Annotated in this window: 46 protein-coding genes and 2 pseudogenes (1 of these 48 running past the window's edge); 17 read left to right on the top strand and 31 right to left on the bottom strand. The window is 61.4% G+C overall.

The window, feature by feature from the left end; translation table 11 throughout:
• Nucleotides 1–1,013: 1,013 nt before the first annotated feature.
• From R4P57_RS13020 to R4P57_RS13065, 10 genes are all read right to left on the bottom strand, one after another.
• Nucleotides 1,014–2,243 carry an MFS transporter gene (locus tag R4P57_RS13020; protein WP_317803258.1) on the bottom strand — a complete coding sequence of 410 codons (1,230 nt, stop codon included), beginning with the start codon at nt 2,241–2,243 and terminating at the stop codon, nt 1,014–1,016.
• Complete coding sequence (locus R4P57_RS13025) at nt 2,201–3,427, bottom strand: hypothetical protein (protein WP_317803259.1); 1,227 nt, start codon at nt 3,425–3,427, stop codon at nt 2,201–2,203. Before R4P57_RS13025 ends, R4P57_RS13020 begins: the two co-directional genes overlap by 43 nt.
• A complete protein-coding gene (locus R4P57_RS13030) occupies nt 3,424–4,509 on the bottom strand; it encodes a mandelate racemase/muconate lactonizing enzyme family protein (protein WP_317803260.1) in 1,086 nt (361 codons plus the stop codon). Before R4P57_RS13030 ends, R4P57_RS13025 begins: the two co-directional genes overlap by 4 nt.
• Nucleotides 4,509–5,591 carry an acetyl-CoA carboxylase biotin carboxylase subunit family protein gene (locus R4P57_RS13035; protein ID WP_317803640.1) on the bottom strand — a complete coding sequence of 361 codons (1,083 nt, stop codon included), beginning with the start codon at nt 5,589–5,591 and terminating at the stop codon, nt 4,509–4,511. Before R4P57_RS13035 ends, R4P57_RS13030 begins: the two co-directional genes overlap by 1 nt.
• Before the next feature lie 165 nt (nt 5,592–5,756).
• Nucleotides 5,757–7,058 (bottom strand): methylaspartate mutase, encoded by a 1,302-nt coding sequence (locus R4P57_RS13040; protein WP_317803261.1) that lies wholly within the window; start codon nt 7,056–7,058, stop codon nt 5,757–5,759.
• Nucleotides 7,055–7,543, bottom strand: a complete 489-nt coding sequence (locus tag R4P57_RS13045; protein WP_317803262.1) for a cobalamin B12-binding domain-containing protein — start codon at nt 7,541–7,543, stop codon at nt 7,055–7,057. The genes R4P57_RS13040 and R4P57_RS13045 overlap by 4 nt, the downstream gene beginning before the upstream one ends.
• Nucleotides 7,540–8,496: a diiron oxygenase gene (locus R4P57_RS13050; RefSeq protein WP_317803263.1), complete on the bottom strand. Its 957-nt coding sequence runs from the start codon at nt 8,494–8,496 to the stop codon at nt 7,540–7,542. Before R4P57_RS13050 ends, R4P57_RS13045 begins: the two co-directional genes overlap by 4 nt.
• Nucleotides 8,489–9,739 carry a diaminobutyrate--2-oxoglutarate transaminase gene (locus R4P57_RS13055; protein WP_317803264.1) on the bottom strand — a complete coding sequence of 417 codons (1,251 nt, stop codon included), beginning with the start codon at nt 9,737–9,739 and terminating at the stop codon, nt 8,489–8,491. The genes R4P57_RS13050 and R4P57_RS13055 overlap by 8 nt, the downstream gene beginning before the upstream one ends.
• Nucleotides 9,736–10,551, bottom strand: a complete 816-nt coding sequence (locus R4P57_RS13060; protein ID WP_317803265.1) for a TauD/TfdA family dioxygenase — start codon at nt 10,549–10,551, stop codon at nt 9,736–9,738. Before R4P57_RS13060 ends, R4P57_RS13055 begins: the two co-directional genes overlap by 4 nt.
• Nucleotides 10,552–10,749: 198 nt before the next feature.
• Complete coding sequence (locus tag R4P57_RS13065; RefSeq protein ID WP_317803266.1) at nt 10,750–11,913, bottom strand: pyridoxal phosphate-dependent aminotransferase; 1,164 nt, start codon at nt 11,911–11,913, stop codon at nt 10,750–10,752.
• Nucleotides 11,914–12,535: 622 nt separating this feature from the next.
• On the opposite strand from R4P57_RS13065, the gene R4P57_RS13070 reads away from it, so the two are divergent.
• From R4P57_RS13070 to R4P57_RS13090, 5 genes and pseudogenes are all read left to right on the top strand, one after another.
• Entirely contained in the window at nt 12,536–13,765 is a 1,230-nt protein-coding gene (locus R4P57_RS13070; protein ID WP_317803267.1) for an MFS transporter, read from the top strand.
• A gap of 133 nt (nt 13,766–13,898) precedes the next feature.
• Nucleotides 13,899–17,654 (top strand): hypothetical protein, encoded by a 3,756-nt coding sequence (locus R4P57_RS13075; protein WP_317803268.1) that lies wholly within the window; start codon nt 13,899–13,901, stop codon nt 17,652–17,654.
• An 11-nt stretch (nt 17,655–17,665) separates the two neighbouring features.
• Complete coding sequence (locus R4P57_RS13080; protein WP_317803269.1) at nt 17,666–19,141, top strand: hypothetical protein; 1,476 nt, start codon at nt 17,666–17,668, stop codon at nt 19,139–19,141.
• A 120-nt stretch (nt 19,142–19,261) separates the two neighbouring features.
• Nucleotides 19,262–19,579, top strand: coding sequence for a metalloregulator ArsR/SmtB family transcription factor (locus R4P57_RS13085; RefSeq protein ID WP_317803270.1), 318 nt, complete (start codon nt 19,262–19,264; stop codon nt 19,577–19,579).
• A gap of 174 nt (nt 19,580–19,753) precedes the next feature.
• Nucleotides 19,754–21,117, top strand: a pseudogene (locus R4P57_RS13090) (IS1380 family transposase).
• A 971-nt stretch (nt 21,118–22,088) separates the two neighbouring features.
• On the opposite strand, the gene R4P57_RS13095 reads toward R4P57_RS13090, so the two are convergent.
• The 9 genes from R4P57_RS13095 to R4P57_RS13135 form a co-directional block, all read right to left on the bottom strand.
• Nucleotides 22,089–23,324: a cytochrome P450 gene (locus R4P57_RS13095; RefSeq protein ID WP_317803271.1), complete on the bottom strand. Its 1,236-nt coding sequence runs from the start codon at nt 23,322–23,324 to the stop codon at nt 22,089–22,091.
• Nucleotides 23,325–23,351: 27 nt separating this feature from the next.
• On the bottom strand, nt 23,352–23,972 hold the full coding sequence (locus R4P57_RS13100; RefSeq protein ID WP_317803272.1) for a hypothetical protein: 621 nt from the start codon (nt 23,970–23,972) through the stop codon (nt 23,352–23,354).
• A complete protein-coding gene (locus R4P57_RS13105) occupies nt 23,969–25,600 on the bottom strand; it encodes an acyl-CoA dehydrogenase family protein (RefSeq protein ID WP_317803273.1) in 1,632 nt (543 codons plus the stop codon). Before R4P57_RS13105 ends, R4P57_RS13100 begins: the two co-directional genes overlap by 4 nt.
• Nucleotides 25,597–26,619: a methyltransferase gene (locus R4P57_RS13110; protein WP_317803274.1), complete on the bottom strand. Its 1,023-nt coding sequence runs from the start codon at nt 26,617–26,619 to the stop codon at nt 25,597–25,599. Before R4P57_RS13110 ends, R4P57_RS13105 begins: the two co-directional genes overlap by 4 nt.
• On the bottom strand, nt 26,616–27,380 hold the full coding sequence (locus tag R4P57_RS13115; protein ID WP_317803275.1) for a Long-chain-fatty-acid--CoA ligase: 765 nt from the start codon (nt 27,378–27,380) through the stop codon (nt 26,616–26,618). The genes R4P57_RS13110 and R4P57_RS13115 overlap by 4 nt, the downstream gene beginning before the upstream one ends.
• On the bottom strand, nt 27,377–28,153 hold the full coding sequence (locus R4P57_RS13120) for a hypothetical protein (RefSeq protein ID WP_317803276.1): 777 nt from the start codon (nt 28,151–28,153) through the stop codon (nt 27,377–27,379). Before R4P57_RS13120 ends, R4P57_RS13115 begins: the two co-directional genes overlap by 4 nt.
• A complete protein-coding gene (locus R4P57_RS13125; RefSeq protein ID WP_317803277.1) occupies nt 28,144–31,152 on the bottom strand; it encodes a non-ribosomal peptide synthetase in 3,009 nt (1,002 codons plus the stop codon). The genes R4P57_RS13120 and R4P57_RS13125 overlap by 10 nt, the downstream gene beginning before the upstream one ends.
• Nucleotides 31,149–31,757: a TetR/AcrR family transcriptional regulator gene (locus R4P57_RS13130; RefSeq protein ID WP_317803278.1), complete on the bottom strand. Its 609-nt coding sequence runs from the start codon at nt 31,755–31,757 to the stop codon at nt 31,149–31,151. Before R4P57_RS13130 ends, R4P57_RS13125 begins: the two co-directional genes overlap by 4 nt.
• Nucleotides 31,758–31,967: 210 nt before the next feature.
• On the bottom strand, nt 31,968–32,606 hold the full coding sequence (locus R4P57_RS13135; protein ID WP_317803279.1) for a TetR/AcrR family transcriptional regulator: 639 nt from the start codon (nt 32,604–32,606) through the stop codon (nt 31,968–31,970).
• A gap of 72 nt (nt 32,607–32,678) precedes the next feature.
• Here R4P57_RS13135 and R4P57_RS13140 point away from each other — a divergent pair, with 72 nt between their 5' ends.
• Nucleotides 32,679–34,070 carry an MFS transporter gene (locus R4P57_RS13140; protein ID WP_317803280.1) on the top strand — a complete coding sequence of 464 codons (1,392 nt, stop codon included), beginning with the start codon at nt 32,679–32,681 and terminating at the stop codon, nt 34,068–34,070.
• A gap of 746 nt (nt 34,071–34,816) precedes the next feature.
• On the opposite strand, the pseudogene R4P57_RS13145 reads toward R4P57_RS13140, so the two are convergent.
• From R4P57_RS13145 to R4P57_RS13185, 9 genes and pseudogenes are all read right to left on the bottom strand, one after another.
• Nucleotides 34,817–35,188, bottom strand: a pseudogene (locus R4P57_RS13145) (heavy metal translocating P-type ATPase); the annotation flags it as partial.
• A gap of 174 nt (nt 35,189–35,362) precedes the next feature.
• Entirely contained in the window at nt 35,363–36,271 is a 909-nt protein-coding gene (locus tag R4P57_RS13150) for a DMT family transporter (protein ID WP_317803281.1), read from the bottom strand.
• On the bottom strand, nt 36,268–38,205 hold the full coding sequence (locus R4P57_RS13155) for an anthranilate synthase family protein (protein WP_317803282.1): 1,938 nt from the start codon (nt 38,203–38,205) through the stop codon (nt 36,268–36,270). Before R4P57_RS13155 ends, R4P57_RS13150 begins: the two co-directional genes overlap by 4 nt.
• Nucleotides 38,195–38,869: an isochorismatase family protein gene (locus R4P57_RS13160; RefSeq protein ID WP_317803283.1), complete on the bottom strand. Its 675-nt coding sequence runs from the start codon at nt 38,867–38,869 to the stop codon at nt 38,195–38,197. The genes R4P57_RS13155 and R4P57_RS13160 overlap by 11 nt, the downstream gene beginning before the upstream one ends.
• On the bottom strand, nt 38,862–39,866 hold the full coding sequence (locus tag R4P57_RS13165; RefSeq protein WP_317803284.1) for a hypothetical protein: 1,005 nt from the start codon (nt 39,864–39,866) through the stop codon (nt 38,862–38,864). Before R4P57_RS13165 ends, R4P57_RS13160 begins: the two co-directional genes overlap by 8 nt.
• 1,094 nt (nt 39,867–40,960) lie before the next feature.
• Nucleotides 40,961–41,308, bottom strand: a complete 348-nt coding sequence (locus R4P57_RS13170) for a metal-sensitive transcriptional regulator (protein WP_317803641.1) — start codon at nt 41,306–41,308, stop codon at nt 40,961–40,963.
• 292 nt (nt 41,309–41,600) lie between these two features.
• The gene (locus R4P57_RS13175) at nt 41,601–43,871 is read right to left on the bottom strand and encodes a heavy metal translocating P-type ATPase (protein ID WP_317803285.1); all 2,271 of its coding nucleotides are present in this window, start codon (nt 43,869–43,871) and stop codon (nt 41,601–41,603) included.
• A gap of 30 nt (nt 43,872–43,901) precedes the next feature.
• Complete coding sequence (locus R4P57_RS13180) at nt 43,902–44,852, bottom strand: hypothetical protein (RefSeq protein WP_317803286.1); 951 nt, start codon at nt 44,850–44,852, stop codon at nt 43,902–43,904.
• A gap of 33 nt (nt 44,853–44,885) precedes the next feature.
• Nucleotides 44,886–45,089, bottom strand: coding sequence for a heavy metal-associated domain-containing protein (locus R4P57_RS13185; protein WP_317803642.1), 204 nt, complete (start codon nt 45,087–45,089; stop codon nt 44,886–44,888).
• Between the two features lie 517 nt (nt 45,090–45,606).
• On the opposite strand from R4P57_RS13185, the gene R4P57_RS13190 reads away from it, so the two are divergent.
• Nucleotides 45,607–47,706 carry a heavy metal translocating P-type ATPase gene (locus R4P57_RS13190; RefSeq protein WP_317803643.1) on the top strand — a complete coding sequence of 700 codons (2,100 nt, stop codon included), beginning with the start codon at nt 45,607–45,609 and terminating at the stop codon, nt 47,704–47,706.
• A gap of 88 nt (nt 47,707–47,794) precedes the next feature.
• Here the strand turns inward: R4P57_RS13190 and R4P57_RS13195 are convergent, their stop codons facing one another.
• A complete protein-coding gene (locus R4P57_RS13195) occupies nt 47,795–48,421 on the bottom strand; it encodes a DUF305 domain-containing protein (RefSeq protein WP_317803287.1) in 627 nt (208 codons plus the stop codon).
• An 84-nt stretch (nt 48,422–48,505) separates the two neighbouring features.
• Nucleotides 48,506–48,910, bottom strand: coding sequence for a DUF6153 family protein (locus R4P57_RS13200; protein WP_317803288.1), 405 nt, complete (start codon nt 48,908–48,910; stop codon nt 48,506–48,508).
• Nucleotides 48,911–49,453: 543 nt separating this feature from the next.
• Between R4P57_RS13200 and R4P57_RS13205 the strand changes: the two genes are divergently transcribed.
• The 8 genes from R4P57_RS13205 to R4P57_RS13240 all read left to right on the top strand — a co-directional run bounded on the left by R4P57_RS13205 (nt 49,454) and on the right by R4P57_RS13240 (nt 54,828).
• Complete coding sequence (locus tag R4P57_RS13205; protein ID WP_317803645.1) at nt 49,454–49,951, top strand: recombinase family protein; 498 nt, start codon at nt 49,454–49,456, stop codon at nt 49,949–49,951.
• Nucleotides 49,952–50,147: 196 nt separating this feature from the next.
• A complete protein-coding gene (locus R4P57_RS13210) occupies nt 50,148–51,329 on the top strand; it encodes a pentapeptide repeat-containing protein (protein ID WP_317803289.1) in 1,182 nt (393 codons plus the stop codon).
• 562 nt (nt 51,330–51,891) lie between these two features.
• On the top strand, nt 51,892–52,707 hold the full coding sequence (locus tag R4P57_RS13215) for a DUF3560 domain-containing protein (RefSeq protein WP_317803290.1): 816 nt from the start codon (nt 51,892–51,894) through the stop codon (nt 52,705–52,707).
• A complete protein-coding gene (locus R4P57_RS13220; RefSeq protein WP_317803291.1) occupies nt 52,605–52,898 on the top strand; it encodes a hypothetical protein in 294 nt (97 codons plus the stop codon). The genes R4P57_RS13215 and R4P57_RS13220 overlap by 103 nt, the downstream gene beginning before the upstream one ends.
• A 355-nt stretch (nt 52,899–53,253) precedes the next feature.
• Nucleotides 53,254–53,817 carry a hypothetical protein gene (locus R4P57_RS13225; RefSeq protein ID WP_317803292.1) on the top strand — a complete coding sequence of 188 codons (564 nt, stop codon included), beginning with the start codon at nt 53,254–53,256 and terminating at the stop codon, nt 53,815–53,817.
• A gap of 180 nt (nt 53,818–53,997) precedes the next feature.
• Nucleotides 53,998–54,303, top strand: a complete 306-nt coding sequence (locus tag R4P57_RS13230; RefSeq protein WP_317803293.1) for a hypothetical protein — start codon at nt 53,998–54,000, stop codon at nt 54,301–54,303.
• Between the two features lie 34 nt (nt 54,304–54,337).
• A complete protein-coding gene (locus tag R4P57_RS13235) occupies nt 54,338–54,670 on the top strand; it encodes a hypothetical protein (RefSeq protein ID WP_317803294.1) in 333 nt (110 codons plus the stop codon).
• Nucleotides 54,667–54,828, top strand: a complete 162-nt coding sequence (locus tag R4P57_RS13240; RefSeq protein WP_167735582.1) for a hypothetical protein — start codon at nt 54,667–54,669, stop codon at nt 54,826–54,828. Before R4P57_RS13235 ends, R4P57_RS13240 begins: the two co-directional genes overlap by 4 nt.
• A gap of 391 nt (nt 54,829–55,219) precedes the next feature.
• Here the strand turns inward: R4P57_RS13240 and R4P57_RS13245 are convergent, their stop codons facing one another.
• Nucleotides 55,220–55,990 (bottom strand): DUF4145 domain-containing protein, encoded by a 771-nt coding sequence (locus R4P57_RS13245; protein WP_317803295.1) that lies wholly within the window; start codon nt 55,988–55,990, stop codon nt 55,220–55,222.
• A 508-nt stretch (nt 55,991–56,498) separates the two neighbouring features.
• Here R4P57_RS13245 and R4P57_RS13250 point away from each other — a divergent pair.
• On the top strand, nt 56,499–56,786 hold the full coding sequence (locus R4P57_RS13250; RefSeq protein WP_317803296.1) for a hypothetical protein: 288 nt from the start codon (nt 56,499–56,501) through the stop codon (nt 56,784–56,786).
• A 100-nt stretch (nt 56,787–56,886) separates the two neighbouring features.
• A protein-coding gene (locus tag R4P57_RS13255; RefSeq protein WP_317803297.1) for a ParB/RepB/Spo0J family partition protein crosses the window boundary here: on the top strand, nt 56,887–57,671 show its 5' portion. The gene runs 925 nt beyond the window's last position; the window shows 785 of its 1,710 coding nt (coding positions 1–785); the start codon lies at nt 56,887–56,889; its stop codon lies off the right edge, out of view.

The following is a 57,671-nucleotide window of genomic DNA, read 5'->3' on the forward strand; positions in this document are numbered from 1 at the left end:
CCCCACAATTACGAACAGTCACTGAACGCGCCCACCATGGCCGCGTAACCACTGTCCACTTTCCGGGGTGAACCTCAGTCGACAAATGCCTGCATCAACTCGTCATCGGAGAAGGGGACCGTCATGTGCTTTTGCTCTGGCTCACCGGACAATATTCGCATACACGGAGGCGAGTTGTACTCAGTAGCGGTGAACGGGAGTGTGGGCCAATTGCAACTTTGTCTTGAATCGACTCTTGCGGTTTTGACTCCAGAGGCTTGATTTTTCGCAGCGGTGCCCCAGAAATGGTCGTTTCTAGGCCACCGATCTGTGAGACAGGGAAGCGGCGGCCCGATCACGAGCCGTCCAGCCTGCGCGGTCGGTAGCCATTCAAGCGGGTTGGCCCGAACACGTGGAACGCGGTCTTCTTCTTGATCAGAAAACCCCGGAGCGGGTCTATCGACGCTGGTGCGAGGTACTGGGCCACCACAAGCGGTATCCGAGCACCCGTATGCTCGCCGACGCCATCGAAGCGGTGGGAGGTACCTGAACTTGCCAGATACGACCGGCATCTCGATCCGGCCGATGAACAGCCGGTGTTGACTCCGATCGACCGATGTGGCCACACCCCGCTGACCATGACCCCGCTCACCGCGCGGGCGATAGCAGACATCGTTCGAACGCACGTGGACGGGCGTTCGCTTACCCACCAACGTCCCCTAGTGCGGACACCGACCCACAATCGCACTTCACGCTAGAGCCTGCGTCGACCGTCGAACTAGCCTGGCGCTTTCATGCCGGTAAGGCTTCACGGCGCGTCCGATTCGAGGAATGGTGCTCCGAACTGGGAGAATTCGACTTATCACAGTTGAAAAACACCCAGATTGAGAGGCACCATTCTGATTCAGTCTACGTCGTCGTACCCCGCCCTGTCCGTCGATGCCACCGGAACCGGGGTCGTGTCGAACGCCGGTGCGGTGACGCTATTGCGAACCGCGGATGTCACCGGACTCACCGCAGCCCTCGCTGTGAGATCAGCCAGTTCCGATTCTGCTGCGTGAGACCGGCGGCTTGAAGACGAGCGCAGCGAGTGCAGCCACGGGCACTCCGACAGCGCATATTCCTGCGATCAGAAGAAAGTTGTTGCCGCTATGAACGACTGCCGCTGCTGCGGACGTACCTGCGATGGCCCCTATCGACATGAACAGACCACTCAACCCGAACGCTGGGCCACGCAGACCATCGGCGACGACTGCAGTGACCTCAGAATCTATCGACGGCTCCACGAGCGCCTCACCGAGCGAGAACAGCGCCACCATCACCACGACGGCGGCTACGGCACCCGATTGACCCACGGCGATTCCCACCGCCATCACGACCAGGCCAGCCACGACAACCAGCATCGGCGGAACCCGTGCCACTCGAGTTGATACGAACAACTGCCAGATCACGACGAAGACGGCATTGAGGAAGAAGAGAATCCCGACAAATGCCCCACCCGTTCGCTCCGTCACCATCAGCGGAATCGAGTACTCGATCTGGATGTAGACGAGCCCGAAACACAGCATGCCGATCAACGGTGCCCATAGCCTTCTGGTGGTCAACAGCTCAGTATATCCAGCAATGTTGATACGAGACCGCTCTGTACGCGAATATGGCCGGAGCGAGCGCAGACTCAAAACGACTGCCGTCACCGCAATGGCCGCCGCAATGAAAACGATCCGAACGTCGACCAGCAATGCCGCGGTTCCCAAAAGAGGGCCAGCCGCGTTGCCTACGTTGTTAAGCATACTTCTCAACGGATAGAGCTCTCGCGGTGACAATTCTGTGACCGCAGCGCTCGCTAGATAGACTTTCGAGGACGGAATGTACAGGGCACCGCCGAGTCCGAGTAGTGCAGCAGCAACAGCGGCGGCGACAAGTCCACCGCTGAACGCGAACAGCGTGTATGCGACGACGCGGAGTGCTAGGCCCAACCTGCACCCCAGCGGTGCTCCCCAGCGGTCGGCCACGATGCCACCAACCGTCGCGAGCCCTTGCTGGCTCCAGAATCGGATGGCGATGACGGCGGCTATCCCCCCTGCCGACACACCCTGCTCCTCACTCAGATACACGGCGAGATAGGGAAGAACCAGGTTCGAGCTCAGTGCAACTACGAGGGTGCTGATCATCAGCACCCTCAAATCCGCGATTTTCCAAGCCGCTCTGATGACGCCGAGCATCAGCCGACGACCTGGTAGCCCTGCGCGAACCATGAGAGGCATTCGTCGAGCCTCGCCGTCACCTCGGCGCGGTTGTCACCGAGCACAACAAATGACGCTACGGCCTCGACACTTGTTCCAGCAGCGGCTATTACATCGTCGACCGAAACGTGGACGTCGCAGGATACTATCGAGCGAGTCGGACTGGGATCGGTCGGAACGGTCACCACTGTGCCTTTGGCCGGAGGAACTGTCGTCCAACCCCCGAGCTGGGATGGTGCCGCGGGAAAGGTCAGCTGCTCACCTGCAAGAGCCCGGATGTACATCTCGACAAGATCCAACGGGTACGCGGCAGTGAGAGTCGGACCTACCTGAGCCCCGCCGAGGCGGCTGCCGACCTCGTTCAGCAGGTAACCGCCTTCGTATTTGAAGACCTCCGCATGGAACATGTGAACGTCGGGCGATGGCAGTGCCTTCAGAGATCGACGAACCAGGGACACGACCGGCTCCCAATCGTGGTCCTCGCGATCCAGCATGGCACTGACCAGCGGCTCCCCCGCGAGATGCGACAGGCATCCGTCGCCGACGTGCACCGACGGCCAGATCACGCGCGCCTCTCCGTCGACGACGAGGCCGTCGATGTGAAACAGTTCGTGCTCGATGAACCGTTCGGCGATCATCCACCCCGGGTCGTCCGAGGACAGTTCGCTGGTCCTCGAGGCGACGGCGACCAATTCTTCGTGCGATCCAATAATCTCGACTCCGGCCGACCCTCCTCCGGACCGGGGCTTCAGAACCACTGCGGGACCGGCATTTTCGTAGAACCTAAGCAGATCCACCACCGAGCTGACAGCTGTGTAGTCAGCCACGGGAACGCCTGCATCACGTAGCAGGGTCTTCATCAACACCTTGTCTCGGTAGGCGTTCGCACTATTGACGGACTGGCCCTCGACGCCGAGGACCTCACGCACGTGCGCAGTCCGAAGCAGGTCGTACTCGGCAATGCCCACGACCCGATCGAACCGTGTCACTCGTCCGAGTCGAAGGCACTCGCTGATGACTCTGGCGTTGTTGTCGAAGTCGGGAATGACGACAACGTTGTGGTACTTCACGAGCTCGTCGAGTCCGGCTTCGTCGACCACTTTTTTCGGGCACAGCAGCGTGACCTTCGCGCGGTCGACGAGCCAGTCGGCGTAGTGTCTCAGCTTCAATGGATGCCGGTTGACCACCAGCCAATGCTCAGTCATACGAACCACCCCATCGGCAGGTCGATGCCGTGGCCGGCGTCCGAACCGAGTCGAAGCTCGGCGTCGACCACCTCGGCACCACCGGTGAACCCAGGCTCGCCGAGCACGGTGTACGGATAGTAAAAATCGCAACCCTCCACAATATTGTCGAGCGTCGAGAAGGTTGCGGCTGACGCCGACATGCCGAGTCGCGATTCGTTCATCGCTCCTGCATAGATGGACATACCGAGCCGGGCGGCAAGTGTTCCGGCCTCGATCAACCGCGAGCTCGATCCGAAACGGCCGAGTTTGAGCGCGATGATGTCGGCGAGGCCATCCTCGCCGACCCTGCGCACGTCGTCCTCGCCGCCGATACTTTCGTCGAGCGCGATACGAGACTCGAACCACGCCCGCGTCGACCGCATTCGACCCCACTGCCCGGCTGGATAAGGTTGTTCGACGAAGTCGACGTCACAGGTCTGCAGAACTGGCGATAGTTCCCTCAACCCAGCTTCGGTTGCCGAACCGTTGAAGTCAACTCGAATGGCCGCCTTCGGAGCCGCGTGGCGAAGTGCCGAGATGCGGGCGCCGTCGAGCTCGGGGTGAGAGCCCGCCTTCAACTTGAAGATCCGATAGCCTTCGCCGATTCGCGTTTCTGCAATGGATCGCACGGCATCCGGTTCTGCCTCGGAGATTGAATAGCTCAAGGCCCACGACGCGTCCGAGCCACCGAGAAGTCGGTAGGTCGGGACGCCGAGAATGCGCGCGTTGACGTCGGCAAGCGCCATGTCCACCGCGGACCTCGGATGTGCAGGTAGGTGAGGATATCGATCGAGAGCCCGCGCTATCTCGTGCGTACGTGAGACATCGAGTCCGGTGATCTCCGGACCAATGATCTCGTCGACGACGACCTTCGACGCGTTCGCAGTGAGTCCGGTGAAAATCGCCCACGACGATGCTTCCCCGAAACCCACATGACCTGACTCCGTTTCGACTCGTACGAACAGGATGTCCTGCGTCCCGGCGACTGGACGGCCGCGTCGAAATTGGGTTTCCTGCAAGATTACCGAGCGCACCGCAGTGGAGACCGCTGTAATCCTCATTACTCGGACCTCATTCGCACAGCGACCGACTTCTGCATGTGTCGGATTCGGTGTTCGACCTCGGCCTCGTCGGCTCCACGAACCACAAAGCTGCAGATGCTGCCACCGGCGCGTCCGATCGGAGACACCACTTGTCCGCTGCGAGCACCGATCCTGCTCCGCACAATCCAATCCTCGGGAACTTCTGCGGTGTCGACCGCGTCGAATATTCCTGGCGGAGCATAAAACAGGACAAAGCCATGACACCCCGGCTCCACCGATTCGTTCCTCGAAGTGAGCGGCACACCCATCTCGAGGTCGATCATCGAGCCCATGAGGTTGTATCCGGTGTGTGCGGTCACGGTCTCGACGATGGAACCCCCTCCGGCCCGACATGCGATCTCATTGAACACCAGGCCGTCATCGACAACGAATGCCTCGAGATGGACCACGGCATGGTCTATCTCGAACCCGAGAACCACCGAGTCCAGCATCGACAGCGCGTCAGACCGCAACCGTGGATCCTCCGACACCACCGAACCGAGCGGCCGTCCATCGGTGTGGGACAGAGTGCTGTCCAGATAGCGCGAGACGACGCTGACCACGACCCGCCCGTGCTGAACGGCGGCATCAACGTGAATCATGGCACCTTCGATGAATTCTTCCGCCTGATGATTCTCGATGTCGGCGGGAAGAAGGGCCAGGTCGTCCGGTCCGTCGAGAATGTGAACGCCTGCCGAGCCAGCCCCGTCGCGGGGTTTGACAACCACCTTGCCATGGCGGGCGAGCAAAGGTGCGACCTCGCTCCGCAGATCTACCGGTACGGAATCAGCACACCGAAGACCTGCCTTGCGGGCGAAGCTCTTCATGACATCCTTGTCGCGAAAACGCTGCACCCACTCTTCCCGATGCCCGGCGATGCCCTCACTCGCTCGTACCCGTGCGCCGCAGAGTTGAAGGTTCTCCGGAAACACCACGATGGCATCCAAGCCCGACGTCTGCGAGATGGATTTCAGGATGGACTCCGTAGCGGCGTCGTCGTCGATGGAGAAGCCCAGGATCGAGACGAACTGGGAGGCAGGCGTGCTCGCCACCTTTGCCACATCCGTCAACAGATGAACGTCGTGCCCAGATGGGTCTAGCCACCCCAATCCGTCCCCTCGGTCGAACCGCGAAACGCCCCCACGATCAACGACTGCGACTCTCATTTCCACACACTCCTTCTGATCGATGCACTCTCACTCTCGCTGCAATCCCACGTCGGCGACTCACGTCAAAGACAACAGCTGCTGGGACAATCGACCTGCGTCCGGCAGCTCGTATCTGTCTCTGATGTACGAGAGCCCGTCGAGAAACTCCTGCGCCTCCGAATGCACGGTTTCCTCGTAACCGGCCGACAGGACCGGTACGTTCCCGGTACGGCCCCACAGAAGCCGACCGTCGGGAGCAATCTGGCTGGTGGTGTCTCCGCGATTGTCCGGGTGCAGGCAATACGGAACGTCCAGATAGCCTTTTGCGAAACCGGCAGTGAGGCATCCGGCGATCGAATCGGCCTCTGCCAGCACGCGATCGATGATCAGCCGCGCCTCGGACTCGACGGATGGATGGAGGAGATCGAGCTTCTCTGACAGTTCGCGAGCGGCCCGCTCCTGACCGGTCACCTGATCGATCGTCGTTCTCGCCTCGAACAAAGCATCCACGTTTTCCTCAATGGTGGGGATCCCCCGCGCCTCCGCTCTGGTTTTGACGATATAGCGCTGAGCACCACCAATTCCCGCCAACACGGCTCCGGTCATATTCAGTGCCGACGCACCCCCCGGCGTACGCGGAAACAAGCCCATGTAGCAGTAGAGCACTGTGTGCCATCGAGTATCGGCTGACAAGTAATGAGCGGCAAGCGCGTTCAACGCACGCAGTGCCTCCAGGTCTTGGCCGACGTCCGTCTGTTGGGCGTAGCTCAGCGACAAATCTCGTATCCCCGCATCTTCGAGGAACAACGCCTCCAGAACACTGATGGCCAGCAACATCGGTGGCGGACACAGTTGACCCAACATGCAGCCACCGAACGTCTCGACGTGTCCGTACTCGCCATCGACGGAACGGGCTAGGGTCTGCACCGCCTCCTGCCACGCCGGGATGGTCTCACGCAGTTTCCTTCGCCCGTACGGAAGCGCATAGGAAACCGGTCCTCCTTCGGTGATCGCCAGACCGGTCTCGTGCAGGTGCTCGAAGAGCTTTCGCGGATCCGGCGTGCCGTGCCGCAATTGAATGTCGAGTCCCGCCGATCGGAATGCGCCGACCATCTCGCGAGTCTCGTCGGCCGGAATTGCGAGTAGCGGGTAACCGTTGAGCTCTTCTCCTCGCGTATAGGCCAATCGTGCCCGTTTCGCGTTACCGACTCTGGTGAAGCTGTCAACCGTGATGGTTCCGACGCTGCCGGAGACGGTGGAGACTTCGGACAGCCCCCGCGCCATCGCCGGCAGGGACGAAAATCCCATTCGGGGCTGGACCAGGGAGGTGTATTTCAACGTGCGCTCCCGCACGCGCGCAGAAAAGCCCGACTGCATCATCGTCCCCCTCCCGCCGACGCGAGGTGGGCAAGCCCTGCACGTTCGAGCTCCGAACGCACCTTGCCCACCGTGAGATCGGCCCCCTCGAACACCTCCGTGTACCCCATCGACAACAACGCAGACCGGCGACTGCTCCTGAGCTCGTGCGAGACACCGAGGATGCCTCCGATCAGGACCGGAACGTGCGGATCGCACACCTCACGAAGCGCATTCAGAACGTCGGCGGCTTCGAACTCTCCATGGCCGTTGATGGTGCTCACCAAAACGACGTCCGGCGCGAATTCCTCCGCACCAACTACGATTTCGTCGAGCTGCGATGCAGGACCCACTATTCGGCACGACATTCCCGCGTCTCGAACTACCAGCGAGAGGAAAACGAGGTTCCACGAATGTACGTCCGACGGGGTCGTGACGATGAGCACGCGCCGCGAGACCGGGTGCGTAGTGGTGACCCCGGCAACTAAGTCTCGCTCGAGTTCCGTCATTCAGGAAACTCGATCTCGATGTGCAGCGCGCGCCCGAGCCGAGTGAGCCCGGAGAAGTCGCGCACGAGCAGCTCGTTGCCGGGATAGTTCTTCATTTCTGCCACGATCGCGTCCGCGTCCTCGAATCCCGCATGGGACAGCACGATCGGCCACACCGAGTAATCGGTCTCGGCAAAAGCGCGGAGCGCGCGAGGAAGCGCGGTGACGAACCAGCGCCGCTGCTGCTCCGACATAGCGCCGTAGGCCGCCTTCGCGATCTCGATCAGCACGGCACCGTGAGCGGACTCGTCGCGGGCGTGCAACCTCGTCACCAGGCTGTGGTACGGCTGGATGTCCTGGTCGTTCGACAACAACTCCAGGTAAGCGTTGATGCTGATCTCGGACACTACTGTCCACGCGAAGTCGAGGATCTCGTTCTCGTCTTCGCCACTGCTCGCCGCTCTGGCCTCGACCAACCGTCGGTAGGTCACAGCATCCGGGTACGTCGGCATCGTATCCATGCCTCGAAGCTCCCCGGTCTTGCGCATCGCCAGGATATGCATGTAGGTATGCCAGGTCTCGTCAACGTGTGCCTGCTGCGCGGCCTCGCGCAGCGCTGCTCCACTCAAACCGAACAATGTTCCGTGTGCGATCCGCTGGAACGTCGGATTTGCGACTTCTTCCTCCGCGGTGATGACGCGCTGGTTGTAGACCAACCAGGCGGCTGTCAGCACTTTCTGGCGTTGTTCCGCGCCCGCGTCGATCCACGAAGGGTGATTTGCGAACGGGAGAAAATGTTCGGGATAGTCAGGCACGCTCGGGTCGAAAAATTCATCGTCCGTGTGGAGGCGGCCGATGTCGGAGGCGAGCGTGGACCTCTTGGGCCAGGCCGCGTTCAGTCGCTTAAGTACTGAGAAGTCGACTTCGGTTGCGTCCTCTACTGCGATTTCGGACATAACCTGGAGTTCAGACATAACTGGTCTCCTTGATGAGAGATAGGACTATGTTGAGCGCATCGGAGAGCTCGTCCAGGGGCGTCGTCAGAGGCGGCATGATCTTGACGACGTCGGAGTCGGCCCCACTGGTCTCGAGCAGAATCCCTGCCTCGAAAGCGCGCTGCACAATTTGGCCGGCGACCGCCCCGTTGCTGAAATGAACCCCTCGAAGCGCGCCTCGACCTCGGGGAGTGGCGCCGGGTATGTGGCCGACCTCTGCGGAAAACGTCTCGAGGCCCGTGACGACGTTGTCGATGCCGTTGAGAAACTCCCGGTCACTCCAGAGGCCCAATGCGGCAGTACCGGCAACGAACGACAAATTCTGTCCACGGAAGGTACCGGCGTGAGATCCTCGCGGCAACACGTCCAAAGGACGCTTCAACAGCACCAGGGCCATCGGAAGTCCGAGACCACCGACGGACTTGGCGAGACAGACGATGTCCGGCTCGATACCCGCATCTTCGAACGAAAAGAAGCTCCCGGTGCGGCCGCACCCGGCTTGAATGTCGTCGACGATCAACAAGATGTCGTGTCGAGCGGCGATATCTGCCACACCGCGCAGCCACGCCGTACTTGCGGTGGCTACCCCGCCTTCTCCTTGAATCGTCTCCAAAATGAACGCCGCGGGCTTGTCTACGCCCGTAGCACTCTCGGTCGCAACCATCTCGACGTAACCCAGCGACTCGGACAATGAGTCGAGCGCTCCGTCGTATGGCAGAAACACGGCACCCGGCAGCGTCACACCTGCCGCAGAGCGCTTCTTGCGGTTACTCGATACCGCCAGTGCACCCAACGATCCGCCGTGAAATCCTCCGGTGAAGGCGGCCACCGTGGACCGTCCCGTCGCCACGCGAGCGATCTTGAGGGCGGCCTCGACGCAATTGGACCCAGTGGGACCGGCGAACTGAATCTTGTAGTCGATATTCCGGGGTGCGAATACGGTGTCCCTGAATGTTCGAATAAACTCGGTCTTCGCTTCGGTATGTAGGTCCAAGGACTGGACTGGACCGTCGCCAGCTAAATAGTCGATGACCGCAGCCTTGATGATCGGATGGTTGTGGCCGTAGTTGAGGCTTCCGGCGGCGGACATCAGGTCCAGATACCTACGCCCGTCGACGTCGGTCAGCGAGCTGCCGCGCGCCGCGCGAAACTCCACCGGAAATTGCCGACAGTACGTCCGGACGTCGGACTCGATCTGCTCGTAGATCTCCGGAGCGCTCACCTATGAAGTCTCCCGTCGACTGCTTTGTCGCGAATATTCCACAACGATCGGCGGATGTATGTTCGCTGGAGCCACCTGTCCGTTCCGTCGAATCGGGCGGGGAACGGATCGCGGGCATGAACGCCCTTGCGGTTGTTGATGAGAAGGGCGTCACCTGGCGTGAGCTCCACCCGTGCGCCGATGCTTCCGCTGCGGCACAACTCCTGGACGGAATCGAGTGCGCGCTGGGCTGTCTCGTCGATTCCGATGACACCGTTCGCTGCGAGAAATATCTCCGGCGACTCGGGTGGTCCGACGATCAGCGGCATCGGTAGCGACCAGACAGCCTGGTTGTTGGCGTACATCTTTGTGTATCCGCCCGGAGCATTGAGCTTGAACCGCGGATCCCGAAGTGTCGCAACCGTTTCGGGAGGAAGAAACTCGATGATCTCGGATGCGGCGCAATAATAGGTGCCTGCTGCGCCTCCCGGTGCGCCCCTCAAGCAGTACAGGACAAGGAAGTCCGGATTGCTTACATCATAGCGATCGTTTTCGTCGTAGACGATGTCGTTATGGAAATTGAGGAACACCTTCGATGCCTGACTGGTCTGAGTGTCGGCACCACCCTTGGTGGTCGCAATGTCATGAATTATTCTGCCGTTCTTTTCGGTCCTGAACGACACCGGTTCGCCGAGCAGCGTCGACAGGGCCAACAGGACACCCTCAGATATAAACGTCTGCTTCTCCTTGGCTGCGCCGCCATCGGTCGGAGTGTCGGGTAGCGCACGATCCGTCGGCAGGTTCTGCAACAGCATCACCGGGGGCGCTGACACGTGTCGACCGAAGTCAAGAATTTGTTGAAGCGTCTCGGTGGGCAGTATCGAAAGTGCCTGTAAGCCATGAGCGGTCGAGCGGTCGACGTCCGTGGTCGGGTCTTTTTGTCCGATCAGAAGATCGAATGCACGGTCCCTGGTCTCATCGTCCAAACGAACAGCGGGTAAGCCAGAAATAGCGGTTGTCATACATCCCCCTCAAGAATTGTTGATCAGTCGGGCAAATCGCCCGAGTCCCTCTTCCATCTCGGTTTTCGACAACGCATACGAAATCCGCAAATATCCGGGCGTACCAAAAGCTTCACCAGGAACCAACCCGATCAGCGCCTCAGAAAGCGCCACCTCGGCGAGTGTCACCGACGAATCGATAATTCGCCCTCCGATTGATCTGCCAAACAGTGCCTTCACGTTCGGGTAAAGATAAAAAGCTCCGCCGGGCTTTCCGCACACGACCCCGTCGATATCTCCCAACAATTGGTGACCGCGCTCTCGGCGTGAAACAAATGCATCGCGCATCCGGTCCACAGCGGACTGTTCTCCGGTCAGAGCCGCAATTGCAGCGTCCTGAGCGACGTTATTGACGTTGGACGTAGTGTGTGAGATCAGAGTCGCCGCCGCCTGCGCGAACTCTCGTGGGGCGGTCAGCCAACCCACACGCCATCCTGTCATTGAATAGCTCTTCGAGACACCGTCGATCAGAACCAAGCGATCGACAAGACCGGGACACACTCCGGCAATACTGACGAAAGGATTCTCGTAGGTGAAATCTTGATAAATCTCGTCCGACACAACCCAGAGACGGTTGTTGACGGCCCAATTACCAATCTCTTCCAACTCCAGCGCAGAATGAACTGAGCCAGTTGGGTTTCCGGGTGAAACCACGACGATGGCTATGGTTCGACTAGAACGCTTCTCCTCGAGAGCCTCGACCGTAGCGAGGAAGCCAGTTGCTTCCGTCGTCTGCACGATGACAGGAACACCTCCAGCAAGCCGAACGCTCTCCGGATACGTGGTCCAGTAAGGCGCGACGATTATAACTTCGTCGCCCGCATCGAGCAATGTCATGAAAGCAGTTGCAATCGCATGCTTTCCGCCGTTGGTGATGACTACCTCGTCGGCTACCGTCGTTCGTCCGGACGTACGAACCGTCCGTTCGGCGACCGCTTGCCGCAGGACTTGCTTGCCTCCTGCTGGCGAGTATCGGTGGTTTGTGTCGTCTATGCAGCTACGACGCGCGGCATCGAGAATGTGAGTCGCAGGCGGCAAGTCTGGTTCACCGACGCCAAAACTGATAACATTTTTACCTTCGGCGCGTAAAGCCTTTACTTTTGCATCGATTGCAAGCGTTGCAGACGGTGCCATAGCGCCAACTCGCCCACTGAGTTCACCCATAAAAACCCCCGGATTATGTAACTCGGACTCACTTCGCAAAGCTGTGCCCGTTTCAGCGCACTCTCTTAATCGGTCCATAGTGACCGTAGCAAACTTTATGACCGGACGCGCCGGACGGTCGTGTGTTGCACCCCCTCCGTGTCACGAGGTCACTGTCAGCGAGCCGGCGCGCCCATCGGTGTTCACGTGGACCGATGTAACCACAATGAGTCAGTCAATCTGGTTTCGACAACTGCTGGAATCTCTTGCACAAGAGGCTGCCTCAGAGACGTCCTGTGACCCACAAGCGACCCATCAAAGCATGAGACGATTTTCTGGGCCACATCATGATTCGGTGCCGAAATGGGACAACACCACCCCGTTCAAGCACTTGAAATGGCTACCTTCGGTTGCCCGACTCTTGCGGGACCGCTCGCTGCCCCGATGGATCGCTGCCCCGGAAACGTATCGGTGGCCGACATGAAGTTCTCCTCGTCGCCCGCGCCTGCATCGAAAATGCCCGCACAATTTCTGTGAACATCGTCACATCAATATATACCGATGCGTCTCATACAGTAAATTCCCGATACATCGATGCGAGAAAGGTACTGACATGACAGAGAAAACCGCCGGCACCCCTGCCGGCCTCATTGCACTCGCGATCGGCGGATTCGGAATCGGTCTGACAGAGTTCGGCATAGTCGGGCTGCTCCCGGAGATCTCGAGGGATCTCGACATCAGCGAATCCACAGCCGGATACGCCGTATCCGGCTATGCGCTGAGCGTCGCCCTCGGCGCGATCGCACTGACAGCGTTCCTGTCCCGCTTCAAGAAGAAGCCGGCGCTGGTCGGGCTCATGGTCCTGTTCATCATCGGAAACATGATCTCAGCGCTAGCAACGGATTTCACGGTCCTCATGGTCGGTCGCGTCATCGCCGCCCTGTGCCACGGCGCATTCTTCGGTGTCGGTGCAGTGGTCGCCGCTGGCCTGGTCGTAGAGAGCCGACGCGCCGGAGCCATCGCCCTGATGTTCGCCGGGCTGACCGTCGCAAATGTCGCCGGTATTCCGCTCGGCACGTTACTGGGACAACAACTGGGCTGGCGGTCCACGTTCTGGGCCATCACCATCATCGGGGTGCTTGCATTGGTCGGTATGCAGCTGCTCGTCGAGGTAAAGAACGATCAGCCCTCGTCAGGCATTCGATCCGAGATGCAGGTCTTCCGCCGCTGGCCCGCCCTCGCATCCGCACTGGTCAGCGTGCTCACGTTCGGTTCGATGGTCGGCGCGTACACCTACATCGCGTTCACACTCACGGAAGTGACCGGGTTCGCCGAGTCCACGGTACCGCTGATTCTTCTACTGTTCGGCGTCGGCACCTTCCTCGGAAACCTGCTCGGGGGGCGCCTCGCGGACCGGTCACTGGACAAGTCCCTGGCACTGCTGATCTTGATCATGTCCGTAGTCCTTGCGGTGTTCGCTCTCGGAGCTGGCAATAAGGCATTCGCTCTTGTCGCGATGTTTGTTCTCGGGACTGTCGGCTTCGCAACTGCACCCGGCCTACAGCTACGCGTCATGCGGCACGCCGAGGACGTTCCCACGATGGCGTCCGGTCTCAATATCGCGGCACTGAACGTCGGAAACGCCATCGGTGCGTGGCTCGGAGGACTCACCATCGCGCTGGGACTCGGATACGTCTCGCCACTCTGGGTCGGCGCGGCACTGGGACTCGCCGCACTTCTTGTTCTCGGGTTGACCGTACTCACCGGCACATCCGGCACCTCGAAACGCACAGGACCGGCGGCTGCACCCGACCTCGCGAAACAAGCACGCGCGTCCTCCTGAGCCCGAGCCGAACGGCTCGAGCCCGCACATCCACCAGCTCGGCGAGATCTCCAGCAAGGCCTGCTTCAGACGCTGCACCGCGGCGGCACCACGTCGCACAAACCATGTTCGAGAAGATCACCTAGGGGGACAAGTGCCGCAGACCGCCGAACGCACGCGTACTCGTGCGCAGAGAAATGACACCACACCGGTGTCGGTAGAGGCCAGCTCCGTCAGTATCGTCGGGGCGTTTCCGGGACTCGGTAGCCGAGCCGCCTACCGTGACCTCAGGGCACACGACCTGGTCGCGGCGTCTCACCGGATATCGGAGACCTATCGGAAAGCGGCGTCCGGTGTGATCGGGTATTCATCGGTCGATTCATTCGATCTCACGGCAACCCAGCTGCCTGCGGACGACGTCGAGCGTCAAGCAGCCATCGCTGTCGGCGTACTCGTACACAGCATTGCGCTCGCCGACCGTTTCGACATGCTCGGTGGCCTCGACCGGTTCGACGTGCTGGGGTATACCGGAGAGAGTTTCGGAATGCTCGCATCGGCAGTAGCAGCGGGGAGCCTGTCCATCGACGATGCGGCGGCCGTAGCACAGATATTCGCTCCGCTCATGCTGTCGGTCGCAGGCGCACACGGCCAGGGGCCTGTCGCTCTGAAGGCGCGCGAATACACCGATAGTTTGCAGATCGGGAGGCCCGCCGTAGACGCCGAGCTGCACGTGATCGGTATCGAAGGAAAGCCACATCGAGTACAGCAGCTCGTTGCGGACCTCGTTCAGCGCCACCCCGACAGCATCGAAGTGCACAAGCGTTACTCCCCACGGCAAGTGAACATCTACGTTCATCCGCGCCATCTCGGCGACGTCGTCGACCTGGTGCGTGAACACCCGGATGTCTCCGGCACGGAACTAAAGCCACCGACTCGGTTCATCGCGCATTCGTGGCGGATGTCGCCGGCAAAGCAGGCGCTGGGAGCCTTTATCGCCGATTCCGGTATCTCGTTTGCAGATCCGCTAATACCCGTGATCGCGAACCACCGCAGCGGAATGATCGGCACTGCGGACGAGATGCGGCAGGCCATTCTCGCCATGACCGATCTGCCGATGAACTCTGCAGAGACGGCACGTGCGGTCGACCGACTTCACCCCGATTTGGTCATCGAGTTCGGGCCTGGCCGCAAATCCCTGGAGATGCTCCATGCCAACCACGTGAGCGCAACTGGAGTCTCGGTTGCTGATCCCGCCCAAGTCGATGCGTTCGTACACGCTGCCGACAGAATTCAACAGATTCGCACCGTCGCTCAGGACATTGTCACAGTTCCGTATCAAACAGATTCGAACCTTCCACACGACGTGATCCGTACGGCGCTCCGCCCGGACACCACCCAGGTACCGACCGTGGTCGGCGTGTTGGAGAGATTGACACGACCCACCAGCAGGAACTCACTCTATCTGTATGGAGGAGAACAACCACCCGCAGCGCTGTCGAGCTTCATAGATGTGCTGCGGGCAACTGTCGCGCATCGCGACGACATCGATGAAGGCGACCTGGTCATATCTTCGCGTGTGAAGAAGCAGAAGGGCGAGAGTCCATCGCTTGCGTACGTAGAGCTGTACGTCCAGAGCAGGTCGGGGCGATATCGCACCATCCCGCTCGACAACCCAAGCAGGAGCGAGACCGTAGTCGTCCACTTCGAGCTACCCAGTAGGACCCACATACGGGAGGCGACTCGACTAGGCCGCGAGATCGCCGCGTCTCATCCCCTCGCAGAAACACTCAGAGAAGCACTGATCAGCGGATCGAACGGCCCGCAACTTTCTTTCGATGTTCCCGTCAACCTGGAGGAGGCCGTCGCCCGGGCCGACGCAGTGGACGTCCTCGTGCAGCAGTTGGCGACCTACGAACTGATGACCAAGCATCGTCGTGCCATCTTCGATCAGAACCACGTGTTCTTGGGGCACGGCGACCTATTTGGGTGGCTCGCCTCATTGGTCGCAGCCGGCGCGCTCCAGCCCCACACCGTGGTTCCACTTGCCGCTGCGGCGCTGAAAGACGATGCCGCAGCGCATGGCTCGGACCACTTGCGCGTCATCGAGTCTGTACTGACCGACTCCGAGCAACCTCTGGTGGGGCCGGACGGATCGCTAGTGTCGGCTCGGGCAGACCTGCTGACTATCACAGAGAGCTACATTCACTCTGCGGGTCCGAGGGACGACCGCGCTTCGAGGCCGATCAGGGTTGGCGCATCAGTGACTGTGATAACCCTCTGCCCAAGCACCGATCTCGGTCACCTCGACACCGCGCCATATCCTCTGCGCACCATTGTCATCAGCGATATCGACCAGATCTGGGTGCCAGGACTCAATGCCGCCCTCGACGATCTGGAGAGGGCCAGCTTGCTCGCCCACTCCGCCGAACGCTCACTGGCAATCGACTACGCACGCAGTCGCAACTTGATCGCCAGCACTGTCCTTGCCTACGTCGAACCCGGCGAGCAACTACTCGGGTTCGGTGCGGGCGGCAGCGAGTCGATGACCCTCTTCTTCAACCGATATCCAGATCTTCCCGGGCGAACAGTGCGCAAGGTACTCAGCGAGGCGCTTACCTCGGCGAACTGGGATCCGAACGGCAAAGGAGTGATGCTGCCACCATTCACCAAAGCGCGAGAGCAAGCCGAGTACCTGATGAAGCTCCCCGAGGACGTCGCCCCGTACTTCCCCCGTGTCCACAACATGGTCGAGATGGGCGACGAACCAACTCACACTGATACCAGCCGGAAGCCACACGAGGTCATCTATGAGATGAGCTACGTACCGGGGACTGAGATCGGCGAGTACATCCGCCAAAGCACGCCCGCTCCGGCCGTCGTCGCCCGCATCTACCGGGAAATTGGGGTGTTCCTTCGTGACAAGGTCCACACTGCTCGCCGACGCAGCACTCCCGACGACGTGCTCGAGATCCAGTACTTCAAGAAGATCGAAGACCGATTGGCCCTGTGCCGTAAGACCGCACCCGCGACCTTCAGCAACACTCTGCTCGATTCCCCCACCATCGAAATCAACGGACACTCGTACCGTAACTACAATGAGATACTCAAGATTCTGCGCGAGCGCGTCGATTACCGCCACGTGCTGCGAGCCCCACATCTCAGCCTCGTCATGGGGGACACGAACACCGAGAACATCAAAGCGGTCAACCTCCGACCGTTGATGCTCGCCGACCGGCTCATTCGTCGGGGTGCGGATTCTGGAACAATTTCCGCCGCACTCGACTCGATCACCGCAAAGTCCCTCGACCTGAGGTTCCTTGATCCGCGGGCGATCGGATACCGCAGCGCGGGTGCCTCCACAGTCGACGACCCCATGTACGACAACAAGCCCTGGCACAACTCCCTCGGACACTACGACGAGATCCACGCCGAGATGTTCGACATCGACTACCGGGTGCGGGCAGACGGCGTGCCCGTCCTCGATATCACCTTCACCAGCGACAATCCTTATGCACAGGCCTACCGAGTCGAAGACCTTGCCGAACGCAACGAGGACCCGCGGTCTGTGCCGGTGTCCGGAATCGAACGCTACTTCGCGGACGAAGCCCAGCGTATCCACGGGGCCACCAACGACGACCCATTCTGGATCCAACGGTTCGTGTTCACTATGGGCACCCATTTCACCGCTATGCCTCCCTTTCACTTCACCTCGGAGGTGGACGGTTCGATCATCGATACGCCCGCAGTGCAACGTCGTCCGCTGGCCATCTACGCCGAAGGCATCAAGTGGCTCAACTGGGCCGTCGACATTCTGGAGGGAACCAGATCACAATTTCTCGGCATCGACGCACCCGTCCATCCGATGCCGCGCACCGAGACAGTGTCGACACTGACCGGAACCGCTCAGTGATGTCGGGTCACATGGTGTCACCTCCCGTCAACGGTCTCGACGATCTAGGAATGGAGAGCCGATTGCTGGGGACCCCATGGAGCCGAATCGTCCGCGGAATAGGGCTCGGCCAGAATCCGGCCGGATACAGCGAAACTGCAGCCCATCGCATCCGAACATCGTTCTCTGCACTCATCGATCAGACCGAAGGGAGCAATCAGCAGCTCCTGTTGGCGTCACGGATCGCGGAATTGGCACTTCGGGTAAGCGACCCCACCAATCCCGCCCCGAGCACCGAAGTGCGTGTACTGACCCGGTCCGCTGTTGCGGCTGCCGACTCGATCTCGAATCCGTACTTCTCCGTCAACGGATACTGCAACATCATCGACGCTTTAGCCAAACTCGGGCAGGACCCATCCCACCTTGTCGACAACGGAGTTAACCTACGATACAAGGCATTAGCCGCGATCGACCGCATCGAACCCGACCGCATCGACGACGAGAACCGCGGCGCCCACGGAGACTACGAAAAAGTCTCGGCGTGGTCAGCGATCTTTTTCGCGTTCGCGGCCATGGGTATGGGCGAGTCACTGCAGACGGCCGAACGTGACTGCATCGGCGAGGCCCTGGAATCTCTCGAACGCGTCCCCTCACCGTTCTTCCGAGGACGAGGCGGATCGACCATGATCACATCGATCATCACGCTCGGACACGGCGACCGCCTCAAAGCCGCCAAGACGCTTCCCAAGCTCCTGAACTACCTCGACGGGGCCGCCGAACTCCGCTTTCCGCCTTCGTTCCCGAGCCCGATGTCCGATAGTTTCGTACGCGCATACCCACTACTCACCACCCTCATCAGCGTCAGCGCATCCGGAGAGCGAGACCTCCTCACACTCGGCCAGAACCGAATCCAGCAAGCATCCCGGCTGATCGAGCAGATGACCGGATCTGAACGTACGCACATGACCCTCTACTATGTCTTGGCGCTGTCCAATCTCGGTCTCCTCGACTCCGAGATTCCTGATGCGGCGGGGTTTGTGAGACGGACATTCGACGAGTGGCTCCAGATCGACCCCGGTTCCGATTACTTCCTGCACGGAATCGCTTACGCGTACCTCGCGCAACTGGCGTACTTCTGTGGCGAGTCGCATCTGATCACCGATGATTTTCTCTCTCGGATGACCGGGGCGTTTCATACAATGGAGGACTCGCCGGACGCCCGTGCCAACCGGCCGTACCCGTTCGCATACACACTGAATGTGCTTTCGGAGCTCGGGATCGACTCAACGCTCTACACACCGCACCCGGCCTACGGCGGCGACACCGCCTTCGACTGGTTCGTGGCCAGGCTCAGTCCGAGGGGCCAACTCGAACAACCCCGGTTATACATGGTCGGAAACGCACTGCTCAACTGGGCACTTCGCCTTCGGCCCCCACACGCACCGACCCCGGGGACACTCGGCCTGTTCGAGCAGCGTTGGACCGACCGATCAGATCACCTTCACTAGTGCGCGGGCAATCGCCAGTAGTACGGTACAGTCGGCGGTAACATAGTTACATCCCTATATGTAGGTGTAGTGCGAGGTGGGTGTAGCGCGAGGATGCAACTACGAAGGAATCGAGGTGACGTGCGGAACGCGGCGGACGAAATCGACGTCTTCAAAGCGCTGTCCAACCCTGCGCGTCTGAAGATTCTGCAGTGGCTGAGGGACCCTCGCGGCAACTTCCCTATCGAACGAGGGATCGCGGATCCCGAAGACGTGGGCGTGTGCGTTTCTCAGATCACCGAAAAAGTGGGCGTCGCACAATCAACCGTGTCCACGCACATGCGTGAGCTCGAACGCGCCGGTCTTGTGAAATCTACGAGGGTCGGGAAGTGGACTCACTACATGCGTGACGAGGACAGGATCAAAGAGATGCTATCGGTCCTCGATCGCTCGTTGTAATTCCCCGCCCAGATGTCGGCTTGGCCTGGCGCTTTCATGCCGGTAAGGCTTCACGGCGCGTCCGATTCGAGGAATGGTGCTCCGAACTGGGAGGATTCGACTTATCGCAGTTGAAAAACACCCAGATTGAGAGGCACCATTCTGGTGAGTCAGTCTACGTCGTCGTAACCCGCCCTGTCCGTCGATGCCACCGGAACCGGGGTCGTGTCGAACGGCGGTGCGGTGACGTATTGCGAACCGTGGATGTCACCGGACTCACCGCAGCCCTCTCACGGAGCCTGTCGTCGTGGCGTAAACCGTTGGCGCAGTTCGATCCCGGCAAGATCATCGTCGACCTCGCAGTGTCACTTGCGCTCGGTGGAGACTGCCTCGCCGATATCGCGACCCTCCGTGAGCATGCCGGTGTATTCGGCAAAGTCCCCTCCGACCCGACCGTCTCCCGGCAGATCACCACCTTGGCCACCGATGCGCCCGCAGTCCTAACCGCCATCGACACCGCCCGAGCCTCGGCCCGCGCCGCGGCATGGAAACATGCCGGCAAGAACGCCCCCGATCACGACATCACCGCCCAGCATCCGATCGTCATCGACCTCGATGCCGCCCTCGTCACCGCGCACTCCGACAAAGAACTCGCTGCCCCAACGTACAAGCGTGGCTTCGGCTTTCACCCGTTGATGGCGTTCGTCGACCACGGACACGTGGGTACCGGCGAGCCCCTCGCCGCGCTACTGCGGGCAGGAAACGCTGGCTCGAACACCGCCGCCGACCACATCGACGTCACCCGAAAGGCGCTCGCGCAGCTGCCGTTCACCACCGGTGGCCGCCCCGGCAAGAAAGTGCTGGTGCGCACCGACGGTGCCGGAGCCAGTCACGCCTTCCTGTCGTGGCTGCACAACAAACGGGTTTCCTATTCGATCGGGTTCGGGCTCACCGACGCCATGGTCAGCGCGCTGCGTGAGGTCCCCGAGAGTGCGTGGTCGGCCGCGATCGACGCTGACGAAAAGGTCCGCGACAGTGCCTGGGTCATCGAGGTCACCGGCGTGCTCGACCTCTCGACGTGGCCGCCGGGTATGCGGGTGGTCATCAGAAAGGAGCGTCCGCATCCAGGTGCACAACTGCGTTTCACCGATGCCGACGGCCTGCGGCTCACTGCATTCGCCACGAACACCGACCGTGGTCAAGTTCAAGATCTCGAATTGCGGCATCGGCGCCGTGCCCGCTGCGAAGACCGCATTAGAAACTCGAATGCCACTGGCCTCGAGAACTTTCCGCTGTACAGCTTAGACCAGAACCGCATCCGGCTGGCGATCGTCGAACTCGCACTCGAACTCACCGCATGGACGCAGATGCTCGGTTTCACCGACCACGACGCGCGCCGGTGGGAACCGAAACGGCTACGTCTGCGAATCTTTTCGGTCGCCGGACGCATCGCCACCCACGCACGCCGCACCCATCTACGGTTGTCGAAGGACGCCTCGTGGTCGGCCCTGATCGTCACTGCACTGACCAGGTTGGCGGCGCTACCCGCGCCCGCCTGACCACCGACCCTTACCCACACGATACGAAGGACACCCTCTCGGACAGTGGAGCCGAGCGCCCACCCGATCGACATCGGCCGCCACACCGCGCCCGATCTACGTGAGCGCCGTCGAAATCCACCATTTCGTACCGATCAGGCCACCACGTCAGCAGGAAGAAAGATCGAGGCTAGACCCCCGGCTACTACGAACGCGGAACACGCGCTCGCAGAAACGCTCATGATCTTCTCGGTTACGTCGATCCCGCCCTCGCCGACGTCGAAAACCGTGCAGACAAATTACTGGAGGAACTTCTCGCGTTCATCGAGTCCGAGATGCCGGTTCGTTGACCCCGACAGTAAGGGCCTTTGAGTGCTCCCTCAAACTCCGAACACCTCGGCTGCGCGTACTCACTCCGTCAGCTGTAGGCGTGTCCGTCCAAATATCGGTCTGAGACTTATTCCAACGCCAGGTGAACACTGACAGCGTCCGGGTCTAGCCGGATGCGTGTCGACACCTGGTCCAGCGCCCACCGATCGAGGTCGAGGATCCAGAGTTCGTCGATCGAGAGCTTGTACAGCCGTAGAGGCGCATCTCCCTGAAGTTGCTCAGGTGTGAGCCCAATCTGGCTACCCTCTGTGGCGTTGGGGAACATCTGCTGATAGAAGTCCGGTGCCTTTGCGTGAAGCTCGTCTCCATCGAGAGCCGTACATGCTCCAGCTACCTGAACTCCATCGAGGCCGTTCGGGCTCCCCGGCAAGGTCGAGATCGTCGCTGCGGCTTGCCCAGTCTCTGCAATGTCGCGCGAGTGTCGGGCTGCGATGTGCGAGCCAACGACGACGCTGAGCGGCAAAGAGAACCACGCGTACTGGAGTTGGGCTACCCAAGGTCGGCCGACTGTATCGGCCGTTGCAAGGCTCAGGTAGCCCGCCTCGCGAATGATTCGTGCAGCGCGCTGCGTAGCTGTATTTTCGGGAGTTCCGGTGCGATGATCAGGCATTGCGCTCGCCGAGGCGCATGGGTAGCCGGAGCAGGTCGTTGCCGATGAACGTGGGACCTGCCGACGCATCTATGTCGCCGGCGGTGCTCGCGTGTGGGAAGGCATGGAAGAATTCGCTGACGGCGATTTCTGCTTCGAGTATGGCAAGTTGAGATCCTGGACAGCGATGCGCGCCGAGGCCGAAAGCCAGATGTTGCCGGTGTTCGCGGTCGATATCGAACCGTTCGGGTTCCGAGTTGGTGTCGGGGTCTCTGCCGTGTCCGCCGTAATTGAGCAAGATCGGCTCGCCAGCTTTGATGATGGTGTTCATGCCGAGATCGATATCCTCCAGTGCCCATCGCATGGGCAGATTCATCACCGGGCAATCCTTCCTCAGTGATTCTTCGATGATGTTGCGTGAGTTGTTACTTCGGTCCGCCGCAATGCGCCGCAGTTGTGAATGTTCGGATACGTCGGCGAGTGCGTGGTCAATGAGATTGATGGTTGTCTGGCTACCGCCGCCGATCATGAGTAGCAGCGTTGCGACGAGTTCGTCCTCGCTGAGTGGGTCGTGTTCTTTGTCGCTTTCGGCGATGAGAACGCTCGTGAGATCGTCCCCGGGGTGAGAGCGTTTGGTGGCGATAAGTGTGCGCATGGCCGTGTGAAGGTCGAGATGAACTTGATCTGCTTCCTGCGGGCTCAGATCAGTCCGGGCGACAAGGCGGAAGACCCGGAGGACTTCGGGGCGCTGATCGTGGGGGAGTCCGAGTAAGTCGCAGATGACGAGAGTGGGAATCTGGTACGAGTACTCTGCGTGGACATCGATGACGACGTCGGGGTCATTGTCCGCGAGTCCGTGCAGAAGCTCTCGACTGATACGTTCGATCGCCGGCCTGAGCTGTTGAACTTTGCGATTTGTGAGGGACGGGACGACTACGCGGCGCAGCCGGGAGTGCTCGTCACCATCCTTTGTGGTCATGTTCTGCAGATCCGCCCACGGGGCAAGCCACGGCACTTCGCCGGGGATATAGGACGGCACTGCCTTGTTCACATCTCGTGACACATGGGGATGGGTGAGTAGTTGAGCCACGATGTCGCCGCGGACGACCGACCACGCTGTCATCCCGTCCGGTAGGGATACGGGTACGGCAGGCCCAATTTTGCGGAGTTCATCGATCTTTGCGTACATGCATCGACCTGCTTGGTTGGGCATCGTTGTGACGGGGTCGGTGTGGAACGGAATCGGCATGTGGAGTTCTTCCCTTCACAGTGGGGGTTATGCAGTGCAGAGTGCGACCATGCGTTGCCAGAAAAGTTCTTCGAAGCTCGCCAACTGCTGGGCCAGCTGGAGTGCGCGTGCGAGGGCCGCATCAGGAATCCCAGTCAGAAGCGACTCGGTTGCAGTGATTTCGGCTTCGTCGATCTGGCTGAAGTAGTCGAAGTGCGCCAGTTGCTGCGTGGTGAAAAACTCTGTGGCGAGCAGACTTTCGTAGAGGCGTCGATAGCAGCCGGTAGATGACCGGCAGAGGTGGACGAAACTGGCGGGATAGTCCCATGGCGAGCCGGTCACAGCGATACGTGCGATCTGACCTGGGTACGCCAGAGCAACAGCGTCCATGGATCGGGTTGGGTTAGAGCCGGTGTCGTAGACGCCCACGAAGGAGGACAGCAGCTGGTAAGCATGCTGTTCGGATTGATGGCTGAGTTCGTAGAGGCTGGCCAGCGGTGTGTTCTGGTGCCGGCGGGCCATGAGTTCGGTGGATGAGACGTTGGAACCGACGAGCTCGTCGAGGTGGCATGCGAGAGGGGCGAGGTCGTTCGGGCGTACACGCCCGGTTTCGATTGCGATGGCCAGTGGATTGTCCGTCAAGGCCGCCGTCGGAATGGTCGATGTCATCGGTGGACTCCCAGTTCGGCCAGCGGGCGCCGGAGGGCGGGCGAGTGATGCGCGGCGGTACGGGAAGTCAATTCTGTTGCCAGTCGGGCGATTTTCGCCAGGCGGTCTGAATTCGCCGCCGACTCGAGTCCCAACGCAATCCGCTGAGTGAGGGTTTCAGTGGTGACTTCCCATACGCCGGTGATGGGTTGCTCGGTCTCACCCAATTCCTGCTGGAATCGGCGCACACAGTAGAAGGTGAACATGTCGAGCACGCAGTCCAGTGCGGCGGCGCGCACCCACTGGTCGTCGTGACGCCGAACAATGTCACGTAGGTGGGCGGCCTGGACCGCGAGAATTGTCATTTGTTCGTCTGATGGTGCGCAGGTGGTGTGTTCGAGTGGTGGGGTGCCGCTGAAGGGCTGCGCCATCATGTCTTTCAGCATTTCGGTCGACCCGTCGAAGATGCGAGTGACCCGTGTATCGCGCCACAGTCGCTCAGCACGCGAGGCCGGTGCTCGGCGTCGACGGGCTGACTCGGCGGTCTCGTAACCACGACCGCCGACGAGTTGGAGGAGTATGTCCGTGGCCTCGGCGGCGGACTCGCTGAGGATGAGTTTGGCGGCCTCGGCGTCGGTGTCTGCGCAGTGCGGGTCCAGAACGAACCATGTGACTGCGTTCGCAATCAGTCCTAGTGTCATGAGACGGGCGAGGTGGCGCTGAATTTGAGGATTGGTGTGCAAGCCGCGGCGGGTCTGTCGGTCCTCGCGGACCCATGCGGCTGCATCTGCCAGACAGGTCGTCATGGTGGCGAGGCAGACGACAGGTAGGGCAGCGCGGGATTTGCTGAGACAAGTCAGGGCCACGTCGAATCCCGCACCCTCGGTGCCGATCAGTCGATCGGCGGGGATCCGGGCGTCGTCGAAGTTCAACTGTCCGTTCGGCAGGCCTCGCAGGCCGGCAAACGAGCTGCCGGGTCCACGGGCGACTCCGTCGTCGCTAGCTTTGACGAGTAACGCGGTGACGCCGCCACCGGAGAGTTGTGTGGGCATGAGATCGACCAAGACGACAACGTGCGACGCTATCGGCGCGTTCGTGATCCACGTCTTGCTGCCGGTGACGAGGTAGCAGTCGAGAACCGGGTCGTAATGAGCCGTTGTGGTCAACGGTTCCGTCCCGTACCCGAGCGCTGATTCGTTGAGGGCGAAGGCAGAGACCTGGCCGGTGAGTTCGGGTAGATACTGGGCCTGCTGCTCGTCGGTGCCGAAGACGAGGAGAGGGCGGACGGCACCGATGACTTGGTGTGCGGCGACGACCTCGCACAATGTGGAGTGGGCGGAGGTCAACACAGCAAGGACAGCCAGCAGGCAGTCGTCCGAGAACCCAAGCCCGCCGTGCTGTTCAGGGATGATGATCCGGAAGGCCCCTAACCGGCCCAGGTCGTCGAGCATGTGCGTGGGGATCTGCTGACTCGACTCGATCTCGGCGGCCAAATCGGTGCTGTCGCACCAGGTCCGGATGTCTTCGAGGAAGGCCAGCTCCTCGGTGGTCAGAGGTCGAACAGGTCTGTCGCGAGGGTGTGTGGGTAAGTGTCCCGAAAGCAACTGGTCGACAACTGACGAGGGGTCGAAGGGCCGTGCCGTGGTCATGAGGTGAGTCTCAGTTCGACGGCAGTGAGCGGTCCGACGCGAGCGATCTGGAGTGCGTCGGTCGTGAAACCCGCTTTGTCGAGAAGGTTCTCGAGGTCGTGCAGTGTGCGTTCACGTCCTCCGCTGATCACAAGCATGCAGAGATCGGTGAGGTAGCCCACTGCGGCGTCGTCATCGTGCGAGGCGGGTAGGAAGTTGCCGAGGATGATCAGCCGGGCCCCGAGTGGAATCTGGGCCCTGCATGTGCGTAGGAGGTGTAGGGCGTGTTCATCGTCCCAGTCCTGTAGGACGCTCTTGATGACGTAGGTCGTACCTCCGAGAGGGATCATGGTGAAGAAGTCGCCCCCGGTTGCCGTGCACCGATCGACGACATCGGCGCGCGCAATGACTTCCTGGGCCGCGCTGATCCCGGCGGGGCTGTCGTACACGACGCCGCGAGAAGAGGGATTTGCGCGGAGGAGCGTGGTGAGGAAGGTTCCGTCTCCTCCTCCGATATCGACGACTGTTTCGTCCTGATCGAGACGAATGAGGGCCGTTGCTGCATTGGCCGTGGCCCATGACTCTTCCTGCATCGCGAGGTTGAAGCGCGTGTTGGCGGCTTCGTCGTCGGCTAGGTAGTCGTAGACGGATTGCTGGTGTTCGAGGTCGAAGCCGGGGTCGCCGGTTCTGACGGAGGTTTCGAGGTGGTCCCAGGCGCGTTGAAAGAGTGGGCTGGTGAAGTTCTGGGCGAATTCGGCCAAAGACCCTTCCCGCCCTGGTACCAGGACTCGGCCAAGGTCGGTGAGCGTGATGCGGCCGTCGATGTCTTCGATCAGTCGCGCGCTTTGCAGCAGGCTCGCGAGCCGGCGCAGATTCGGTGCGGGAACGCCGAGATCGGTCGCGAGGTCATCAATGGTTGTGTCGGATGCCTTATCGATGCGACCGAAGAGGTCGAGCGTGCTTGCTGCGCGGATTGCGTTGGACACCATGTATCCGCCGATGAGACGAATTGCGGTATCTCGGATTTCCAGAGTGGTCACAGTTGGGTACCTTTCTCAGTCTTATTTGTCAGGGGGTGTTCTATCCACACGTTCGGTTCGACGTAAACGGCGTAGTCGTGGGCGATGTTCACGTAGACCGGAGCGATTCCGCCCTCGACGATGGTTTCCCCGGTGTGCACGAAGGCTTTTCCGGTCCACTCGTTCCATCGAAGTAGTGGGGCGGTGATGGTCATTGCGGTCGGGCAGAGGCCGATGATGTGCCCGCCGACCCGTTCGTGGACGCGAAGCCAATTGTCGTCCAAGAAACCGTCGGTTCGTCTGCGGTCGATGTATTCCTTGATGGGCATCGAAGGATGGTGGGTCTTGGAGCTCGGGCGTACTGGGACGACGAGATGATCGAATCCGGCGCGGGTGGCGTGTTCGCGGAGAGCGGTCAATAGAATTCGGGACAGTCCTTGGCTTTCGTGACCGGCGGCAATTCCGACTTCGAGGGCGCACAGCGTGTTCAACCTCGCGTGGGTGTAGGTGTCGATTGCCGATTGTTCGATGATGCCGTCCCAGCCTCGGATGGGCAGGTTTACTGGGTTGCCGTCCCAGCTGATCGGCAGTGCGGCCGCGCGTGCCACTGGAGTCTCGCCAGACAAAGTTACGAGCTGATGTTTTCGGTGGGCGTCGATGCCCCATTCGACAAGCATCCGCGAGGGTTCGACGAACGCGGGCCAGTCGACATTCATCGATACGAATGCGGACAGAAGATCCGGACGTTGTGCGAGTGAGTACGTCTGCACTGGATCGGTCATACCGTGACCGGCTCGGCGATATGAGCTGCGTGGCGCTCTTCCCGCGGGATCGTGACCGAGACTTGTCGTAGATGGCGTAGGGCGTCGAGGTAGGTGGCCCGCGGAACCGATGTCGCCCCCAGGTTTTTGGCGTGTTCGGATTCGTGCTGGAAGTCGAGAATTCGTCCACCGCCTTCGATGAAACGTGTGGTGAGGTCGACGACCGCGAGTTTGCCGGCACCCTCAACCAGGGTGAATTGGGAGTCTGCGGTGAATACAGCGCCGAGCTGAAGCCCGAACACGCCCCCGATCAGCCTGTCGTCGTTCCAGACCTCGCAACTGTGTGCCACGCCGTCTCGGTGCAGCTCGCGCAGCGAGGCGCGCACTGTGTCGGTGATCCATGTTGCTTCCCGGCCGTTACTGCAGGCGTCGACGACAGCATCGAATGCAGTGTCGATGCTGGTTCGCCATTCAGCCCGGAGGCGAGCGAATCGGCGCATAGTGCGTCCGGTTCGCCTGGTGACCAGATCCGTTATCGGCCGGCGGTCCGGGCAGAGCCATGCGACCGAGTATGGGTCGCCCGTGTCGAGATTGATATGAATGTTGCCGAACTCGGTGTCAGCTGCGTACCTGATCTCGTTGATCAAAGTCTCTTCTGGTGAGGACGCCGGGAAACAATAGAACCCTTCCGTGGCAGCTGCGAGGATGTTCTGTGCGGAGAGGTCGGCGTCGAACGCGGCCGGCCCCGTCGGTGCACTGTGGGTCCGCGCGATGCTGGACCAGTTCAAGCCCATAGGAACTCCTCGCGTTCCAAGAAATCGAGGTAGCGGTCGATGAGTGCAGCATCGACATCCGGGAACGTGATGTTGGTTCCTGCGAGAGCTCTGTCGACGTTCGTGCGAGTGAATCCGGGGAATGTGTCTTCCAGATACATCGCAGCAACGCTCATCTGTCCACCCGGGCATTTATCGATGAACAACGGCGCGAATGGTGTCATCGGATGGCGTGGGTTCGACACCGCCAGGTCGATCATTCGAGAGATCCATTCGTCCCAGGGAAGTTCTCCGATATCACGACCGCGGGCCTGCAATCTCTCGCGGAGGAGCGAGATATGGGTTTTGTTTGGATTCGTGAGGTGGTAGACCCGCCCGTCGGTCGGTTCGTGGGTAGCGATGTGGACCAGAGCATCGGCGAAGACGTCGACGGGTGTGTAATCCATGGGCAATTCGGCCAGCGGTATTGCGCCGATGTCGGCGATGAAGCGCTTCATGCAGCACATTTCGGTGGCGGTATTCCACGTGCCGCGGGTGCTGTGACCGGAGATGTCGGCGGCGCGGTAGACCGCTACCGGCAGTCCGGCGCGGCCGGCGTCGTGTACGAGGTGCTCGGAAACCCATTTGCTCTCGACATAGCCGACGCCCAACTGATCGAGGTGCTCGAGTGGGTCGTCCTCGTTCACGAGGGATGTTCCCGCAACGCCGTGACCGGCGATCACAGCCATCGTCGAGACGTGATGGAACGGTGCACCGTTCACCGATGCGAGACGCAGAAGTTCGAGGGTGCCATCGACGTTGGCTGTCTTCATCTCTGTGTAGGGGTAGATGAAGTTGACGGTTCCACCTGAGTGGACGACGAGGCTCGTGCGTGCGGCGAGCTGATCGAAGGCGACTTCGCTCAGTCCCAAGTGTGGCTGTGTGAGGTCGCCCACCACGATGTCGATGCGGTCGAAGGCGTCGTTGGGGATGTCAGGTGCCGATCCGTACTTCCGCCACGCGGCGCGGAGTCGATCGCGTGCGGTCACATCGGATTCTGCGCGGACCAGGCACGCAACTCGAGCCGTGCTGTTCGTCAGCAGGCGGGGCAGTAGATGGGATCCCAAGAAGCCAGTAGCGCCGGTGAGAAGGACCGTCGAAGCCTCGGTGAGGTGAGCCCGGCTGTCCCCCTCCATCGCGCGTGAAGGCGTGATGGTCCGCGCGAGGTCCGATTCCATGGCTTCGCGAGGGTCGGCCCTGGCTACGAGGGTTCCGGAACGAGCGGCGGCGACGGCTTGGCAAAAATTCGCGAAGTGCGGCTCTTTAAGCAATTGCTCGATCAGTGCCCGTACATAACGGACGTGAATGCCCAAGCTGGCTCGGGTGCGAGCTACGAGTTCGGCAGCGGTGACCGAGGTGCCTCCGGCGTCGAAGAACGGGACGCCAAGCTCGTGTCGATCGATTTTGAGCACTTCTGTCCACACGGTGGCTATGGCGTGTTCGATGGCGGAGTCGAGGACGATGCCGATATCGGTGGCCGTCTCGGTGCCGGAGAGGGCGTGTTCGGTGAGGGCTCGGTAGTCCGTCTTGCCGTGACGTGTTTGGGGCAGCGAGTCCAGTGGTGTTGCGTCGCTGGGTATTGAGTAGGAGGGAAGCGTTGTGCGCAGGGCCGAGAGCAGGTCGGAGCGGCCGGGGTCCGAAGTGCCTGGGGCGAGAGTGTAGAACGCGTGCAAGGCGCTTCCGGAGCCAGAGGCCACGACTGCACAATCTTGGATGTGAGGTAGCTGGCGTAGCGCATTCTCCACTTCGTCCGGGTCGACTCGAAACCCGCGGATCTTCAATTGCCGGTCTGTGCGGCCCGTGATGACGAGCCCGCGAAATTGGTCGACGTATCCGGTGTCGCCAGTTCGATAGAAGTTTTCTCCGCCGATCGAGACGGTGGGGAGGGGAACGACGGTACCGCTGCCGCTGGTGATTCCTACGGCAAGACGCCCGGCGACAACGACGCTTCCAGCCACTCCTGGAGCGAGCGGTGCATCGGATCCGTCGAGTACGGCAACGGCGCTCCCGTCGAGCGGATGGCCTACTGCCGCAGGCCCGTTCCGGGCACCGGCCGCACCATCGAATTCGGCAAGGCAGGAGGTAATGCCTGTTTCGGTGAGGCCGTACGCGTTCAGGATGCGGGCCTGCGGGTAGATAGAGCGGGCGTCGTCGAGATCGCGGTTCGTTACTGCTGCTCCTCCCAAGATCAACAACCGGGGGCGTGCACGTGAGCGTTCAGCACCACCGGAAGCCGTGATGATGTCGCGCCAGTAGCTGGGGGTTAAGTCCATGACTGTGATTCCGGCTTGTTCGATCTTCTGGTGAAATTCCGACGGGGCCCACACCGTCTCTGGCAGCACCAGCGTTGCGCCTGCCGCGAGGGCGACGCAGACCTGCTCGATCGATGTATCGAAGGTGGGAGCGCCGAATTGGAGCACACGGTCGTCGGACATGATTCCGTAGCGGTGGGTCAGTTGCTCGATCAGCGAAGTCAAGGACTCATGCGACGCTACAACGCCTTTGGGGCGGCCTGAGGAGCCGGATGTGAAGATCACATACGCCACGCTCGCCGGGTCGAATCCGTGCACCGATTGTGTCTGTCGACGTGGATGCGCTGCAGCGGCGCTGACCTTGATGGAGCTACCCCACGCGTTGTCGACGTCGGCAGAGATGGTGGCCGACGCTCCGGTTGTGCTTCTGATGTCGTCGAGTCGGCGCGATGGGTCCCGATGATCGACTGGGAGGAAAGCCAGTCCTGCCTGCCATAAAGCCAGCATTGCGACAACCTGCTCGGGGCCGCGCGGTAGTTGGACCACGACGGGTGAGCCGGGTTCGTGGTGTAGATCGATGAGTTCGGAGGCGAGGCGATTCACGCGCTCAGCCAGTTCGGCGTATGAAATATCGACGTCACCAAATGCTAGTGCGGTCGATTCGGGTCGGGTCTGTGAATAGTGAAGTACGCGGGCGAGTACGAACGGATGGGTCAACACATCGGTCATTGAACTGTTTTCTCCCTGAACGTATTTGGGTGCTCGAGGACAGCAAGCACGGTCTCGACGAGATGGTGTTGCGCGTGAGTGGGGCCCGTGCCGGTAGTGGCGAACTCCGCAGCCGCGTGGAAGAGATGATGGATCGCGGCAACTAGCCACCATGCGGGTAAGTCGGGGCGAAACACTCGTTCGGCTTGGCCTCGCGTGACGAGAGCTGTCATTTGCGCTGTCAGTACCGTGTGGAGGTCACGAAGTTGCGTTGCAGAAAGCTCGTCCGTGGCCGCGATGGCCACCATGCGCGACCGATTCATCAGCTGCCAGCTAAGAGTGAGAGTGCGTGTCATGGCCTGGGTTGGGTCTGGGTCCGTCGAAGCGCTCGCAATGGAACCGTTCGCTTCTGCCATCACACGGGTCATAGCCGCCTCCACGATGTCGCGGCGTGAAGCGAAATGCCCGTATATCGTTACCCGCCCCAGTCCCGCTTCGCGCGCGATGCTTGCCATTGTTGCGTCCGGTCGGACGCGGAGCTGTGAGATGGCGGCATCGACGATGCGTTCGGTGTTGCGGGTGGCGTCTGCTCGTCGTTGCTTGGGGCCTGAAGTGTGAGGGATCATTGGTCGCAACCTCGTTAATCAAACACTGATGTTCGAGTTAGGCAGTCAAACCATACCGAGGTGTACGAGTTATCCGCAAGGGTTCGGAGAAATTCTGAGCCTTGAGGCGTTGTGGACGACACGAATTGGAGGCAAATCCCCTGCGTTGGATAGCTTTTCGCGTTCAGTTACCGTTCGCTTTCTTGAAATCTTGACTATCGACCCCAACTTCTACTTCTTGGTTTCCTGTGCTGGAGCGAAGGCGGACTCGAGTGTGGCGTTGATGAAACGTGGTGCGTCGTCTGAATTGAGACGCCCTGCCGTGATCTCCTCGGCGGCGGCGTTCATGACGACATGGGTTGTGGCCAAGAGCCAGCTCACAGGTAAGTCTGTCCGGAAGGCACCTTCGCGCTGTCCGCGTTCGAGCAGCGCGCGCATCCTTGCTTCGGATGCCTCGTGTAGCTCGCGAATTCGGGCGCCGGAGAGTTCCTTTTGGGCGGCGGCCAGCAGCGCGCCGGCTTGGCTCAACAATGTCCAGCTCGACGCGATCAACCGCTTGAAGACATCGGACGGGTTGCCGTCGAGAGGGACCGCGCTCAGTACATTCTCGCCGCGCTCCAGGCTGTCGACGAGTGCGGCTTCGACCAGTTCGGCCCGAGTTTGAAAGTGTCCGTACAGCGTCATTCGTCCGACGCCGGCTTCGGCGGCAATGTCGGCGATCGAGGCACCGGGCGCTTTGCATAGTGCGACGGGTGTTGCCGCGAGAATTTTCGCGCGGTTGCGCTGTGCGTCGGCGCGCTGATTCGTCGCCTTGCCGGCGTGCTTCACGTGCGGATCGCCGTCCTTGTTTGCAGTCATGGTCAACCTCATAACTCGTACTGGGATGAATCAGTTATAGTACCGCTATTAACTCGTACATCTATGATTGACTTAGGAGTAGCGATGACCACACCTTCGGCTCAGGGAGTCGTGGAGTCCCATCCCAAGCGCTGGCTTGCGCTGGCCTTCCTGGGGACAGCTCAGTTCATGCTCATCCTCGATGTCACTGTCGTGGCAATCGCCCTACCTCTGATGGAGACGGACCTGGGCCTATCGCGAGAAGCAGTGACCTGGGTGGTGACCGCCTACACGGTTGCCTTTGGCGGATTGATGCTTCTCGGTGGTCGCAGTGCCGACTTGTTCGGTGCCAAGCCTGTCGTCTTCACCGGGCTGACCGCGTTCGTCGCCGGATCGCTCGCCGCAGGCTTGGCAGACGGCGAGACCACTCTTATCGCCGGGCGCATCGCCCAGGGCATCGGAGCGGCACTGCTCTCTCCGGCAGCATTGTCGGTTGTCGTACGACTCTTCGACGACGACGACGAGCGCAACCGGGCGTTGGGGATCTGGTCCGCGCTCGGCGGCGGAGGTGCCGCGGTCGGAGTGTTGCTCGGTGGAGTGATTTCGGCCGGTCCAGGCTGGCCGTGGGTGTTCTTCATCAACGTGCCTGTCGGCGCGATCGTGGTGATTGGTCTAGTGCGTGTTCTTCCGTCACTGCCGCCGCAGCGCGCCACTCGTGCGGCAGTCGACTTTCTCGGTGCCATCTTGGTCACCTCGGCTACTGGCCTAGCCATCTATGCCCTCATCAATGCAGGCGAGGTGGGGTGGACCGCGCCACGCACGCTGGCCATTGCGGGGTCTGCAGCGGTGCTCTACCTGTTGTTCGGCTGGCGACAAAGTGCCACTAAGTCCCCTCTTATGGACCTGTCCCTGCTCGGTCGGCGACCGGTCTTCTCCGGCGTCTTCGTGCTCGGGATCGCCACTGCCTTGATGGTCGCGGTGTTCTTCCTCGGCACCTTCTACTTCCAGCAGTTCGCAGGCTACGGCCCACTTGCTACCGGACTGCTCTTTCTTCCCATCGCGGTCGCGACTATGACTGGCGCGCAGTTGGCGGGGCGACTCGTCGGTAAGTTCGGTGCCCGTAGTCTCGGCGTGATTGGCATGGCTGTGGGTGCGATCGGCCTCCTGATTCCGGCGTTGTGGGCCACCACGGTGAGCACCACAGTGGGTATCAGCTTCGGAGCGCTCGGCATTGGAATGCTCTTCGTCGTTGCCTCGGTCACTGCGCTCGGCAATGTTGCTCCCGACGAGGCCGGAATTGCCTCGGGTCTGCTGAGCACTTTTCACGAAATCGGCGCGTCGGTTGGCGTCGCGACAGTTTCTAGTGTTGCCGCCGTCAGCTTGTCCGGGGGCGGAGATGCGGGTTTCAAGCAAGCGTTCCTGGTAGCCGCGATTGGTGCAATTGTTGCCGCTGTCATCGCCAGCTTCGCGATCCCGGGTCGTCAACGGAGCCAGTAGAACGGGATTGAAGGCAACTTATTTGAGGCCCGGTCGAGGCAGCACGCGAAGTCAGCCAAACGAGCCCGTGGCCTTCTCCTGGGCCTGGACAAGGTGGCTCGATGGACTCCGTGATCCTCAACATGAGCTCGCTTGGATTCTCGTGTTGAATATGACTTTGTGCCACCGTCGGGCGGGTGCCGTTCTTGGCTATTGCAGGCGGTTCCGTAGCTTGTTCACCGGACAATGTATGCGCCTGGTGTGGTCTGGTCACGACGGCGAGGGTGTGTCGACGGTCTAGCACCGTGGACGGCGTGAAACACGTTTATCGTTGTTGCACTTCTTGATTCGGCGCGTTGGCAGACGTGCATGCGGCGGACGGCTGACACATGTTCATCTGTTGGTGGAAGGGATGCACCGATATCGGGTCAGATCAGCCAGGGGTCCGTGATTCCCCTGTGAGCTCGAGCTCGGCTTGCTCGCTGCCCGCGCTGGCTGCATCGACGACGCAATGTCTTAGGTGGTCATCGAGCAAGCTGATGGCAACGCATTCGAGCGCTTTGGCAACGCTGAGCCTGAGCGAGGATATTGATAAAAGTCTGCTCCTCATCGACAGCCGGGCAAACCACTCGTCTGGCTCCGATTCGTTTCAGTCAGGCCGGTTCGTTCTTGGCTCGTCGAGGTCCGCTTGTGTGGACTCGGCTCCTCCGCAGTAGTTGGGAGATTCGCGGCCATGGGCATGAGTCGTTGGTCGTCTGAGTTCAGGGTCACCCTCCGTCCCGAGCGCTGACTTCGGGTCGTAGGTCGAGTCGCCGGAGCAGCTGGGCGTTCATTGCGGCGACTACAGTCGATTCGGATATCAAGATCGCGCCGACCGACAGGGTAGGCACGAACCCAGCCGGTGCCAGCACCACCACCGCGAGCGGAACTGAGCCGAGGCTGTAACCGGCTGTCCACCAGTGGTTTGGCTTCCATTTTGCGGCAGCTGAGGGTCGAAGTTCAATCACTTACGAGACCGAGCGCAGGTCGACGCTGGAGAGTGAGACTTCGGCCGGGGCAATCGTGACATCCGCACCAGCGCCGATCGCGATGCCGACGTCTGGCTGTGCGAGCGCCGGTGCGTCGTCGACACCGCTGCCGAACCATCTCAGCCTTTCCGCGCCCTCGTAGCGATTCGAGTACCTGCGAGGCTTGCTCACCGCCAACCTCGAGGGGGCATAAGCGACACCCACGCCAGAGCGCATACAAATGGTCAATCGTCGGGTGTCAACTCAGCTACAAGGGCAGTGGCCACAGCATGAGGCCTGTGTGAGTCAGCGCACGGCTGAGGCGGGTGCCCGCACACGTGTCTTTTGGGCCATGAGCACCGACATCGCGACGCCGGTGCCAACCAGAAACATCCAAGGATCAAGCCGTTCACCCAATAGGAGCCCAGCGAAGAGCATCGTCAACAAGGGCTGAAGTAGCTGAATCTGTCCAACCCGAGCTATGCCGCCACGAGCCATCGCCCAGTACCAGGCAACGGATGCTCCCACGGCACTGCCAAGTGCCAGGTAGGTGAATGCCAGCACTGTGCTAGCGGTGACCCTCAAGTCATCTGGAACGCCCACGACAAGGACGATCACCAATGCAACCGGAGCGCCCACCACCACGGACCAACACGTAACCACCCACGCCGAAATACGCTTCGAAAGCACAGCACCCTCTGCGTAGCCAATTGCGCACACGATCACCGCGAAGAATAGCTCCACATCTCCTCGCCCTAGCACACCGTCGGCACGAGAAACGAGGTATCCAATCGCCAGCCCGGTGCCCAACACGCACCAACACCAGAAGCGAGCGCTTGGACGTTCCTTGGTGCGCACGACGCCGACTACGGCAGTTGCTGCTGGGACGAGCGCAAGGGTGACAGCAGAGTGGCTCGCTGAAACGCTCTCCAAAGCGTGCGCAGTCAGGAGTGGAAACCCGATTACACAACCGGCTGCGACAATCAGAACGGACAACGCTTCTCGCCGAGACGGCAGCAGCCGATTTCGCGTAGCTAACAACATCACAATTGCCAGCACGGCGGCCAGCACTGTTCGCCCTGGACCGGCAAGCTCAGGCCCGATGTTTCCAACAGCCGACGCTGTAATGGGAAGGGTGAGACTAAAACCTACGACACCGATGAACCCAACGAATCCGACCAGCGGAGTTACCGCGGAAGTTGGTGCGCCGGTCATACGAATACCCGAGATGATGTTGTGGCTTGTCGATCGGTTTTGCCTCGGTCTCGGATCGAGCCGTGATTTGCTTCGTGCAACGAGTGGACCGCGTCCTGAACCAGATCTAGCAGGATTCGGGGGCCGTATTCAGTGAAAAATGATTCAGGGTGAAACTGCACTGTGGAAACACCTCCACCGGACATTCCGACAACGTCGTCCTTCTCATCAAGCGATACGACTATTTCTCTGCGCAGCTCTGCTTTGTATACGAATTCAGTAGGTTTTGACACGGTGAAACTGTTGTAGAATCCGACTTTCTGCACCACTCCTCGGTGCGATAGAGAAATTTGTCGGCCCTGCACAGGCTGTTCAAGCTGGCGAATCTCCAGCCCCAGCGTGGAGGCGATTATTTGGTGGCCTAGGCAAATCCCTACAATTGGTAGCGACCGGGATAATGCAACGCTGGCAGCATGACGCAAGTGTGCCACTCGTTGATCACTCTCGTCCGTGGGGTCGCCCGGACCGGGACCGAAAAGTACTACCCGCCCCGAGTCAATTGCAGGAAATGCATTATGCCAGTCAAAAATCTCGACATCGAAGCCTATGTGCCGAAGTTGATAGGAGATCATTGATGTGAAGGAGTCTTCGGCATTGATTACCGCCACGCGGACTTTCTGTGCAGCGGGTTCTCGATCGACTCTACCGTCGAGCCACATTTTAGCCTTGTCGTGTGTACGGCGTGCCAGTAGCGCCATGATCTCAGGGTTCTGGGTGCACTGAGGCTTCTTGACTGGACGCATCTGGCCGGCCGCCTGAATCATGTGAGAAATTTTGTCGGCAGTTTCGACAGCTTCGGCCGCTGGATTGGAATCCCGTACGATCGTCGCACCTGCAGTGACGCGAACCAGTCCCTCGGTTGTTATGTCGGCAGTGCGGATGATGATCGACGAGTCGAACCAGTACCCTTCGGGAGTTGGTTTGTACACTCCTGCAATTCCGCTATAGTAGCCTCGTCCGCGCCGTTCTCTTCGTGCAATTGTGGTCAGTGCGCTTCGCAGGGGGCTACCGGTGACGGCAGGCGCGAACATGGTTTTGCCGATAAGGTCACTAAGGGGCGACGATGTACGTCCCGACAGCTGGAACTCGGTGTGAATGACACGGGACATGCTCCGTAGGAATGGACCGGAAACTCGAATTTCGGAAGTGCACAGTTCCGCCATCATCTTCAGTTCTTCGTCGACGACCATGTTGAGTTCGTCAACTTCTTTGTCGTCACGAAGAAATTCGAGCACTTGAGCCGTGAGGTCTTGGTCCAGGCTTGGGCGCAGGGTGCCGCTGATGGGATTCATTGTCATAACCCCGTCCGTAAGACGGAAGTGCTGTTCGGGTGTGCTCCCTACGAGAAATCTCGTGCCCGTGAAGATGCAGAATGTCCAGTACGACTCACGTTCGCTGAGCAGCAGTTGTTTAAACAACCCCAGGGCGGTACTGGAAGAGAAGCTTTCGTAGTAGCCTTTGAGGCTTCGAGCCAGAACGAAGTTTGCTCCCGCACCGTGCTTAATCTCCTCGACAATCGCTCGAACATCGTCCTGGTACTGAATGTCGCTTACATCGAACTGAGCGTTGCGAATCTCGGGTACAGGTGCATCGATATCCTTGAGAAGATCTTCGCGGACCAAACTTATATTTACATTCGCATCAATAGTGATGAGCGGAGTGCCATCGTCGATGCAGTCGAAGCCCCGCTCGCTGACTTGGCGAAATGGAACCAGGATAACGGACGTATTCGACGAATTACTCATCGCAGAAACGGCCGACGAGATTGTTTTGTGGACCGTTGTAGGACCGCTGAAAAATGAGATGTTGCCACACTCCCGCTGTGCGGAATCCTCGATCAGAGCGAATGGTGTTCGAGTATCGAGTGCAGATAGCAGAAATTCATCACGCATCATACTGGCTCGATTCAAGTTGACGTACCACTGTGTCTGTACTCACAACATGACCGCAGTTCCTGGACACATACTGAGCGGCCATGATGTGATCCTCGCGTGAAAAGTCCGCCATGGCGTCAATTGGCCAAATCGGTTGGATTCCGAGGCTAAAAGCCTCGACGGCTGTGACTAAGCACCCAACGTGGGAGAATACGCCGCAGATTACCAACTGCGATCGTCCGCGATCCCGCAGGATGGTTTGCAGAGGCGCGTCGTAAAATGCGCTATAACGCCACTTGGTGAGTACGGTATCGTTCTCCCCTGGCTTGAGTGCTGCGATGATATCGCGATCTTCAGGATTCGACGACATGCCCGGGCCCCAGATGTCCTTGAGCAAACCTCGTTCCGTGGTAGTCATATCACCTGGCTGGGCGGTGTAGACAATGGGAATGTCGAGCGATGCGGCAGTCTGTCGTAGGCGAGCGATATTCTTGATTGTGGTGCGAAGTAATTCGCTTTCTTCGTCGTAGAATCTTGCGAAATAGTTCTGCATGTCGTGTATCAAGAGCGCTGACTTCGAGGGTGAGGCCGTCCAATCGACCCGACTGGCAGGTATGTCGCTTTCCGCGGGCATCGAATAGCTATCAATATTCGCGCTAGTTTTGAAAACTAATTCGTTAGCCATTGACGACACCGTATCGATCTTCCAGGAAGTGCGCTCCGTAAGATTCAAGGTCGGTGACAGTATGGGATTTCATGAGCCATCGGTGTCGGAGCGACGCTTCGTCATTGATCGCGTTTACCTCGCGGCCGTGCACGACGTGGCGATTGCTGAAGCTAACTGCGTCGCCGGGTGCAGAAATTCTGGTTCGTTTGACGGCGTGCAACGCACACACGAATACGTCGAGCGCGGCCTGCGACTCTTCATCAAGTCCTCTCGTTCTCCCCTCGAAGATACGCACTTCGCATCGACCAGGAATAACCACTGAATGCGATGTGGGGGATGTGATGGACAGTTTCTTGCTCGAACCAGATGAATCGTCTACTGGCGTGTGAAACCTTGGCTCGGAAAGAATCTGAATGTCGGACGGGGACAGAGTAGCGAGGGTTTCCCGAGTATAGGCAAAGGTTGACTTGACGTCGTTTTCCGGTGTATCTCGCAGCGTGATGGTGTTGATGAAATCGGGAGATACGAAATGAGTTGGAAAGTCACGGTGAAATTTGAGGGTTTTGAGTGTTTTTGCGGATTGTTTGTCGTACATCGACTCTTTGGGGTAAATGTCGTGAAAAAAGTCGCCATCGTTCACCGTGAGGTGTGCGAGAGTCGATGTGCCAGTGAGTTGGGCGTATGACTCTAGGAATCCCTCGGCCACGAAGGTGCTTTTCATGGTGTACTTGTCCTGCAGTGGGTCAATCGAACCAAAGATCGGAAGATGTACATCAATTGGGCAATTCGTCATCACCGCGAGTGGACTTGTCTCCATATCACGTTGGGCGGCATCTAAGCAGTAGACCTGGAATCGACTGGGCAACGTCTCAGTGAGATTCGATATGTCTTCGCGGAAGCTGGCGTAATCGCGATAGGGGTTGCTTTCGCATTGGAGAAGGATTGCAGTTGCTTGACGGTTCTCTTGGTCGGAAAAGGTGAAGTCCGTCGCTATGTGTGTTGTCGCTGAAGTCATCGTAAGCGTCCTTCGTGAGTGGCATCAAATGGTCATCAGCCTGCGCGGTCGGAGCCTTAGCCCGGCTGCAGCGCCCGTTGGTACGAGTGCGGCGTTGAGCGGCTGTCGTCTTCCTGAACGATTGCGCCGCGGATTCTTGTGCGATGCTCCAAGAGTCCTGCGGTCCAGTTTGAGGTGCCCGTTAACTGGAAGGGTTGGGCATGCTTGGCGATGCACCCGTATTCGATTGTCTCAGTTGCCATCACACCCAGACCGTGAACTCCAGTGCTTCAGAGAGTACCTAAGTCGTACTCTGCTGTCCAGTTTAGCGCAGGTTGCGGCCGGCCATGCCGTCGACGTATCCGACGACTCGGCCGGTGCCGAGGCGTAGTCCGGGCGTGTGTGGCCGGAGTTCCTACTCTGTAGGAACGCTTTTGGTAGCTCTCGGTGCCATGACTTCGTCGATCCTGGCGGGGGTCGGCGGTTTGTTGCCTCGTCATTTGGATTGCCGATTGCACTGACGGTCTTCGAGGTCATGCAGGGATAGGCGCATTTCGCGAGCTGCGGAACCGTAAGTGCAGGCAGCGCGTCGAAATAGGCTTAAACGAGAAATACTTGGTGATCACAGATATGCGTTACACTCAGACGCTCCCGCCGTCAGTGTGGCGTTAATCCGGGTCCCGTCCGCGCTGACTTGGCGAAGCTGGTGGATGAGTACGGCCGATTTGTTCATTTTGCAAACCAAACTTCAGGGGAGTGTGGCCACCGACGGGCCGTGGCATCACCTTCTCCTGGAGGACGGGTTCCTGAGCCACTGGTGGTGCAGCCACGCGAGTTGCGCACTGTCTCCGATGAGATCGACGTCGCTCAAACCGAGATCGCAGCCGATGCAACCTATGAGAACGTAGCCAGTTTGCTCATCGTGTTGTCTGATAGTCGGTCGGCTCACAACCTTCGGTGCTGGCCCAAAGCACGACTGACTACGAGCAGGCCGACGCGGGCGCGCCAAGGCGATGGACGATCCAGCTCGACGGCAGTTCCAGGCCGCAGGGACACCTGACAGCACCCTTTGGAAGTCAGACCGCGCTGGCAACTACAAGACTCGCTTCGGTGCGTTAGGAGCGGACGAGCCTTGCGATCGCGTCGGTGGCCTCTTTGATCTTCTCGTCGGCTTGGGGTCCGCCGACGACGGCGGCGTCAACCACGCAATGACTGATGTGGGCTTCGAGGAGACCCATAGCCACCGCTTGTAAGGCTTTGGTCATTGCCGAGACCTGGGTGAGGATGTCGATGCAGTACTTGTCTTCCTCGACCATTCGCTGCAGTCCGCGTGCCTGGCCTTCGATGCGCCTGAGGCGTTTGAGGTAGGCGTCCTTTTTAGTGATGTAGCCGTGCGCGGCGTGGTCATGGCCGTCGGTCTCGGCGGGCGACGACTGTCTGGCCGCGGGAGTGGGGGTGGCCATGGTGTCCTCCTGGAATCCGAGTGTCATGCCGAGCATCCCCGATTATGCCCGCCCGGGGTATGGGGCCGGCGGGGTCGGTCGAGTCGTCGCCCGGCCGCCGCCACGGCGCACATCAACTCGCAGCGGGCCACCGCCCGGGTCCCGGGGTGCCGGGTGATCTGCACCAAGGTCGTTGCCACTGTGGACATGGCCTGCTTCTTTCCGGGGCTGCAAGGGGTTGGAGCGGTGCGATAGGCGGGACGCTTGCCGTGCCCGCCCGCCCCAGCCTCCTCGGCGCTTGTTCTGCCCTCGGTTACCCTGCGAGGGACTTGAACCGGCGCAACCGCAAGCTGTTGCTGACCACGAACACCGACGAGAACGCCATCGCCGCACCGGCCAGCATCGGATTGAGCAGCCCGGCCGCAGCCAAGGGCAGGGCGGCCACGTTGTAGGCGAACGCCCAGAACAAGTTGCCCTTTATGGTGCCCAACGTCCGGCGCGACAGGCGGATGGCATCCGCTGCGGCGCGCAGATCACCGCGTACCAACGTCAGATCGCTGGCTTCGATCGCGACATCGGTACCTGTGCCCATCGCCAGACCGAGGTCGGCCTGCGCCAACGCTGCGGCGTCGTTGATACCGTCGCCGACCATCGCGACTACCTTGCCCTGCTCCTGCAGCCTTTTGACAACGTCCACCTTCTCCGCGGGCAGCACCTCCGCGATCACCTCGTCGATCCCGACCTGGTCGGCGATGGCACGCGCGGCGGCCGCGTTGTCGCCGGTGAGCATGATCGGCGTCAGACCAAGGCCCCGCAGCTGCTCGATCGCCTCAGCGGAGGTGGCCTTGACCGCGTCGGCGACGACCAGCACGCCGCGAGCCCGACCATCCCAACCGACCGCGACGGCAGTCTTACCCTCGGATTCGGCTGCACGCACAGCACTTTCGAGATCGTCCGGCAGCTGCTGCGCCCGGTCGGCGAGCAGGCGGGCCCGTCCGACGATCACCGCGTGGTCCTCGATCATGCCCTGCACCCCGAGGCCCTCGATATTGGTGAACTGCTCCACCGGCGACAGAGCTCCGACCTTCTCGCGCGCGCCCTTGGCGATAGCCTGAGCGATAGGGTGCTCAGACGAATCTTCGAGTGCACCGGCCAGGCGCAGCACCTGCGCGGTGTCTTCGCCGTCGGCGGTGATCACGTCGAGCAGGGTCATCTTGCCGGTGGTAACGGTGCCGGTCTTGTCGAGCACCACGGTGTCGACACGGCGGGTCGATTCGAGTACCTCAGGACCCTTGATAAGGATGCCGAGCTGAGCCCCGCGGCCAGTGCCGACCATCAGCGCGGTCGGGGTGGCCAGGCCAAGAGCACACGGGCAGGCGATGATCAGGACGGCGACGGCTGCGGTGAACGCGGCCGCGATCCCGCCGCCGGTGCCGATCCAGAAGCCGAGTGTCGCCACGGCAAGGGCGATCACGATCGGGACGAAGACACCGGAGATCTTGTCCGCCAGACGCTGAGCTTGAGCCTTGCCGGTCTGAGCGTCTTCGACGAGTTTCGCCATCTGCGCGAGCTGGGTGTCCGAGCCGATACGGGTCGCCCGGACCACGATTCGGCCGCCGACGTTGACCGTCGCGCCGACGACCAGATCATCGGGTCCGACCTCGACGGGTACGGATTCGCCGGTCAACATCGAATTGTCGACCGCAGAGGAGCCCTCGGCGACCACGCCGTCGGTGGCGATCTTCTCCCCTGGACGCACGATGAACTCGTCACCGGCTATTAGTTGATCGGTGGGGATGCGCTGTTCCACACCATCGCGCAGGACTGAGACTTCTTTGGCGCCGAGTTCGAGCAGGGCACGCAGGGCGGCACCGGCGCGTCGCTTGGAGCGTGCTTCGAAGTAGCGGCCGGCGAGGATGAAGGTGGTGACTCCGGCGGCGGCCTCGAGGTAGATGTTGCCGGCCCCGTCGGTTCGGGAGATGGTCAGCTCGAACGGGTGGGTCATGCCCGCCGTTCCTGCGGTGCCCCAGAACAGGGCATACAGTGACCATCCCAGTGCGGCGATGGTGCCCATCGAGATGAGGGTGTCCATCGTTGAGGTGGCGTGCCGCAGGTTGGTGAAGGCGGCCTTGTGGAACGGCCATGCCCCCCACACCACCACGGGCGCGGCGAGGGCGAGGGAAAGCCACTGCCAGTTAGTGAACTGCAGTGCCGGAACCATGGCCATCGCGATCACCGGCACACTGAGCACCAGCGATATGAGCAGGCGTTGGCGCAGCGAGGCAGTGGGGTCATTCGCGGATGGTTCGGCCGCTGCCGCGTCGGGGTCGGTGGAGGAGGTGGCGGTTGCCGGGACCTTCGCGGTGTAGCCGGCCTGCTCGACGGTGGCCACGAGTTCCTCGGTCGACACATCACCGACGTAGTCGACGCGTGCCTTTTCGGTGGCGTAGTTCACCGTTGCGGTGACTCCGTCGAGCTTGTTGAGCTTCTTCTCGATTCGGTTCGCGCACGAGGCGCAGGTCATGCCACCAATTTCGAGTTCGACCTGGCCGTCGGTGGTCGGGTGCTGCGTGACGGGATTCATCGCTCCTCCTCTCGGGGCCGTGGGGGTAGGTCAGTGTCCGTGCCCGGCGGGCATCGGCTCTGGGGCGGCGGGCACCGCGGTGCCGTGGACATTCGCGGCCGCCAGGGTGAATTCGGCGGTCCGCACCACGCCATCGTGCTGGAAGTCCAGGAACAGGCGGTAGTTGCCCGCGCTCGGTGTGGTGACGGAAAAGTCGATGCCCGGACCGGGCGCGGTGACCCCGTCACCGGGGTGTCCATCCGGATGGACGTGCAGGTAGCCGAGGTCGGCGGCCCGCAGGGCGACCAGGTGCCCGTATGCCCCGAGATAGGGCTGCAGATCTGTGACGGGTTGCCCGTCCCGGCTGACCGCCAGCGTCAGTTTCGATGCCTGTCCCGGTTGAAGGGCGCCGTCGAGAGTGACGGTGTACCCGTCGACCTGTGCTTCTGCGGCCTCTGCCGGCAGTGGCTGCGGATCGTAGGCGTCGCCGCCCACCTGCAGGTCGGCACCAAGAGTGAGACCGTCGCCGCCATCCGGGGTGAAGTCCGCGAACACTCGGTAAGTACCGGCACGGGTCAGATCGAGTGGAACGCTCCAGGTTCCGGCGGAGTCGAGTACCGGATGCACGTGTTGGAACGCTGCCATGTCGCGGCGCACCGCGATCAGGTGAAGTTGCTTGTCGTGACTGTCGACATAGCGGGTGACGGGCACTCCGTCGGCATCGAGGATGCGGAACCGCACCGGCTGGTTCGAGCCCACCGAAATCTGCGCCGTGTCCAACGCCAGGGTGTATCCGCTGTCGGTGACCATCAGTCCTCCAGGTGTCTGGTCGGCGACCGGTGCGCCCGTGGTGGACACGGGTGCGGCGTCGTGAGTCGAAGTGTCGTGTGTCTCGGGCGGTGCGGCATCTTCGGGGCCGAAGGCATCCCCGGCCCCGAAGGCGAGCCCGAAGACCGCGGCCAGGCCGATGGTGAATCCGACGAACTTAGATGATGCGTTCATCGTGCGAATCTCCTGTCCGGGGTCTGGAGTAGATCAAGAGGCGAGCTGGTAGCCGGCCTCGTCGATTGCCTGAGCGATGGCCGTGTGCTCGATCGTGGTGTCTGAGTCGATATCGACCCGGCCGCTCGCGAGGTCGACATTCACGGCGGTGACACCGGGAATGCTGCTGATCTCCTCACGTACTGAGGAGACGCAGTGCCCGCAGGTCATTCCGGTGACGGTGACGATGGTGTTCATCGATGCCCTTCCTTCTTCGATTCGGATGTGGTCGAGGTCGTCGCGACCCATCTAAGAATTACCATACCCCCGTACAGTATGCAACGAGATGCGCCGCAGCCGTTCGCGGTGCGGCTCGGGCAGTGAACGGCACAGATCAACGGCGGAGGGTGCCTGCTTGTGGGCCTCCAAGCCCTTCTGTGACACGAAGGCCCGGCCTGATAAAAAGAGCAGCATCGGAGGAAGGGTTAAGACTCAACCGGATCCCAATATACCCCTATGGGGTATATTGACCAGGCAGGGCTCGTACAGGCGCAAATCATTGTTTGCGTCCGAACCGGAACCCGAAGGCCACGGGGTGCACAGACAACAAATTCGATGGATGAGAGGAACCAGCACGATGAACGATCACACGCACTTGGACGTCGACTCAGCGCAGACAGATCCGCCGAACAGACTGCAGCACAGCGGACAAGGCAAAGGACGCGAACGGCACACGGAAGCGGCCGAGAAGCCGACTGCGCAGTTGGATCACAACATGGATAAGCACACTGCGACCCACCTCGGACATGGCGAGCACACAGAGCACACCGGGCATGGTGGTCATGCCGGGCACGGTGATCACGTCGGTATGTTCCGTCGTCTGTTCTGGATCATGACAGTCCTCGCTGTCCCGGTGATCCTCGCCTCCGACATGTTCGCCATGCTCGTCGGATACTCGCTCCCCGACGCGGCATGGATCGCCTGGATCTCACCGGTGCTGGGCACTGTGATGTACGCCTGGGGCGGCTCCCCGTTCCTCACCGGCGCAGTCAGCGAAATACGCTCGCGCGCACCGGGAATGATGCTCCTCATCGCCCTCGCGATCACAGTCGCGTTCGCCTCGTCGATGGGCGCAAGCCTCGGTGTGCTCGATCATCAGCTCGACTTCTGGTGGGAACTGGCCCTGCTGATCGTGATCATGCTGCTCGGACACTGGATCGAAATGCGATCCCTCGCGCAAACCACATCCGCGCTGGATTCACTGGCCGCGCTGCTCCCGGACACCGCCGAACGCGTCGCGGGCGACGACGTAGTGACCGTCTCCCCGGACCAGCTCCAGCTCGGCGACGTCGTCGTCGTCCGCCCCGGAGGACGAGTGCCCGCCGATGGCACCATCGTCGCCGGATCGGCGAGCATGGACGAATCGATGATCACCGGCGAATCACGCACCGTCCGCCGCAGCGACGGCGACCAGGTCGTCGCCGGGACAGTCGCTACCGACTCCGGTCTCCGGGTCCGGGTCACCGCGGTAGGAGAGGACACCGCCCTCGCCGGCATCGGCAGGCTGGTTGCCGACGCCCAGAACTCGACATCGCGTGCTCAGCGCATCGCCGACACCGCCGCCGGATGGTTGTTCTGGTTCGCCCTCGGAGCCGCGGTCATCACCGCCGCGGCCTGGACCCTGTTCGGGTTGCCCGACGACGCCGTCATCCGCACGATCACCGTGCTGGTCATCGCCTGCCCGCACGCACTCGGTTTGGCGATCCCGCTGGTGGTGTCCATCGCCACCGAGCGAGCCGCCCGCGGCGGTGTCCTGGTCAAAGACCGGCTCGCACTCGAAACCATGCGGACAGTGGACACCTTGCTGTTCGACAAGACCGGCACCCTCACCAAAGGCGAACCGACTGTCACCGAGGTCGAGGCAACAGGTGGCCGCACCGCCGACGACGTCCTCGCACTCGCCGCTGCCGCCGAAGCCGACTCCGAACACCCCCTGGCACGCGCCATCGTCGGTGCCGCACAAGCCCGCAACCTCACAGTGTCGGCCGCCACCGACTTCCAGTCGTCCCCAGCCGTCGGGGTGTCCGCCGTGATCGATGGCTCCCGCATCAAGGTCGGCGGACCAGCTCTGCTCGAGCAAGAACATGCAGACGAACTTGCTGTCGCCGATCGGTGGCGCGGCGACGGTGCGATCATCCTGCACGTCGTCGCAGACGGTGTCGTGATCGGCGCGCTCGCCCTCGCCGATGAGATCCGGCCCGAATCCCGCACTGCGATCGACGAACTCCACGCCCGCGGTATCACAGTGGTCATGATCACCGGCGACGCCGACGCCGTCGCCAAGACCGTCGCCACCGAACTCGGCGTGGACCGCTACTTCGCCGGCGTCAAACCAGAAGACAAGTCGCACAACGTCGCTGAGCTTCAACAGGAGGGCCGCACCGTGGCGATGGTCGGCGACGGAGTCAACGACGCACCGGCGCTGGCGCAGGCCGATGTCGGGATTGCGATCGGTGCCGGTACCGATGTCGCGATCGCGTCGGCAGGAGTGATCCTCGCGAGCGACGACCCCCGGTCCGTGCTGTCGGTGATCGAACTCTCCCGCGCCTCGTACCGGAAGATGAGGCAAAACCTTTGGTGGGCAGCGGGATACAACCTGATCTCGGTTCCGCTCGCGGCGGGAGTGCTCGCACCGGTCGGGTTCGTACTGCCGATGTCGATCGGCGCGATTCTGATGTCGCTGTCGACGATCATCGTCGCCGCGAACGCACAACTCCTGCGTCGACTCGACCTCGCACCCGACGTCATCACCGGCCCTCAAAGCGACAGCAGCCGGGTAACGGAGCCTGTGCGTGACTCGGTTACGCGCAGCTGAGACCCCCCGCGTCTGAACAACTCTGCACGAACGAGCCGAAGGCCGCACCCACTGATAGGGGTGCGGCCTTCTGCCGTGTGCCGTCAGGTCAGCCGAGCAGGCGCTGCATGGTGTCGATCTCCTGCTGCTGGGTGGCGACGATGGTGCGGGCCATCTCCTGTGCGTCCGGGTTGGAACCGTCGGCGATCTCGGTGTTCGCCATCTCGATGGCACCGGTGTGGTGGGCGATCATCATTGTCAGCCACTGACGGTCGAACTCCGGACCCGTTGCGGCCATCAGTGCGTCCATGTCCTGTGGGGTCATCATGCCGCTGCCGGAGCTGTGATCCATTCCGCCCATGTCACCCATGTCTGCGGTGGGGGAGGGCTGGCCCCATTCGGCTAGCCATGTGGTCATCTGGTCCATCTCGGGCTGCTGTGCGCCGGCGATGGCCGATGCCAGCGACAGGACCTCCGGGTTGTCGGTGCGGCCGTTCGCCATGTCGGCCATCTCGACGGCTTGTGCGTGGTGCGGGTACATCATCTGCGCGAACATCACATCGGCATCGTTGAACTGTGCCGACGCATCGGCTTGGGCCGAGGACATCGGTGCCGAGGACATCGAGTCCATGGAGTGGCCGTCCATCGAAGAGTCGGTCGTGTCGTTGCTACAGCCGACGAGGAGGAATGCGCTGGCGGCGGCGACAGCAAGTGAAGCAATGACTTTGGTACGCATGCGGAATCTCCTTGCGAGAGCGTTAATCAGGGGTTTGTGACGTGTTTCAGTCCGCCGGTCGACGCGCGTCTACCGGGCTCCCTGTCACACTCGCAGGGTCACCGATCTGTCCAACTCCCACAGCGTCCACGGCGGTGCGCGCTCCAGGGTGGAGTCTGTGCGCCCGCCGATCCCGTTTACCGCTGTCGGCAACTGGCCAATCTCGGCGCTCAACGCCGGGACCGGTAACCCGGGCCACGACACCGTAGTGCCCACGCAGGGATGCATCATCTGATGCGCCGACGGGCAATCGTGTTTTTCGGTCGCCGTCTCAGCCGAGCCGGCGACCGAGGTCATCGACGCCATCGCTGCGTGTCCGCTGCTCATCGAGGTAGTGAACGCTGCCGGTGTCACCGAGTGCATCAGCAACACTCCGAATACTGTCAGTGCGATCAGGAACCCGGTCGACGAAGCTACGCCTCGTCGACCGGGTCTGATCACTGATTGCATGGTAACGACGGTAGCAGAGTATACCCCATAGGGGTATTTTGAACGATCGTCGATGGCACCCGAACCGGTCGGCGTCGATTCGGCAGTGCGCTGCAGTCGAGCCCCAGCCGCAGGCTGTAGGACGCGGGTTGCATGTTGGCGACGTTCGGCGAGCGCCGCATCCTTCCTACTGGGCGGTGTTGTGCAGACGAATGGGTCGTTTGCACCTTCGCGCTCACGGCCGGGTCTGATCTCATCCGAGCTTGGATGCGCGACACGGTCCTGCCCGTATGAGTCCGTCATGACGGAGGCCGTACCGTGGGGCTCGAACGAAATTTTAAACCGGGATCTCGACAGAGGGTGCACAGTACTTGTGAATTTGTGCAGTCCACTTCTGAAACTGACAATCAACCGATCCGTCGACCAGCCGTCGAGTGGTGCCAAAAACGTACGCGAAACCCCTGCATGTCAAAACATCGAAGTCGATGAGTTGTGGCGCAGTGAACGATTGTGGGCCACAAATACGGATACGCCAGGGTCTCGACCGCCGAGTAGAATCTCGATCTGCAGAGCGACGCGCTGAGAGCTTTCGGCTGCGAACGCATCTTCACCGACACCGCGAGCGGATCCACCACCACCCGGCAGGCACTGACCGAACTGCTCGAGCTTCTCCTGCCCGGTGACATCCTCACCGTGTGGCGACTCGATCGACTCGGCCGCAACCTTCCCCATCTCATCGAGCTCATCGCAGACCTCAAGGCCAGGGGAGTGGCATTCGCGTCGGTCACCGAACAGATCGACACCACCACCGCCGGCGGAGAACTCGTCTTCCACATCTTCGGCGCACTCGCCAGCTTCGAGCGCCAACTACTCCGAGAACGTACCCACGCCGGCCTCGCCGCCGCCCGAGAACGAGGAAAAGTCGGCGGCCGACCACCCGCACTCACGGTCACGAAAAAGCGAGAAGCAACCCGAATGCGCAACCAGGGCAGAACTATTGGCGATATAGCCGACGTGCTTGGGGTCAGCAAGCGCACTCTGTACCGCCATTTCGAGAAATAGGCGAAAGGTAGTGCGCGGCCAATAATCTTTTGGTAGCCCCATGCCCGTAGCGGCGGTGGGCGGTGGGCGGTGGGCGGTGGGCGGTGGGTGGAGTTCCGAGGGCCAGCCGGGCCGATTGCCGTAAGACCATCGGCGCGTCTCGACTACCTTGGGTGCGACGAAAAGTTATATAACGGCAGACTGGGGTGGGGCGGCGATGAAGACCAAGACCCGTGCATTCATCATCATTGGATTGATCCTGGTCGTCGTCGGCCTTGCCGCGCCGCCGCTGCTCTTCGCCGTCCTCGCGCACGACCCCGATTGGGCGCGATTCTGGTCAGCGGCCGGGCAGCCGTATGCGACAGTTCTCGTCGGTATCGCGGCAGTTCTTGCCGCGGGACTCGCCTTCTGGAACGGAGAACGTGAGCGGCGGCAGCGCGAAGAACATCAGTCAGGTACGGCGAGGCGGGAACTCAAACGCGAACTCAATGAACGCCTTTCACAACTGATCGCGCAACTTTCCGATGCACAGCCCATCGTCCGCGAGGGCGCAGCTCATGGACTTGTGGCGTTGGCCGATGACTGGCTCGACTTCGGCGACGAAGGGCAACATCGCGTCTGTATTGCGATGCTCGCGACATACATCCGAACGCCAATGGCGGAACCTGGACCCCAGTGCCCAGATGTGCCGGTCCGAGGCACCATTATGCGCCTTATCTCAAGGCTCTCTGAACGAAGCGTCGGCCTGGAATACCTTAGCGAGCTGAATCTGCAAGGGGTGGACCTTCGCTACGTATCTCTCACGCATCTCAAACTGAGGCGATTCTGGCTCGATAGCGCCCTGTTGACTGGAGCTGACCTCAGTGATGCCGATTTTACAGGAGCGAATTTGACAGGTGGAAACATTGACGATTGCGACCTGAGAGCGACCGACTTCACCTCCGCCACACTGCAATTGACTAGCGCCAAAAGAACAAACTTGCGCCGTACCAAGTTCGTCAAGGCCGCCTTGTTTGGAACCAATTTTACGGATTCGTACATTTTTAGCAGCTGGCCGAAGTCCGAGCGAGCAGCGCATCGCGGTCATGATTTCATGTCCCAAGCACCAATTTTCACAGACGCCTACCTGATTGGCGCGAACTTTACAAACGCCGACTTGAGCGGCGCGCGCTTGGAAAATACGCGGCTTGAATGGGCCAACTTCACCAACGCAACGCTCTACCGCGCGGACCTGACGGGCGCAAAGGTAGCCGGGACCAATGTCCGGGACGCGGACTTGACCGAAGCGAATCTCTCAGGGATCACGCCTGATCTCGACGTCTTGCAATCCAACACGCCGCCTCAGCTGCTCGAAAATCTCGGACAACACAGGCCCGCCCGGAGTCCTGGCGATAGCTAATCAGCATAAAGTCCCAGGTATAGTCCCAGGTAGGTTACGCCGTCATAGCCGGTTAGCCGTCCGACGTCACCGCGCAACGGGCCACCCACCACCACGCCATTGCCCTTGCGCTACCGCGACACCCAGCGTTGCTGATCTCCGTCGCTCCCGCACAATCACCCGAATCGCTTCACGACTGGGAGGTGGCCACCTCCGCGGCGTCGACGAGCGGTCTCGCATTCCGCCTGCCGGCGGTGCCGGCCACCCTCCGGGCGTCCCCCGAACCGAACTCCGCTGCGCTCCGCACCGTGAAAAGACATCGATTTCTTGTCGCACATCTGGCTCCCGGCGATGCTGCATCACCCGTGCACGCCGCCTCAACCCCGCGCTCCGCTGCACTACGGCCAAGGCTCCGAACACTTTTCGTAGAGCAGTCGCTGCGCTCCCACGAAAACTGTCCGAGACGCAGGGTTGCCCCGTCGTCCCCGTGCGCTGCTGTCTCTCCTCACGCCAGATGACAGCGACAAGAACTTGGCAGAGCAGCAAGTCCGGTCAGCACACCAGTAGGGGAGAGGCCCACACCATGAAGGCAGTCACCGTCACCCACACCGCCGAAGACGGAACCCTCATCGACGGCACCAGCAAAGGCGACGGAACGAACGTCATCCTCAAAGCCCACGGCTGGCGCTGGTTCCCCAGCCTGTCAACCTGGGGCATCCGCAACAGCCGAGACCGCGCACCGAAACGCCACATCATCACAGCCACCGCCGACGCGCTCCGCGCCGCCGGATTCGACGTCGACATCGACATCGACCCCACAGCCAGGCCCACCGCGCTCGTCGAAGCAGACCGCGCCGCCCGGCAAGCCGCACGCGTCGACGCCCTCGCCGCGAAAGCCGAACGACGCAGCACCCAGGCCGACCAGGCATGGAACGCCGAGGAACGCGCCGTCGACGCACTTCCCCCCGGCGGCGAACCGATCAAGATCGGCCACCACTCCGAAGGCCGGCACCGGCGTGCCATCGACAAAGCCCACAACGCCACCCGCAAAGCGATCGACGCAACCGATGCAGCCAAAAACGCCCAGCAGCGAGCCGACGCAGCCGCAGTGACCACCCGCGCCCGCTACAGCCCCGAAACCGTCGCCAACCGGATCAGCACCCTCGAGGCCGAACAACGAGCCGAACAGCGCCGACTCGACGGCCACGAACGAACCCTGTTCATCCACCACGGGTTCGGCACACCGAGAAGACCACCCCCGCTACAGGCGCACAGCGCGAGCAGATCATCGCCCGCATGGCAGAGCGCGCCGACCAGATCACCTACTGGCAGCAGATCCGCGCCGAGCAGATCGCAGACGGCACCACCACCGATTACGGACCCGACACCATCGCCGTAGGCGACCGGATCGCCTGGCGCGGCACCTGGTACCCGGTCAAACGCGACAACAAGAAGACCGTCACCATCCCCTCCATCGTCGGAGGCAGCTGGACCGACACCATGCCGTACACCAAGATCACCGGCCACATCCGCGCCGCCGACTACGACGCCGCCCGCACCGAACAACAGGCGAAGGCCAGGGCGCAGTAGCCGCGATCCCGGGCCGGGGCCCCCTGTTGCGGGGCACGGCCCGGGCCACCTGCGGTGTCCACCGAATCGAACTCCGCTGCGCTCCGTCCTGTGAAAAGAGCAGTTTCTTTCGCACATCTGGCTCTCTCCGAGCATGCGTCACCCTGGCCCGTCTTACCCACCCCTGACTCCGCGATGCTCCGGCCCTTCGGGCTCCAGAAACTTTTCAAAGCGCCTGCGGCTGAACACTTTCCGTCCCAGGGGCAGGACGCCGTTCCATGCCGCCGCCTTCTCTCCCCAAGCCAGATGACGGCGAAAGAAATTGGCACGAGCGAAGGGCCGGGGAGCCGGTCCCGCGAGAGAAGGAGACCCCGACATGCCGAAGAACACCACCCGCCCCGCACGCACGAGCACCGCAGCAGGAAACGCTCACACCCCCGCCATCGTCACCCACACCACCGCCATCATCACCGGACCCCAGAACGCCACCATCAGCATCACCGCCGCAGGCACCGAGCACGCACAAATGGTCGTCGCGTTCGGACACCTCATGATGACCTTCCGCAGCGCCGAAGCGGTCTGCGACGTCATCGCCGGATTCGCCACCGTCCGCTCAGCGTTGGTCGGAACCGACGGACACGCCCCGTACCCGCAGCAGCCAGGCGCAGAGTTCGGCGCACCCGCAATCTCGATCCTCTGGCTCGGAGGCCCCGAACACACGGTGATCCCCGGCGCCCGTTACATCCCCGAGCAACGCCGCACCGTGCACTGGGTGGATCTGCACATGGGGCCGATCACCTGGCGCGTCACCGACCGCGTCGGCTACGACACCCTCATGGACGAGTTCCGCCGCGTCCACCGCGCAGCAGTCGGCGTCTTCCTCGACGGAGGCCGCTACCGCCGCGATCCGTCCAAGATCCTCGACGCGTTCGACGACTGAGCGCGATAGCACACCTCGGCCCCGCACACGCGGGGCCGAACGTGTTCATTCACAGGCCCCGACCCCGCTCCACAGACCACCGAAATTCGGGTTCGCGTCGCACGACTCGCTGCGCTCCCCGTGCGACGCTGAGCAGCAAGCAGCCGCCCGCTTTGAGGTCAGAAAGGGAAGCCACCGCCGATGATCACCTGGACCGTCACTACCCGCCCCGAGAACAGTCCCGAGCTCCTCACCGACAGCGGAGTCGAAACCACCCTCGACGACGCCAAGAGAGCCGCCGCAGACGCCGTCCGCTACGCCCTCCTCGATGCCACCGACCACACCTCACCCGACAACGGCTGCGCACCGTCCTACCTCGTCACCCTCGACGGCACTTGCGCCCTCATCGTCGGACTCGGTCGTTGCCGACCCGCCAACTACAACGGCGTCCTCGACAGCCTGGAACGCTTCGATGGCACGGCACCACCACACCTGCTCTACATGTGAGCCGACCGCAACCCCCAGGAAAGGAACCAACCGCGTGCCCGCACAAGCATGGGTCACCCTCATCGTCGGCATCCTCGCCACCATCGGCGTCACCGCCACCCTGCGCCAACGCACCAGCAGCGAGAACCGAGCTCAGGCCTGGCAGCGCATCAGCTGGTGCCTCGAGCTGACCACCAGCGACGACGACGCCGCCGCCGAACTCGGCTGGACGATGTACAGCACCGTCAGCAAATCCAAACTCATCACCCCCACCGAACGCGACGTCATTCGCACCGTCAGCGAACACGCCATGCGCCGAGCACTGGCGCAAGACGCCGACACCGAGGACACTGAACCTCAGACCGACACCACGGAGGACCCGCGATGACCACCACCGAACGCCGAACCACCCGGCGACCACGCCCCCGCGTGGCAGCAGCGGCCGCCCGCGCCTACGTCGAAACCGCCGAATACGACAACGTCGACGTCCCTGACTGGATCCGCGACGTCGCCGCCGGCAAAGACACCAAACCCCCCAAAGACTGACCACTCCCGAACCCGACATGGCCCGCCCCAACCAGGGAGCGGGCCTTCGTCGTATCGCGGACGCCGAGCAGCGATGCCTCGACCGCGCGGAAGGGCGACACCCCGCGGGCGGCCACCGACCCGAATTCCGCTGCGCTTCCGTCCTGCAGAAACCCACCAGCACGAGATCCGGAGGCGGCGAGTGGCTGCTGGCATGACCGCAACACGTTGCAGCGCACCAGAACCTGTCGGTACCCCACGACACAATCGGCGACTATGCGAATCCGAACCACCGACGGACCACCCTTACCCGCCGAGATCGCCGAACAAGCTGCCCGTGCGATTGCGCTGACAGAAGTCCTGTCCGGCAACCTCGGTGGCCGGTCGGCCACCGACTACCGCCGTGATATGTCTACGGCACAAGGCCTTTCGCCTGGTGGATTCGTTCTGCCCGAGCAAGAGCGTCAGCATGGTCGGGGGCATACAGTGCTGTGAGCGCGATCTCGACGTACTCGACCATGTCGAGCACATCCTTCGGTGTGGCATCCGACGCAGCATTTGTATGCGTCCCCTGATTGCCGACCCACTTCGCAGCCCTCAACAGCTTGCTCATTTTCGGATGTGTAAGTGCGAACTCGTCGAGGCGGTCATCGAGATTTCGGAAACCACCCTTCTGGGTCGTTGCTGATATCCCCTGTGCGGTCATCAATGCTTCCACTGCGCTTCGCACAGTCGTCATCGCTGCTGGTGCATCCATCCAGACCAACGCCCCGACTCGGCGTAACTGCTTCACCACCTCGTCCGGCACGTCATCGGTGAACTCCGCGACCAGAACTGGCGGGTAGAAGTTCCGAACCCGAAAGAACGTCGCGTACTGGCTCGAATAGTCCTGAGTGTCGTAATTCTGATTCGGGTCGACGAACATGTCGCCTGAAACCGCGATGACTGCCGCGCAACTACCTTTTGTGCACCGCAGGTGCACCGCGAAGACGCCCTCGATATCCATCGGGTCTTCATACGAGTTCGGGTCCCATTGGTACTCGACAGGGACATTGTCCTCTGTGGGTTTGTCCGATTTTTTCGGAACAGCCAACACACCGCTCTGACACACAGGGCATTCGATGGACGGCCAAAACCCTTCATAGAAGGCAGTCGACAGTTCCCGAGCATGTCGTTTTACCATCGAATGCACCCTTCGTCGACGTGCGAAAACTGGCCTGAGCATAAGCAGAACAGACCGACTGCCGTGACACTGCGGGGGGTCGAGATCCGTCGCTCCCGCACAATCACCCTGCCGATTTCCGCAGGTGGGAGGTGGCTACGTCGCCGGCGTCGACGCGCGGTCTCGCATTCCGCCTGCCGGCGGTGCCGGCCACCCTGCGGGCGTCCCCTGAATGGAGCTCCGCTGCGCTCCGCACCGTGGAAGAGCAAAGACGTTTTTTCACAGCGGTTCTGGCTACCGGCGAGCATCCATCACCCGTGACCGCCGCCTCAACCCCTCGCTCCGCTGCGCTACGGCCAAGGCTCCGAACACTTTTCGTAGAGCAGTCGCTGCGCTCCCACGAAAACTGTCCGAGACGAGGGGTTGCCCCGTCGTCCCCGTGCGCTGACTTCTCTCCTCACGCCAGAAACGGCGAAAAAACATGGCAGGGCAAAGGGCCAGGCCACCAGTTGAGGAAGGAAGTAGCGACATGCACGACACCATCACAGGACCGAGGACGGTGGGACTGCGCACCGCGATCATGACCGCGATCGGCCAGGTCCCGGAGCAGGCCAAGACCCACGCACTCGCGCAGGTTACCGCCTACACCGAGCAGGTCAACCGAGCTGCTGCGGACGCGAACTCGACCACCGTCGATGCGCACCTCGAGCGGGCCGCGTTCTGGGCGTGCACCGCACGCGAGAACGGAGCCAGCGAGGCCGAAATCCACGCTGCACGGCTCGCAGGCCACCACCAGGTAGCCACCGCTCAGCAGTAACCCCCGAGGCCAGACCGGCCCCGGAAAACAAGAAAACACCGGACAGCTCCTAACTGCCCGGTGTCTCCAACCGAAGAATCTACCAGGGAGAGACACCACCATGACCGCGAGCATCGAAACCACCACCGCCGCAACACAAGCCCCCACGACCGGCACCACGCCGGTCGTGGGGGCGGGCGAGGAGTTCGCCCGCCTGCACCCCACCGCCCTCGAGGTCGGACCGAACGTCCGCAACGAGGTCGTCACCGAGTCACCATCATTCCGAAACCTGGTTGCCTCCATCATCGAACACGGAGTGCTGCAAACGATCTCCGCAGTCCGCGACGGCGAGACCGTGACCGTCATCGACGGCCAGCAGCGGACCCTCGCCGCGATCGAAGCCGGGGCCGAGAGCGTGCCTGTGCTGATCAGGACCGCCGCCAGCAAGGCCAAGGACCGCGAAATCGAACGCCTCACCCAGCAGGTCGTCGCCAACGACCGCAGAATCGGCCTTACCGAAGGTCAGCGGGCAAAGGCAGTGACCGACATGCTCGAACTCGGTCTGTCGGTGCCCAGGATCGCCAAGGCCGTCCAGGTCAAGCGTGAGACCGTCAAAGCGGCAGGGGCAGCAGGCCGCTCGCAGACTGCGATCTGTGCCCTCGACGCGGGGCAGCTCACCCTCGATCAGGCCGCGATCGTGGCCGTGTTCGATGCAGAGGGCGACACCGCCGCCGTCGAGAAGCTACTGGGAGTTGCGCGGTACGACTTCCGGTGGACCGCGCAGCGGCTCCTCGAGGACCGTGCCGTCCGCAAGGCCCGCGCCGCAGCAGGCGCACCGTATGTCGAGCGAGGGCTGACCGTCCTCGAGGAAGAACCGGCCTACGGCGGCCCGTACCTGCGTGCAGA

This window comes from Rhodococcus sp. IEGM 1330 (genome assembly GCF_033142445.1).
Classification (GTDB): Bacteria; Actinomycetota; Actinomycetes; order Mycobacteriales; family Mycobacteriaceae; genus Rhodococcoides.

What these genes read in the sequence shown, in the direction of transcription:
- R4P57_RS13050 (WP_317803263.1), bottom strand. Translation starts at nt 8,496, where the DNA reads ATGTCTGAACTCCAGGTTATGTCCGAAATCGCAGTAGAGGACGCAACC.
- R4P57_RS13150 (WP_317803281.1), bottom strand. Translation starts at nt 36,271, where the DNA reads ATGACCGGCGCACCAACTTCCGCGGTAACTCCGCTGGTCGGATTCGTT.
- R4P57_RS13200 (WP_317803288.1), bottom strand. Translation starts at nt 48,910, where the DNA reads ATGCAATCAGTGATCAGACCCGGTCGACGAGGCGTAGCTTCGTCGACC.
- R4P57_RS13140 (WP_317803280.1), top strand. Translation starts at nt 32,679, where the DNA reads ATGACCACACCTTCGGCTCAGGGAGTCGTGGAGTCCCATCCCAAGCGC.
- R4P57_RS13105 (WP_317803273.1), bottom strand. Translation starts at nt 25,600, where the DNA reads ATGACCACGGCACGGCCCTTCGACCCCTCGTCAGTTGTCGACCAGTTG.
- R4P57_RS13175 (WP_317803285.1), bottom strand. Translation starts at nt 43,871, where the DNA reads ATGAATCCCGTCACGCAGCACCCGACCACCGACGGCCAGGTCGAACTC.
- R4P57_RS13155 (WP_317803282.1), bottom strand. Translation starts at nt 38,205, where the DNA reads ATGATGCGTGATGAATTTCTGCTATCTGCACTCGATACTCGAACACCA.
- R4P57_RS13210 (WP_317803289.1), top strand. Translation starts at nt 50,148, where the DNA reads ATGAAGACCAAGACCCGTGCATTCATCATCATTGGATTGATCCTGGTC.
- R4P57_RS13245 (WP_317803295.1), bottom strand. Translation starts at nt 55,990, where the DNA reads ATGGTAAAACGACATGCTCGGGAACTGTCGACTGCCTTCTATGAAGGG.
- R4P57_RS13130 (WP_317803278.1), bottom strand. Translation starts at nt 31,757, where the DNA reads ATGATCCCTCACACTTCAGGCCCCAAGCAACGACGAGCAGACGCCACC.
- R4P57_RS13095 (WP_317803271.1), bottom strand. Translation starts at nt 23,324, where the DNA reads ATGCCGATTCCGTTCCACACCGACCCCGTCACAACGATGCCCAACCAA.
- R4P57_RS13185 (WP_317803642.1), bottom strand. Translation starts at nt 45,089, where the DNA reads ATGAACACCATCGTCACCGTCACCGGAATGACCTGCGGGCACTGCGTC.
- R4P57_RS13045 (WP_317803262.1), bottom strand. Translation starts at nt 7,543, where the DNA reads ATGACGGAACTCGAGCGAGACTTAGTTGCCGGGGTCACCACTACGCAC.
- R4P57_RS13215 (WP_317803290.1), top strand. Translation starts at nt 51,892, where the DNA reads ATGAAGGCAGTCACCGTCACCCACACCGCCGAAGACGGAACCCTCATC.
- R4P57_RS13020 (WP_317803258.1), bottom strand. Translation starts at nt 2,243, where the DNA reads ATGCCTCTCATGGTTCGCGCAGGGCTACCAGGTCGTCGGCTGATGCTC.
- R4P57_RS13240 (WP_167735582.1), top strand. Translation starts at nt 54,667, where the DNA reads ATGACCACCACCGAACGCCGAACCACCCGGCGACCACGCCCCCGCGTG.
- R4P57_RS13040 (WP_317803261.1), bottom strand. Translation starts at nt 7,058, where the DNA reads ATGATGCAGTCGGGCTTTTCTGCGCGCGTGCGGGAGCGCACGTTGAAA.
- R4P57_RS13080 (WP_317803269.1), top strand. Translation starts at nt 17,666, where the DNA reads ATGGTGTCACCTCCCGTCAACGGTCTCGACGATCTAGGAATGGAGAGC.
- R4P57_RS13115 (WP_317803275.1), bottom strand. Translation starts at nt 27,380, where the DNA reads ATGACCGATCCAGTGCAGACGTACTCACTCGCACAACGTCCGGATCTT.
- R4P57_RS13195 (WP_317803287.1), bottom strand. Translation starts at nt 48,421, where the DNA reads ATGCGTACCAAAGTCATTGCTTCACTTGCTGTCGCCGCCGCCAGCGCA.
- R4P57_RS13220 (WP_317803291.1), top strand. Translation starts at nt 52,605, where the DNA reads ATGGCAGAGCGCGCCGACCAGATCACCTACTGGCAGCAGATCCGCGCC.
- R4P57_RS13030 (WP_317803260.1), bottom strand. Translation starts at nt 4,509, where the DNA reads ATGAGGATTACAGCGGTCTCCACTGCGGTGCGCTCGGTAATCTTGCAG.
- R4P57_RS13180 (WP_317803286.1), bottom strand. Translation starts at nt 44,852, where the DNA reads ATGAACGCATCATCTAAGTTCGTCGGATTCACCATCGGCCTGGCCGCG.
- R4P57_RS13250 (WP_317803296.1), top strand. Translation starts at nt 56,499, where the DNA reads ATGCACGACACCATCACAGGACCGAGGACGGTGGGACTGCGCACCGCG.
- R4P57_RS13135 (WP_317803279.1), bottom strand. Translation starts at nt 32,606, where the DNA reads ATGAGGTTGACCATGACTGCAAACAAGGACGGCGATCCGCACGTGAAG.
- R4P57_RS13025 (WP_317803259.1), bottom strand. Translation starts at nt 3,427, where the DNA reads ATGACTGAGCATTGGCTGGTGGTCAACCGGCATCCATTGAAGCTGAGA.
- R4P57_RS13120 (WP_317803276.1), bottom strand. Translation starts at nt 28,153, where the DNA reads ATGGGCTTGAACTGGTCCAGCATCGCGCGGACCCACAGTGCACCGACG.
- R4P57_RS13125 (WP_317803277.1), bottom strand. Translation starts at nt 31,152, where the DNA reads ATGACCGATGTGTTGACCCATCCGTTCGTACTCGCCCGCGTACTTCAC.
- R4P57_RS13230 (WP_317803293.1), top strand. Translation starts at nt 53,998, where the DNA reads ATGATCACCTGGACCGTCACTACCCGCCCCGAGAACAGTCCCGAGCTC.
- R4P57_RS13225 (WP_317803292.1), top strand. Translation starts at nt 53,254, where the DNA reads ATGCCGAAGAACACCACCCGCCCCGCACGCACGAGCACCGCAGCAGGA.
- R4P57_RS13160 (WP_317803283.1), bottom strand. Translation starts at nt 38,869, where the DNA reads ATGGCTAACGAATTAGTTTTCAAAACTAGCGCGAATATTGATAGCTAT.
- R4P57_RS13170 (WP_317803641.1), bottom strand. Translation starts at nt 41,308, where the DNA reads ATGGCCACCCCCACTCCCGCGGCCAGACAGTCGTCGCCCGCCGAGACC.
- R4P57_RS13190 (WP_317803643.1), top strand. Translation starts at nt 45,607, where the DNA reads ATGGATAAGCACACTGCGACCCACCTCGGACATGGCGAGCACACAGAG.
- R4P57_RS13065 (WP_317803266.1), bottom strand. Translation starts at nt 11,913, where the DNA reads ATGGCACCGTCTGCAACGCTTGCAATCGATGCAAAAGTAAAGGCTTTA.
- R4P57_RS13100 (WP_317803272.1), bottom strand. Translation starts at nt 23,972, where the DNA reads ATGACATCGACCATTCCGACGGCGGCCTTGACGGACAATCCACTGGCC.
- R4P57_RS13165 (WP_317803284.1), bottom strand. Translation starts at nt 39,866, where the DNA reads ATGACTTCAGCGACAACACACATAGCGACGGACTTCACCTTTTCCGAC.
- R4P57_RS13070 (WP_317803267.1), top strand. Translation starts at nt 12,536, where the DNA reads ATGACAGAGAAAACCGCCGGCACCCCTGCCGGCCTCATTGCACTCGCG.